The organism is Streptomyces sp. NPDC031554 (assembly GCF_055580685.1).
This window is the reverse complement of record NZ_JBVIKX010000015.1, coordinates 115,343-173,013: the sequence shown is the minus strand read 5'-3', so window position 1 is coordinate 173,013 and position 57,671 is coordinate 115,343. Positions and strand designations below refer to the sequence as shown.

General features: G+C 72.6%; 31 protein-coding genes (2 of these 31 running past the window's edge). 19 read left to right on the top strand and 12 right to left on the bottom strand.

Annotation, left to right across the window (positions count from 1 at the left end; all coding sequences use genetic code 11):
- A protein-coding gene (locus ACZ5FU_RS30900; protein WP_469047509.1) for an SDR family NAD(P)-dependent oxidoreductase crosses the window boundary here: on the bottom strand, nt 1-2,382 show its start. It extends 7,122 nt beyond the left edge of the window; 2,382 of the gene's 9,504 nt are visible here — the first part of the coding sequence; its start codon is at nt 2,380-2,382; the stop codon falls past the left edge of the window.
- A 349-nt stretch (nt 2,383-2,731) separates the two neighbouring features.
- Here ACZ5FU_RS30900 and ACZ5FU_RS30895 point away from each other — a divergent pair, with 349 nt between their 5' ends.
- The gene (locus ACZ5FU_RS30895; RefSeq protein ID WP_468834934.1) at nt 2,732-3,769 is read left to right on the top strand and encodes a 3-dehydroquinate synthase family protein; all 1,038 of its coding nucleotides are present in this window, start codon (nt 2,732-2,734) and stop codon (nt 3,767-3,769) included.
- A 95-nt stretch (nt 3,770-3,864) separates the two neighbouring features.
- Here the strand turns inward: ACZ5FU_RS30895 and ACZ5FU_RS30890 are convergent, their stop codons facing one another.
- From ACZ5FU_RS30890 to ACZ5FU_RS30875, 4 genes are all read right to left on the bottom strand, one after another.
- Nucleotides 3,865-4,752: an ROK family protein gene (locus ACZ5FU_RS30890; protein ID WP_451531189.1), complete on the bottom strand. Its 888-nt coding sequence runs from the start codon at nt 4,750-4,752 to the stop codon at nt 3,865-3,867.
- Nucleotides 4,753-4,794: 42 nt separating this feature from the next.
- Entirely contained in the window at nt 4,795-7,323 is a 2,529-nt protein-coding gene (locus ACZ5FU_RS30885; protein WP_469047508.1) for an amino acid adenylation domain-containing protein, read from the bottom strand.
- A gap of 44 nt (nt 7,324-7,367) precedes the next feature.
- On the bottom strand, nt 7,368-8,294 hold the full coding sequence (locus ACZ5FU_RS30880) for a GNAT family N-acetyltransferase (protein ID WP_451531187.1): 927 nt from the start codon (nt 8,292-8,294) through the stop codon (nt 7,368-7,370).
- A gap of 111 nt (nt 8,295-8,405) precedes the next feature.
- Complete coding sequence (locus tag ACZ5FU_RS30875; protein WP_451781169.1) at nt 8,406-8,843, bottom strand: type II 3-dehydroquinate dehydratase; 438 nt, start codon at nt 8,841-8,843, stop codon at nt 8,406-8,408.
- A gap of 344 nt (nt 8,844-9,187) precedes the next feature.
- Between ACZ5FU_RS30875 and ACZ5FU_RS30870 the strand changes: the two genes are divergently transcribed.
- The 8 genes from ACZ5FU_RS30870 (at nt 9,188) to ACZ5FU_RS30835 (ending at nt 21,341) form a co-directional block, all read left to right on the top strand.
- Complete coding sequence (locus ACZ5FU_RS30870; protein ID WP_451781167.1) at nt 9,188-10,351, top strand: DegT/DnrJ/EryC1/StrS family aminotransferase; 1,164 nt, start codon at nt 9,188-9,190, stop codon at nt 10,349-10,351.
- Nucleotides 10,348-11,472 (top strand): Gfo/Idh/MocA family protein, encoded by a 1,125-nt coding sequence (locus tag ACZ5FU_RS30865; protein WP_451531184.1) that lies wholly within the window; start codon nt 10,348-10,350, stop codon nt 11,470-11,472. Before ACZ5FU_RS30870 ends, ACZ5FU_RS30865 begins: the two co-directional genes overlap by 4 nt.
- A 99-nt stretch (nt 11,473-11,571) precedes the next feature.
- Nucleotides 11,572-12,288, top strand: a complete 717-nt coding sequence (locus ACZ5FU_RS30860) for an HAD-IA family hydrolase (protein ID WP_468642191.1) — start codon at nt 11,572-11,574, stop codon at nt 12,286-12,288.
- A gap of 270 nt (nt 12,289-12,558) precedes the next feature.
- Entirely contained in the window at nt 12,559-13,887 is a 1,329-nt protein-coding gene (locus tag ACZ5FU_RS30855) for a 3-deoxy-7-phosphoheptulonate synthase (RefSeq protein ID WP_469047506.1), read from the top strand.
- A 247-nt stretch (nt 13,888-14,134) separates the two neighbouring features.
- Nucleotides 14,135-17,152: a 3-phosphoshikimate 1-carboxyvinyltransferase gene (gene aroA / locus ACZ5FU_RS30850; protein ID WP_451781162.1), complete on the top strand. Its 3,018-nt coding sequence runs from the start codon at nt 14,135-14,137 to the stop codon at nt 17,150-17,152.
- Nucleotides 17,153-17,230: 78 nt separating this feature from the next.
- Nucleotides 17,231-18,400, top strand: coding sequence for an acyl-CoA dehydrogenase family protein (locus tag ACZ5FU_RS30845; protein ID WP_451525886.1), 1,170 nt, complete (start codon nt 17,231-17,233; stop codon nt 18,398-18,400).
- Complete coding sequence (gene chcA / locus ACZ5FU_RS30840) at nt 18,397-19,239, top strand: 1-cyclohexenylcarbonyl-CoA reductase (RefSeq protein ID WP_451525885.1); 843 nt, start codon at nt 18,397-18,399, stop codon at nt 19,237-19,239. The genes ACZ5FU_RS30845 and chcA overlap by 4 nt, the downstream gene beginning before the upstream one ends.
- A gap of 32 nt (nt 19,240-19,271) precedes the next feature.
- Complete coding sequence (locus tag ACZ5FU_RS30835) at nt 19,272-21,341, top strand: oxidoreductase (RefSeq protein ID WP_469047504.1); 2,070 nt, start codon at nt 19,272-19,274, stop codon at nt 21,339-21,341.
- A gap of 71 nt (nt 21,342-21,412) precedes the next feature.
- Here ACZ5FU_RS30835 and ACZ5FU_RS30830 read toward each other — a convergent pair whose 3' ends face one another.
- From ACZ5FU_RS30830 to ACZ5FU_RS30820, 3 genes are all read right to left on the bottom strand, one after another.
- Complete coding sequence (locus ACZ5FU_RS30830) at nt 21,413-24,202, bottom strand: helix-turn-helix transcriptional regulator (RefSeq protein ID WP_469047502.1); 2,790 nt, start codon at nt 24,200-24,202, stop codon at nt 21,413-21,415.
- 1,034 nt (nt 24,203-25,236) lie between these two features.
- Nucleotides 25,237-25,929: a response regulator transcription factor gene (locus ACZ5FU_RS30825; protein WP_451525882.1), complete on the bottom strand. Its 693-nt coding sequence runs from the start codon at nt 25,927-25,929 to the stop codon at nt 25,237-25,239.
- Nucleotides 25,926-27,191, bottom strand: a complete 1,266-nt coding sequence (locus ACZ5FU_RS30820; protein ID WP_469047510.1) for a sensor histidine kinase — start codon at nt 27,189-27,191, stop codon at nt 25,926-25,928. Before ACZ5FU_RS30820 ends, ACZ5FU_RS30825 begins: the two co-directional genes overlap by 4 nt.
- 749 nt (nt 27,192-27,940) lie before the next feature.
- On the opposite strand from ACZ5FU_RS30820, the gene ACZ5FU_RS30815 reads away from it, so the two are divergent.
- The gene (locus ACZ5FU_RS30815) at nt 27,941-28,408 is read left to right on the top strand and encodes a nuclear transport factor 2 family protein (protein WP_468642182.1); all 468 of its coding nucleotides are present in this window, start codon (nt 27,941-27,943) and stop codon (nt 28,406-28,408) included.
- Nucleotides 28,409-28,500: 92 nt separating this feature from the next.
- Here the strand turns inward: ACZ5FU_RS30815 and ACZ5FU_RS30810 are convergent, their stop codons facing one another.
- The 3 genes from ACZ5FU_RS30810 to ACZ5FU_RS30800 all read right to left on the bottom strand — a co-directional run bounded on the left by ACZ5FU_RS30810 (nt 28,501) and on the right by ACZ5FU_RS30800 (nt 32,170).
- Complete coding sequence (locus ACZ5FU_RS30810; protein WP_451525880.1) at nt 28,501-29,724, bottom strand: FAD-dependent monooxygenase; 1,224 nt, start codon at nt 29,722-29,724, stop codon at nt 28,501-28,503.
- Complete coding sequence (locus ACZ5FU_RS30805; protein ID WP_469047500.1) at nt 29,721-31,109, bottom strand: MFS transporter; 1,389 nt, start codon at nt 31,107-31,109, stop codon at nt 29,721-29,723. Before ACZ5FU_RS30805 ends, ACZ5FU_RS30810 begins: the two co-directional genes overlap by 4 nt.
- Nucleotides 31,110-31,294: 185 nt before the next feature.
- Nucleotides 31,295-32,170 carry a helix-turn-helix transcriptional regulator gene (locus ACZ5FU_RS30800; RefSeq protein ID WP_469047498.1) on the bottom strand — a complete coding sequence of 292 codons (876 nt, stop codon included), beginning with the start codon at nt 32,168-32,170 and terminating at the stop codon, nt 31,295-31,297.
- 101 nt (nt 32,171-32,271) lie between these two features.
- Between ACZ5FU_RS30800 and ACZ5FU_RS30795 the strand changes: the two genes are divergently transcribed.
- Nucleotides 32,272-33,081 carry an SDR family oxidoreductase gene (locus ACZ5FU_RS30795; RefSeq protein WP_468834952.1) on the top strand — a complete coding sequence of 270 codons (810 nt, stop codon included), beginning with the start codon at nt 32,272-32,274 and terminating at the stop codon, nt 33,079-33,081.
- Nucleotides 33,082-33,416: 335 nt separating this feature from the next.
- Here the strand turns inward: ACZ5FU_RS30795 and ACZ5FU_RS30790 are convergent, their stop codons facing one another.
- Nucleotides 33,417-35,204: a non-ribosomal peptide synthetase gene (locus ACZ5FU_RS30790; RefSeq protein WP_469047496.1), complete on the bottom strand. Its 1,788-nt coding sequence runs from the start codon at nt 35,202-35,204 to the stop codon at nt 33,417-33,419.
- Between the two features lie 384 nt (nt 35,205-35,588).
- Between ACZ5FU_RS30790 and ACZ5FU_RS30785 the strand changes: the two genes are divergently transcribed.
- The 8 genes from ACZ5FU_RS30785 to ACZ5FU_RS30750 all read left to right on the top strand — a co-directional run.
- Nucleotides 35,589-36,860, top strand: a complete 1,272-nt coding sequence (locus ACZ5FU_RS30785; RefSeq protein WP_469047494.1) for an MFS transporter — start codon at nt 35,589-35,591, stop codon at nt 36,858-36,860.
- A gap of 63 nt (nt 36,861-36,923) precedes the next feature.
- Nucleotides 36,924-38,543, top strand: coding sequence for an MBL fold metallo-hydrolase (locus ACZ5FU_RS30780; protein WP_469047492.1), 1,620 nt, complete (start codon nt 36,924-36,926; stop codon nt 38,541-38,543).
- Between the two features lie 20 nt (nt 38,544-38,563).
- Complete coding sequence (locus tag ACZ5FU_RS30775; RefSeq protein ID WP_451781135.1) at nt 38,564-40,180, top strand: NAD(P)-binding domain-containing protein; 1,617 nt, start codon at nt 38,564-38,566, stop codon at nt 40,178-40,180.
- A 111-nt stretch (nt 40,181-40,291) separates the two neighbouring features.
- Nucleotides 40,292-42,124 (top strand): B12-binding domain-containing radical SAM protein, encoded by a 1,833-nt coding sequence (locus ACZ5FU_RS30770; protein ID WP_451781133.1) that lies wholly within the window; start codon nt 40,292-40,294, stop codon nt 42,122-42,124.
- Entirely contained in the window at nt 42,121-44,367 is a 2,247-nt protein-coding gene (locus ACZ5FU_RS30765) for an amino acid adenylation domain-containing protein (RefSeq protein WP_451781132.1), read from the top strand. Before ACZ5FU_RS30770 ends, ACZ5FU_RS30765 begins: the two co-directional genes overlap by 4 nt.
- A gap of 464 nt (nt 44,368-44,831) precedes the next feature.
- Nucleotides 44,832-50,369 carry a non-ribosomal peptide synthetase gene (locus tag ACZ5FU_RS30760; RefSeq protein WP_469047490.1) on the top strand — a complete coding sequence of 1,846 codons (5,538 nt, stop codon included), beginning with the start codon at nt 44,832-44,834 and terminating at the stop codon, nt 50,367-50,369.
- The gene (locus ACZ5FU_RS30755) at nt 50,366-56,359 is read left to right on the top strand and encodes an amino acid adenylation domain-containing protein (protein WP_469047488.1); all 5,994 of its coding nucleotides are present in this window, start codon (nt 50,366-50,368) and stop codon (nt 56,357-56,359) included. Before ACZ5FU_RS30760 ends, ACZ5FU_RS30755 begins: the two co-directional genes overlap by 4 nt.
- A protein-coding gene (locus ACZ5FU_RS30750; RefSeq protein WP_468834973.1) for an amino acid adenylation domain-containing protein crosses the window boundary here: on the top strand, nt 56,356-57,671 show its start. 2,323 nt of this gene lie beyond the right edge of the window; only the first 1,316 of its 3,639 coding nucleotides appear in the window; it begins with the start codon at nt 56,356-56,358; the stop codon falls past the right edge of the window. The genes ACZ5FU_RS30755 and ACZ5FU_RS30750 overlap by 4 nt, the downstream gene beginning before the upstream one ends.

The following is a 57,671-nucleotide window of genomic DNA, read 5'->3' as shown; positions in this document are numbered from 1 at the left end:
CGCCAGCAGTGCGGCGAGGGCGACGCGGTCGCTCGGATCGCACGCGGCGGCGGTGGCGCGGGCGCCGGCCGCGGCGAGTTCGGCACACAGGGTCCGCACGCTTTCGTCGCCGCGTCCCGGGGTGGACGTGAGGAGTAGGTGGCGGGCGTCGTGCGCGGTGACGAGGTGGCGGGCGAGTGCGGCGCCCCGGGCGGTGGCGGCGCCGGTGACCAGGACGGTCCCGTCGGGGTCGAGCAGCGGGAGCGGCGGCTCCTCCCGGTCCATGGAGACGCGGGACAGACGGGGCAGCAGGGCGACTCCGGAGCGGACGGCGAACTGGGGCTCACCGGCGTCGACGGCGGCGGCCAGGGAGCGTGCGTCGTCGACGTCGAGGCCGTCGGTGTCGAGGTCGGCGAGGACGAGCCGGCCCGGATGCTCGGTCTGCAGCGCGCGGACCAGGCCCCACAGCGGGGTGTGCGCGCAGTCCCGCACGTCCTCGCCGTCGCCGGCGGCCACGGCCCGTCGGGTGAGCACCACGAGCGTGACGTGCTCGTCGCGGTCGTCGGCCAGCCAGTCCTGGAGGGACGCGATGAACTCCTCGACGCCCGCACCGCGGTCGTGAGCGGTCCGGTCCTCGAGGAGGAGGCCCGTGCCGCCGCGGGCCGCCGCACGGGCGGCGTCCCGGTCGGGGTGGACCTCGCACGCCGTGCCGATGTCCCGCAGGGCGGCGGCCAGGCCGAGCGGGTCGTCGCCGGCCAGCACCCAGTCGCCCGTCCCGCCCGGGACCGCGCCGAGGGAGAGCGGGGTGCTGGGGATCCAGTCGACGCGGAACAGCGAGTCGTACAGGCCGCTGCTGGTGGCGCGCAGCCGTGCGGGTGTCTCCAGCAGCCGGTGCCGGACGATCTTGCCGGAGGCGGTGCGCGGGATCGTCTCGATCTCGTACAGCTCCTCGGGCACCTTGAAGTGGGAGAGACGGTCGCGGCACTCGGCGAAGAGCCGCTCGGTGTCCGGTCCCCGGGGGCCGGGGACGATGAAGGCGACCGGCACCTCGCCCAGCACGTCGTGCGGCTTGCCGACCACCGCGACGTCGGTCACGCCGGGGACGGTGCGCAGGACCTCCTCCACCTCTCCCGGGTGGATGTTCTCCCCGGCGCGGATGATCAGTTCCTTCTTGCGGCCGGTGATCGTGAAGTAGCCGGCTTCGTCACGGCGGGCCAGATCGCCGGTGCGGTACCAACCGTCGTGGAAGGCGGCCGCGGTGGCCTCGGGCTGGTTGTGGTAGCCGGCCATGACGCTCGGGCCGCGCACCCACACCTCGCCCTCCTGGCCGTCGGCGACGTCCTCGCCGGTGCGGGTGTCCACGAGGCGTACGCCGAGACCCACCACCGGCAGTCCGCAGGATCCCTCGGCACGGGCGCCCGAGGGCCAGTTGACGGTGATGGAGCCGCAGGTCTCGGTGGAGCCGTAGGCATCGATGAGGGGAACGCCGAAGACGCTCTCGAACGAGCGGCGCAGCGAGGCCGTGGTGACCGCGCCGCCCACCAGGGCCACCCGGAGCCGGGGGGCGGTGAAACCCCGGTCGCGGGCCGCGTCCAGCAGGTAGTGCAGCAGGGTGGGGACGCCGGCCAGGAAGGTGGCGCTCTCCTCGTCCAGTGCGGTCAGCACGTCCTCGGCCGACAGGCCGTCGACGATGCGGGCGCTGGCGCCCACGGCCACCACGGAGAGCACACAGGCGATGTGCGAGAGGCTGTGGAAGAGGGGCAGCGGCCAGACGACGCGGTCCTCGGGGCCGAGCCCGGGGACCGGGACGTAGCACGCCGCCACCGACCACAGGCAGTTGCGCTGGGTGGAGAGCACTCCTTTGGGCTTGCCGGTGGTTCCCGAGGTGTAGAGCATCCACGCGAGGTCGTCGAGGCCGAGGTCGTCACGGGCCGGTGTGTCGGGTTCCCGCGTCGCGAACGCCTCGTAGGGCAGGAAGCCGGACGGCACCGGCTCGTCGCCGACCAGGACGACCGTCAGGTGGGGTCGGTCGGGCAGCAGGCGCCGCAGCTGTTCCACGTGCGGGTGGTCGGTGATGACGATCCGGGCGCCGCTGTCGTCGAGGAGGTGCGCGAGTTCCGCGTCGCTGCTGCGCGGGTTGACCGGGACGCCGATGGCGCTGGCCCGGGTGACGGCGTAGTAGCTCTCGACGATCTCGACGCGGTTGCCCAGGCAGATGGCCGCACGGTCGCCGGGTTGCAGACGCAACTCCGCGAGGTGTCCGGCCAGTCGCCGGGTGCGTGCCTCCAGATCGGTGTAGCTGACGCTTCGTCGGGCGTCCCGGTAGGCGACCTTGGCACCGAAGTGCCGGGCCTGGTGGACCAGCAGCTCGGGGAGCGGCCGGATCAGCTCCGTGCGCAACATGGGTCGTCATCCCTCCGGGGCGACAGCGAGACGGGCGGCTCGCGATGGCGGACGGTTCGCCCTGTCCGGCACAGTCTTGTCAGCAAGCACTCCCACGGCACCCCCTCATCACCCCCCTATGCATCCCTAACTTGAAGAGTGATCAGAATTAATCGGAGAACGTTGGGCGTGGCGGACCCCTGGCATTAGGCTTCACCGTCGCACTGACGGACATCGCGTTTTCGGCCTTCGGCCCGGAATAAACCCGGGGCGGGTAAAAACTGCATTTCCGCCGGCGTCGCCGGGAACGGGATGCTTTTCCCGCCGTCTCGCCGCGACGGCGGGGCCTCAGGGAGAGGGACACACAGACATGACGCATTCCGCACCCCATCGCACCCGCATTCGGGTGGAACTCGGCGAACGCGCCTACCCGGTCGACATCGGATCCGGGGTGCGGCACTCCCTGTCCGGGATCGTCGAGCGGTTGGGAGCACGGCGCGCCGCGGTGGTCTCGGCACGGCCCGACGCCTGGGTCCCCGATCCCGGCGTGCCGTCGCTGCTCCTGCGGGCCCGCGACGGCGAGAAGGACAAGACCCTCGGCTCGGTGGAGTCGCTGTGCCGGGAGTTCGTGCGTTTCGGCCTGACCCGTGACGACGTGGTGGTCTCCGTCGGCGGCGGCACCACGACGGACGTCGTGGGTCTCGCCGCCGCCCTCTTCCACCGCGGGGTGCCCGTGGTGCATCTGCCGACCACACTGCTCGCGCAGGTGGACGCCAGCGTCGGCGGCAAGACCGCGGTGAACACGCCCGAGGGCAAGAACCTCATCGGCGCCTACTGGCAGCCCAGTGCGGTGCTGTGCGACACCGACTACCTGGAGACCCTGCCGGAGCGGGAGATGCTCAACGGCTACGGGGAGATCGCCCGCTGCCACTTCATCGGTGCCGGCGATCTGCGGGGGCTGCCCCTGCCGCAGCAGATCGCGGCGAGCGTGGCGCGCAAGGCGCAGATCGTGTCCGCCGACGAGCGCGACACCGGCCTGCGCCATCTGCTCAACTACGGCCACACGCTGGGCCACGCCCTGGAGCGGGCGACGGACTTCCGGCTGCGGCACGGCGAGGGGGTGGCGATCGGCACCGTGTTCGCGGGACGGCTCGCCCTGGCCCTGGGCCGGATCGACGAACGGCGGGCGGCGGAGCACCGGGAAGTGGTGCGTCACTACGGGCTGCCCCACGAGCTGCCGGGGAACGTCGCTCCGGCCAGGCTGATCGAGCTCGTACGGCTGGACAAGAAGGCGACGTCGGGGCTGACCTTCGTGCTGGACGGCGCGGACGGGGCCGAGCTGGTGCGCGATCTGCCGGAGGACGTCGTCGCGCGGGTGCTGGCGCAGATGCCGCGCGCGGCGTCGTGAGAGGACCCGCGCGGGGTGTGGGAGCGGCCGTGCACGGCGTCAGGGGGCGGGGCGCCGCCGGCTCGGGGCCTTCGGCCCCGCGGGGCGGGCCGGTCTCATTTCCGCCCGGGGCCCGCCTTGGCCAGCAGGACCGCCCCGTGCAGTGAGGAGAGAGCGCCGAGCCGGGCGGGCCGTACCGGCGGCGGCGGATGGCCGGGGCGGGCCAGCCGCGCCGTCCGGGCCGCGACCGTGTCGGTGAAGCCGGGCAGGCCGTCGGCGAATCCGCCGCCGATCACGACGGTCGCGGGGTGGAGCAGTTCGCTGACCCCGACGACCGCGGCGGCCAGTGCCGCACAGCCCTCGCGCACGGGGTCGGCAGCCCAGGGCGTGCCGTCGGCGAGGGCCCGCGCCAGCTGGTCGTAGGTGACCTCGGTGCCGCGGGCGCGGGCGGCACGGCGCAGGACCGCGGGGCCCGAGGCGACGGACTGCACGCAGCCTCGGCGCCCGCAGTCGCACTGTTCCCCGGACCGGTCCACGATCAGGTGGCCGATCTCGCAGGAGCCCCGCGAGGGACCGGGCAGCAGTTCGCCGCCGAGGACGATCCCGCCGCCGACGCCGGTGCCGACACCGAGGTACAGCAGATCGGGACGGCCGGCCGCGTGTGCCTCGGCGAGGGCCGCGAGGTCGCCGTCGTCGGCGCAGACGACCTCCGCGGTGCCGAAGACCTCCCGCAGCGCGCCGCCGACGTCGAGGCCGCTCCAGCCCGGGCGGTTGGGCCAGGCGGTGACGACGCCCTCCGCGTCCAGGGTGGCGGGCATCGCCACACCGACGCCCGCCGGCTCGTCCGGGGCTTCGGCGCACAGCTCGTGGACCTGCCGGACGAGCAGGTCCAGCTCCGCCGCCGCGGGTGCGGGAGCGTCGGCGCCCCGCGGCCACCGGAAGCCCGCCTCGCGCACGGTGCCGTCGGTGTGTTCCGCGCGCAGGGCGACCTTGGTGCCGCCCACGTCGATGCCCAGGTGATAGGGGATGGCCGTCTCCCGGCCGGATCAGTCGCCGAGGTGGGCGGAGACGATCTCGGCGACCTCGCCGAGCACGCGGGGACTGCTGAGCATCTCCTCGTGGCCGCAGCGCATCTCGTGGCGCACGATCTCTCCCGCGACGTAGGGCGCCCAGGCCTCGCTGGAAGCCGCTTCGGCCACCGGGCCGGGGTCCGCCGCGAACAGGTGCATGACGCCGCTGTACTTCTGCGGGGTGTGGGCCCTCCAGGCGCCGAGGTCGGTCAGCATGGTCTCGACGAAGGTCTCGGCCGCGCTCTTCCTTCCGTGCCAGGCGTAGTTGGTCGCCATGTCGGCGAATTCGGCGATGTCCTCGTAGCGGAGGGGGCGTTCGTACCGGTCGAGGTCCCTGCCGTTGATCAGCAGGATCAGTTCGATCAGGCCCTGCTCGTCGCGGTCCTCGCTGTCCGTGAGGTGCGGGTCGGTGTTGAAGACGCCGAGGAACTCGATCTCCTCGCCGCGCCTTTGGAACTCGGTGGCCACGGCGTGGGCGAGGACTCCCCCGAACGACCAGCCGAGAATGCGGTACGGCCCCTGGGGCTGTACGCCGGTGATGCGGTCCGCGTAGTCCGCCGCCATGGCCGCGATGGTGTCGACGGGGGTGTCGAACTCCTGGAAGGTGTGCGACTGGAGGCCGTAGAGGGGGTACTCCAGGCTGAAGTGCTGGGCGAGCACCCCGTAGCACCAGGCGGTGCCTCCGAGGTGGCGCATGCAGAACAGCGGCCGTGCCGAGCCCCTGGTCATCAACGGCAGCAGGACGTCGAAGGAGTCCTGGGGTTCCTCGCCGGTCAGCCGCCGGGACAGCTCCGCCGGCGTCGGGGACTCCACGAGCGTCCGGATCGACAGCTCCAGGTTCATCTCGGAGCGCACCCGGGCCAGCAGCCGGGCCGCGAGCACCGAGGAACCACCGAGGTCGAAGAAGCTGTCGCGTGGTCCGACCTGTCCCACGCCCAGCACCTCGGCGAAGAGCCTGCCGAGCAGCAGCTCCGACTGCGTGAGGTGGGTCTCGACCATGGCCGTCCGGGCGACGACGGGGGCGGGCAGCGCCTTGCGGTCGAGCTTGCCGTTGGGGGTGAGCGGGAACGCGTCGAGGGCCACCACGGCGGACGGCACCATGTACGGGGGCAGCGTCCGCGCCACGAGGTCGCGCAGTTCCCCGGCATCGGGCGCACGGCCGGGGGCGGCTGTGACGTAGGCCACGAGGCGCCGGTCGCCCGGGCGGTCCTCACGGACCGTCGCCGCCGCCTGGTCGACGTCCTCGGACCGTTCCAAAGCGGCCTCGATCTCGCCGGGTTCGATGCGGAACCCGTGCAGTTTGACCTGGTGGTCGGCGCGGCCGAGGTACTCCAGGGCTCCGTCCGGGCGCAGCCGCACCACGTCGCCCGTGCGGTACATCAGGGAGCTGCCGTCGCGGTCGGGCAGGAAGCGCTCGGCGGTCAGTTCCGGCCGGCCGAGGTAGCCGCGCGCCACTCCCGCGCCGGCGATGAAGAGCTCGCCCTCGGTGCCGGGGGCGACGGGCTCCAGGTCCTCGTCCAGGACGTACAGCCGGGTGTCGCGCAGAGGCCTGCCGATGACGGCGGCGTCCCCGGGGCCGGTGACCGGGTGGGTCGTGGACCACACGGTCGTCTCCGTGGGCCCGTACCACTGGATGACCTCGGCGCCGAGGTCGAGCAGGGTCGCGGCCAGTTTCTCCGACAGTGCCTCGCCGCCGACGAGGACGCGCAGGCCGCGCAGCGCTCCGGGGCTCACGGTGGCCAGCATGTGCCAGTGGGTGGGGGTGGCCTGGGCGGTGCCGATCTCCCTGCGGGTGATCAGGTCGCCCAGTGCCTGGGGGTCCTGTCCGGTGGCACGGGGCGCGACGACCGCGCGGGCACCGGTGTAGTAGGGCAGGAACAGCTCCGGTACCGACATGTCGAAGGTGGCGGTGGTGACCGACAGCATGCGGTCGCCGGGCCCCAGGGCCAGTCGCTCCCGCATCGCCTCCAGCAGGTTGTGCAGGGCTCTCACGGGGATCTCGACGCCCTTGGGGGTGCCGGTGGAGCCCGACGTGTAGATGACGTAGGCGAGGTCCTCGGATCGCGGCGGGGCGGTCCGCTCGGCGTCCGTCAGGTGCCCGGCGGGCAGGCCGGCGAGCACCGCGGCCGTCGCCGGGTCGTCCAGCACGACGCGGGGAAGGCCCACGCGGGTGCGATCGGCGTCGATGCGGGTCGACGTCAGCAGCACGACAGGAGCGGCGTCGCGGACCTGGAAGGCGACGCGTTCGGCGGGATGCTCCGGATCGAGCGCGAGGTAGGCCCCGCCCGCCTTCAGCACCGCCAGCAGCGCCACCAGCAGATCCGTGGAACGCGGCAGCATCACCGCGACGACGCGGTCGGGTCCCACCCCCTGGGCGACCAGGTGACGGGCGAGCCGGTTGGCCCGCTCGTGCGCCTCCCGGAAGGTGAGCTCCACCCCCTCGCATTCGAGGGCGGTGAGCTCCGGAACGGAGTCGGCCCGCTCCTCCAGCGCCTGCACCAGCATGTTCCCCTCCACAGGGCTCGTACGGATTCTCGCCGAGGTGCCGCTCAGACGGCCGGGGTGCGCATCCAGCGGTTCCAGTACGGCCGCCATCCGTGCCGGTGCCAGAACGGGGTGGAGATCGGGTTGAACATCGCGTGGTAGCCGACCGACGCCCCGATGCCCATGGCGTCCAGATCGGCGTGGACGTGGTTGGCGAGGGAGGTGCCGATGCCCAGGCCTCGGTGCCCCTCCTTGACGGCCTGGCAGACCAGGTGTGCGACGGGGGTGGCGGTGATCTTCGTCGCGAGCCATGCCTGCTGCGGCTCGGAGGGGTCTTCGCCCCGGTGCATGCCGACGATCGCGCCCTCGTGTTCGGCGACCCAGATCAGCGGTTCGTCACGCTTGAACGACGCGGCGATCTCCTCGCGCAGCAGTGCCTCGGTGGTGGCCCGCTCCACCGCGCCGCTGACGGCCGCGTCGAACCGGGTCTCCACCATCTGCAGTTCGCACACCGCCTCACTGTCCTCGGGGGTGGCACGCCGCACCCGGACCCGGCTCGACTCGGGCACCAGGTCGGTGCCCTTGAGCCGGCCGATCATCACGAACTCGGGCACGAATCCGAAGGCGCGCAGGACCCGGGTCATCTCCACGTCGCGGCTGGGCCACTCGACGGCGGCCATGGAGTCCGCACCGGGGCGTTCCGGGTGGTTGCGCAGGTGTTCCTGCCAGCGGGTGAGCAGGGCGGCCATCTCGTCGGGGCCGGCGACCCGGGGGGTGAGCTCCCACCGGTCGAGCGGGCCGAGCACGGCTTCCAGCGCGTCGGGGTCGACACGGGTGTGCGTGAGCAGGGCCTGTGCGCCGTCGACCTCCAACAGCTCCTCGCCGTGTCCGGGCTCCGGCAGCGCGTCGGCCTCCGGGATCATCCGGTCGACGGGGCGCAGCCGGTCGCGGTGGGCGGCCAGCACCGATTCCGCCGTCTGTACCTGGGGCATGGGGTCGTGTCCTCGGCTTTCGGTCGTGTACGTGGCGGAGTCGCGGTGGTGCGGCTCCGCGGTGGCCGGGGGCGCGGGCGCCGGGGGGGCACGGGCGCCGGTGGCACCGTGTCAGCGGTCGGTGACCTTCTCCAGCAGCGCGCGGGCGGCGAGCCGGTAGCCCGTGGCGCCCAGGCCGAAGATCACTCCGGTGGCGAGCGGCCCGGTCACCGACTCGTGCCGGAACTGCTCGCGGGCCCAGACGTTGGAGAGGTGGACCTCGATCCACGGGCGCGGATAGTCGGCCAGCGCGTCCCTCAGTCCCCAGCCGGCCATCATCAGGGCGGCGGGATTGACGATCGCGCCGACGGAATCGTAGTTGTCCTGGATGGTGCGGATCATCTCCGCCTCACCGTCGTGCTGGAACGCCGCCACATTCCAGCCACGGTCCGCCACTTCTTCGGCGACCCATCCTTCGATGTCGGCGAGTGTGTCCGTTCCGTAGATCTCGGGTTGGCGGCTCCCGAGTATGCCGAGATTCGGCCCGTTCACCAAGAGAAGCCTGCTCACTGCGCACCTTTGTCGGTAAGCACGGAAACACCGGGAAGTGGTTTTTATAGCACGGCCGTCGACGGGCGGACACCGCTCCTCGGTATGCCCGCGATCACAAGGGGGAACATAGGGGGGTCCGCAGGGGAATGACGCCTCGCCGAGCACGGGCTAGCGTGCTGACCGCGGCGACCGGGCCCGTCCGGGGGGCGCCGCCGAGCGCGTGGACCGCGCCGGGATCGTGCCGCGGTGTCGGCACCCGGGTGAACACCCCGCCCGTGAGGGGCGGTTCCGCGTGGTGACCTCCCGCGGCGATCACTGCGACAGCATTCGCATACGCGTAGACCGAAGGAGCAAGGAACCTCATGAGCAGTGGTGTGCGACTCAGCTCGGACCTTCCGGCGTGGCCGCAGTACGACGACGCGGAGCGGACCGGTCTCGTACGTGCGCTGGAGCAGGGTCAGTGGTGGCGCATGGGTGGCGGCGAAGTCGAGGCTTTCGAGAGGGAGTTCGCCGAGTACCACGGCAGTGAGCACGCCCTGGCCGTCACGAACGGCACGCACGCCCTCGAACTGGCTCTGGAGGTCATGGGCGTCGGACCGGGCACCGAGGTGATCGTGCCCGCCTTCACCTTCATCTCCTCGTCCCAGGCCGCACAACGCCTCGGCGCGGTCGTGGTGCCGGTGGACGTGGACCCGGAGACGTACTGCATCGATCCGGCCGAAGCGGCGAGAGCCGTCACCTCGAGGACCCGCGCCATCATGCCCGTGCACATGGCCGGCCAACTCGCCGACATGGACGCCCTCGCCAAGGTCGCGGCCGACTCGGGTGTGCCGCTGATCCAGGACGCCGCGCACGCGCAGGGCGCCACCTGGAACGGCCGGCGGGTCGGCGAGCTGGGTTCGGTCGCCGCGTTCTCCTTCCAGAACGGCAAGCTGATGACCGCGGGTGAGGGCGGCGCGGTGCTGTTCCCGACCGCCGAAATGGCGGAGCACGCCTTCGTCCGGCACAGTTGCGGACGTCCTCGGGGTGATCGCGGCTACTTCCACCGCACTTCGGGTTCCAACTTCCGGCTCAACGAATTCTCCGCTTCGGTGCTGCGCGCCCAGCTCGCACGCCTGGACGGGCAGATCCGCACCCGGGAGGACCGTTGGCCGGTACTGTCCTCACTGCTCGCCGAGATCCCCGGCGTCGTGCCGCAGCGGTCGGACCCGCGCGCCGACCGCAACCCGCACTACATGGCCATGTTCCGGATCCCCGGCATCACCGAGGAACGGCGCGCGCGGGTCGTCGACACCCTCGTCGAGCGAGGTGTCCCCGCGTTCGTCGCGTTCCGGTCGGTCTACCGCACGGACGCCTTCTGGGAGAGGGGCGCGCCGAAGCTGTCGGTGGACGAACTCGCCCGCCGCTGCCCCCATTCCGAGGCGCTGACGGCGGACTGCCTGTGGTTGCATCATCGGACCCTGCTCGGGACCGAGGAGCAGATGCACGAGGTCGCCGCCGTCATCGCCGATGTGCTCGGCTCATGACCGCGACCGACCGGGGCGGCCGGCCGGTCCGCACCGCCGTGGTGGGGCTCGGCTGGGCGGCCCGCTCCATCTGGCTGCCGCGACTGCGCCGCCACCCGGGCTTCACCGTGACCGCGGCGGTCGACCCCGACGCGGCCTCGCGCGCGGTCGTCGCCGCCGAGTTCCCGGACGTCCCGGTCATGACGGCCGTGCACGCCCTCGACCCGGCGCAGGTGGATCTGGCCGTCGTGGCCGTCCCCAACCACCTGCACTGCGAGATCGCCTGCGGCATGCTCCTCAAGGGCGTCCCCGTGTTCCTCGAGAAGCCGGTGTGCCTGACGTCGGCGGAGGCACGACGGCTGGCCCGAGCCGAACGCGTCGGTGGCACGCGGCTCCTGGCGGGCAGCGCCGCACGCCACCGCGGCGACGTGCGGGCGCTGCTCGCGAGCGCCGAAGGCCTGGGCACCGTCCGCCACGTCGAGCTGTCCTGGGTACGGGCCCGCGGCGTACCGGACGCGGGCGGCTGGTTCACCCGAGGCCGGCTGTCGGGCGGCGGAGCGCTGGTGGACCTGGGCTGGCACCTGTTCGACGTCGCCGCGCCGCTGCTGGGTTCCGCGAACTTCACCGAGGTCACCGGCGCGGTCTCGGGTGACTTCATCGCGCGGAACACCGCACGGGCCCGCTGGCGGGCCGGGGAGGCCGAGGACGGCCGGGAGAACGAGCACACCGACGTCATCGACGTCGAGGACACCGCCCGCGCGTTCCTCGTCACCGACGGCGGTGTCTCCGTCTCGCTGCACGCCGGTTGGGCCTCGCACGAGGAGCGCGACGTCACCCGTGTCCGGGTCGAGGGGACCGCCGGCACCGCGACCCTGAGGTGCACGTTCGGCTTCAGCCCCCATCGTCTCGAACACCCCGAGCTCGTCCGCACCGAGGACGGGCGCACCCGCACGCTCCCCGTGCCCGAGGAGCCGGTCGGCACGGAGTACGACCGGCAGCTGGACGAACTGCTCACCCTGCTGCGGAACCCCGCCGGCCCGCACCGGGCCGTCGAGGAGGCACACCGCACCATCGACGCCATCGAACGGATCTACTCCTCGGCACGCGCCGCGCAGGGGAAAGCCCCGTCGCACCGGGTGTGAGAGGCACGGACGACCACCGGTCCGGCCAAGGCACCCGGCACGGCGGCGACAGTCCCACCCACCAGGCCACCGCCTCACGAAAGAGAGCACCACAGCGTCATGGACAGTCTTGGAACCACCCAAGGCCTCGCCATCCCCGACAGCTATGACGGTCATGACCACGAGGCGCGGTCGACGACCGCTGTCGTCTTCGATCTCGACGGGGTGCTGGTCGACAGTTTCGCCGTGATGCGGCAGGCGTTCAGCGCGGCCTACGCCGAGGTGGTGGGGGACGGTGAGCCCCCGTTCGAGGAGTACGAGCGGCATCTGGGCCGGTACTTCCCCGACATCATGCGGATCATGGGGCTGCCGTCGGAGATGGAGGGCCCGTTCGTCCGGGAGAGCTACCGCCTCGCTCATCTCGTGCCCGTTTTCGACGGCGTACCGGAGATGCTGAGGGAACTGCGGGCCCACGGCATCGGACTCGCCGTCGCCACGGGCAAGAGCGGACCGAGGGCTCGTTCGCTCCTCGAACAGCTCGGGCTGCTGGATCTGTTCGCCGTCGTCATCGGCTCCGACGAGGTGGAACGTCCCAAGCCCGCACCCGACATCGTGCTCAAGGCACTCGGCGTGCTCGGCTCCGCCCCCTCGCGGACGATCATGGTCGGCGACGCGGTCACCGACCTCAGCAGCGCGCGGGGCGCCGGCGTCACCGCTGTCGCCGCCCTGTGGGGCGAGACCGACGAGGAGACCCTCCTCGCGGAGAGCCCCGACGTCGTGCTGCGCTCGCCCGCCGAACTGGTCGACGCCTGCGTCGGCGGATTCCGCACACCCTGATCCCCGGGGGTTCGTGACCCGCGTCATCGGGGCCGTCCGTCCCGGACGCGCCGGTCAGGGGGCAGGAGACTCCCCAAAAAATCGGGACGGGGCCGACAGAGGGAAGGAAGGACCGGACGGGAACGTCCACGGCCCCGGTGCTCACCGAGTGGACCCCGACGTCCGTTCCCGGTCTCCCGCAGCGCCCGTCGGACGATGCCGGACGGTCCTGGAGGACCGTCCCCGAAGACCGCAGCCGTATCTGGACCGATATTTCACCGGAGACCCGACGTGGGAAAAACCGTGACCGAGACGCGCAAGCCGGCCCTGCAACAACCCGAGTGGGACGACCCGTCACAGGTTCGGCGCATCCGGGAGGTACTGGCCGCACGTCCGCCGCTGGTCAGGGCGGAGGACGTGCGGGTGCTGCGGACGCTGCTGGCCCGCGTGGCCAGGGGCGAGGCACTGGTGGTGCAGGCCGGGGACTGCGCCGAGGATCCCGGTGAGTGCGACGCCGCACACGTGTCCCGTAAATCCGCGGTGCTCGGACTGCTCGCCGCGACGCTGAGGACGGCCGCCCGCAAACCGGTCGTGCGGGTGGGACGCATCGCGGGCCAGTTCGCCAAGCCGCGCTCCAGGCCTTCGGAACTGATCGGGGACCGGGAACTGCCGGTGTACCGGGGCCACATGGTCAACGGCCCGGAGCCCGACCCGGAGAGCCGTCGACACGACCCTCTGCGCCTGCTGACCTCGTACATGGCGGCCGGCGACGTCATGGAGCACCTGGGCTGGCGCGGGCCCGCGGCCCCGGGCCGCCGTTCCCCGGCCGAACCCCGGTTGTGGACGAGCCACGAGGCGCTCGTCCTCGACTACGAGGAGCCGATGATCCGCGAGACGGGTGACGGGAGCCGATGGCTCGGTTCCACTCACTGGCCATGGATCGGGGAGCGGACGCGCCAGCCGGACGGCGCCCACCTGGACCTCCTCGCCGGTGTCGCCAACCCGGTCGCCGTGAAGGTCGGTCCGACCACCACGGTGGAGGAGGTCACCGTCCTGTGCGAGCGGCTCGATCCGCTGCGGGATCCGGGCCGGCTCACCCTTGTCGCGCGCATGGGCGCCGACTCGGTCGCCGACAGGCTGCCCGCGCTCGTCGAGGCGGTCCGGACGGCCGGTCATCCGGTGATCTGGCTCAGCGACCCCATGCACGGCAACACCGTCGTCGGCCCGGACGGGCACAAGACCCGTCTGCTGGAGACCATGGCGCGGGAGATCCGGGGATTCCTCGGGGCCGTGACCGGTGCCGGTGGCACGGCGGGCGGACTGCACCTGGAGACCACCCCCGACGACGTCCTGGAGTGTGCCGACGACCTCTCCGTGTACGAGGGGAGGACCGTGCGGCGCACCAGCCTGTGTGACCCCCGGCTCAATACGGAACAGGCGGTTTCCCTGCTCTCCGCCTGGTCCGGTGCGGACATCCGGACCACCGCGGCCGCGGAGGGGCCGCGGGTGGTGCCGGAGACAGGGGCGAACCCGGGCGGCACGGTACTTCGTCCCGTGCCGTCGGACCTTCAGGGGTTCGAGGACCGAAACCACTCCGCGCTGCGCATGAAGCAGACCTAGGGTCTTTCGTTCGGATCGGGCCGGATCGAGGTGCGGTGCCGGGGCCCGCGAGCCCGGCCTGATCCGAACGAGAGGCCCCAGGGCGGGCCGGAAGGTGTCCGGCATCTCGGTCTTCTCGTTCCGCGACGTCGGCGTCCGGTCTTTGCGTGGGTGTGCTCGCCGCCTCGGCATCGGTGTGCCGTGAGGATCCGGACCGTTTCCCCTTCCTGTCTCGGTCACCATCCCAAAGTCAGGAGTAGCAGGACACATGCACCTTCTCGTCAAGGGAGTTCAGCACCGGATAGCCGGTGAGGTCCTCGTCCCGAACTCGAAGTACCACGCACACCGCGCGCTGATCCTCGCTTCGCTCGCCGACGGCGTCAGCCGCGTCCACGGGTTGTCCGACGCCCGGCACGTCGGGTACACCGTGCGGCTGCTGCGCGACCTCGGCGTGCGGATCTCCAGGGACGGTGACGCCTTCGTGGTCCACGGGCTGGGCGGGCGGTACAGGCCGCGCCGGGAATCGGTCTCGGCCGGCAGCTCCGGTACGACGCTCTACTTCATGATCGGTCTCGCCTCGCTGTCGGACCGCGCCGTGTCGGTGACCGGGCAGAAGTACTTCAGGCGTCGCCCGGTCGGCCCCCTGCTGCGCGCCCTGGAACAGATGGGTGTCCGGCTGGAGTCGGCGGACGACTGCCCGCCCGTCCACGTGCAGGGCCGCCGGCCGTCGGGCGGCCGCGTCAGGATCGCGGGAACCTTGTCCCAGTGGATCTCCGGTCTGATCCTGCTGGCCCCGTTCGCGACGCGGCACACCACCATCGAGGTGGAGGGCGAGCTCAACGAACGCCCCTACCTGGAACTGACCGTGGCGATGATGCGGCGGTTCGGCCTCGAGGTGACCGTCTCCCAGGACTGGCGGTGCTTCGACATCGAGCCCGGCCAGCGGGCGCGCGGCGTCGAACTGACGCTGCCGCCGGACATCGGCTCGGCGGCGTTCGGCATCGCCACGGCGGCACTGCACCCCTGTGACGTGCTGCTCCGCGGGATCACCACGCTGGAGGGCGGTCCCGCCGAGCATCCCGAGTTCCACTTCCTCGACGTCGCACGCTCCATGGGCGTACCGATGGAGATCGACGAAGCGGCCGGCGGTCTGCGCGTCCGGCAGGACGCGCCCCGGCTCACCGGGGTCGACGTCGACTGCCGCGACATCCCCGACATGCTGCCGGTCCTGTCGGCACTCGCCACCTTCGCGCGCGGCGAGTCGGTGTTCCGCAACATCGCGCACACCCGGCTCAAGGAGTCCGACCGCGCCGCCGCGATGCTCCAGCTCAACTCCATGGGCGGCCGCCTGGAGCTCTCGGGCGACGAGCTGCGGGTGCGCGGTGTGGACGGCCTGACCGGGGCCAGGCTGTCCTCGTTCAACGACCACCGCGTCCTGATGTCGCTCGCGGTGGCGTCGTCGCGGTCGAAGACGCATGCGACACTCACCTATCCGCACGCCTACCGCATCTCGTACCCGGCGTTCCTCACCGACATGAGCACCCTCGGTGCGCCCATGTCGGTGGTGGACGGCCCGGCGGGCCCCGTCCACGACGGTGCGGTCGCCGGCGTCCCCGGGACGGCTGCGGAACCCGTCGCCCCCGAGACCGCAGCGCGGGTCACGCTGCCTCAATGGCTGCGCCGAAGGGCCGAGGACCGGCCGCAGGGGACGGCCGTGGTGGACGTGCGGTCCGACCGCGACGAGGTGGTCACCTGGAGCGAGCTGGCCGAGCGGGTGGACCGGGCGGCGGCCGTACTGCTGGGGCTCGGGGTCCGGCCGGGCGAGAGCGTGGCGTACCAACTCCCGAACCGTGTCGAGTTCGTGGTGCTCTCGCTGGCCGCACTGCGCATCGGGGCCGTGTGCTGTCCGGTGATCCCGTTCTTCCGCAAGCGTGAACTCGGTTTCGTCCTACGGCGTTCCTCCGCACGGGTGCTGGTGGTGGCGGACCGGCACCGCTCGCGCCTGCCCGCCGAGGAGGTGCTGGACCTGGTGGCGGAGCAGGGCTCGGACCTGCGCCTGGAGCACGTGGTGGTCCTGGCCACCGCCGGCGGCGCCGGTCCGTCGCCCGCGTCCCCGACGGACGGCGTGACCTTGCACGACTGGGAGCAGGCGCTGTCGGCGGCGACGGTGGACCGCGCGGCACTCGACGCCCGCGCACCGACCCCGGGGACGACGGCGCAACTGCTCTTCACCTCGGGTACCACCGGTGAGCCGAAGGGCGTCACCCAGTCCATGCGCAGCCTGGTCAGAGCCGCGGCGATGGAGATCGCACACCTCGGGCTCCACGAGCGGGACGCCGTCTGGGTGCCCTCGCCGCTGGCGCACCAGACGGGCTTCCTGTACGGCATGGTGCTCGCCCTGGTGCTCGGCGTACCGCAGGTCCTGCAGCCCGAGTGGGACGCCAAGCGGGCGGTGCGATCACTCAACGATCACCGGGCGACGTTCGTGCAGGCCGCGACGCCGTTCCTGTCCGACCTGGTGAAGGCCGTGGAGGAGAGTGGCGAGACACCGCGGCATCTGCGGATCTTCGTGGCGACGGGGGCCACGGTGCCGCGTGCTCTGGCGGAACGCGCGGGGCACGTTCTGGGCACCGCCGTGTGCGGGGCCTTCGGCACCACGGAGACCTGCCTGGGCGCGCTGTCGTCGCCCGGCGACGAGCCCCGGCAGCGCTGGGGCTCCGACGGCCGCGCGCTGGACGGCATCGCGTTGCGGGTCACCGACGACGAGGGGCTGGTGCTGCCCGCCGGCGAGGAGGGCAACTTCGAGCTGCGGTCCCCCACCGTCTTCGAGGGCTACCTCGGGCGTCCCGACCTGACGTCCGAGGCGTTCACCGAGGACGGCTGGTACCGCACGGGCGATCTGGCGACGATCGACGCCGAGGGCTTCCTGCGGATCACCGGGCGGGTCAAGGACGTCATCAACCGCGGCGGCGAGAAGGTGCCCGTCGCGGAGATCGAGCAGCTGCTGTTCGGACACCCCGCGGTGGACGACGTCGCGGTGGTGGCCATGCCGGACGAGCGTCTCGGCGAGCGCGCCTGCGCCTTCGTGGTCCCGGCCGGCGGTGCGGAACTGACCTTCGAGGAGATGCGGCGCCACCTCGACGCGAACGAGGTGGCCAAGCAGTACTGGCCGGAGCGCCTGGAGCGGATCGACGCCCTGCCGCGCAACCCCATCGGCAAGGTGCGGAAATCCGAACTGCGGGAGCTGGCCCGCGGCCTGCGGCCCCACGACGAGGACGCCGGCTGACGCCCGGCGGACGACAGACGACAGACGGCCGACAACGGACGGCCGACGACGGAACGACGGCGAAGGCGAAGGCGGCACATGATGGACGAACGGCAGTTCCACGAGCTGCGTACCCGGGTCGAACAGTGGGTGGAAGGGCCTGGTGAGCGCTGGGCCGAGCGCATCGAGGAGACGGGGCAGGTACCCGAGGAGCTGTGGGCCGAACTGAACGGCCTGGGGTTCCTGCGGACAGCCGCTCCCGAGGAGTACGGGGGTCAGGGGCTCGGCTTCGCGCGCTGGATGGAGCTGATGGAGGTCTTCTCCCGCTCGCACGGCTCCATACGCATGATCGTGCACGTGGTCAACGGCATCTGGCGATCGATGGACGGCCACGCCGACGACGAGCAGCGCAAGCGCTTCGTCGTCCCCTCCGTCACCGGTGAGATCAAGATCGCGTTCACCCTCACCGAGCCGGGCAACGGCACCGGCGCGGACATCACCACCTCGGTGGTGAGGAAGAAGGACACGTATTACCTCTCGGGACGCAAGCACCTGATCACCTTCGGGGTGCGCTGTGACTACTACCTGCTGGCCGCCCGGGTCGAGGGCAGCACCGGGCACGAGGGCACGGTGGCCCTGCTGGTGCCGCGCGACGCCCCGGGCGTCACGGTGGAGGACACCTCCCGCACCATGGGCGTCACGGGTACCGACCACGCGTCGCTGACCTTCGAGAACACTCCGGTGCCGGTCGACCACCGGCTGGGAGCGGAGGGCCAGGGCCTGGAGGTCTTCCTCGGCGGCTTCCTGACGCCGTCCCGGATCTCCGTGGCGATGAGCTGCGTCGGGCTCGCCCAGCGCGCCCAGCAACTGGCCGTCGAGTACGCCCGTGACAGGGTGACCTTCGGCAAGACGCTGACCCAGCGCCAGGCCATCCAGTTCATGCTCGCTGAGAACGCGGCGGACATCGAGGCCGCACGGCAGTTGGTCCTGCACGCGGCGCGCCGCTTCGAGGAAGGGGCGGACGACGCCTCCATGCAGTCGTCGATGGCCAAGATGCACGCGGTCACGATGCTGACGAACGTCACCGACAAGGCGCTCCAGGTGCACGGCGGACTCGGTTACTGGAAGTCGCAGAAGATCGAGCGCGTGTACCGCGACGCCCGTGCCCAACGCTTCGAGGAAGGAACCAACGAGGTGCAGAAGGCCGTTGTGTTCCGCGAGTTGCTCCAGCGCGCCACTTCCCCCGACGGAGAGGGAACGAATCGATGAACAGCCCGCGACACCAGCCGACGCCCGACCGCGAGCAGGTCTCGCTGATCACCGGGGCCTCGCGCGGCATCGGCCGCGCCCTGGCCCTCACCCTCGCCGGCCGCGGTGGCACCGTGATCGTCAACTACAAGAAGAACTCCGATCTGGCGCAGAAGACCGTCACCGAGATCGAGGAGGCCGGCGGTCAGGGTTTCGCGGTCCGGGCGGACGTCGAGACCACCGAGGGCGTCACGGCGCTGTTCGACGCGGTGGCGCAGCGCTGCGGACGGCTCGACCACTTCGTCTCCAACGCCGCGGCGAGCGCGTTCAAGAACATCGTCGATCTCGGCCCGCACCACCTGGACCGTTCGTACGCGATGAACCTGCGGCCTTTCGTCCTGGGGGCGCAGCAGGCGGTGCGGCTGATGGACAACGGCGGGCGGATCGTCGCGCTGTCCTCCTACGGCTCCGTCCGCGCCTACCCCACCTACGCGATGCTGGGCGGCATGAAGGCCGCCATCGAGTCGTGGGTGCGGTACATGGCGGTGGAGTTCGCGCCCTACGGCATCAACGTCAACGGGGTCAACGGCGGTCTGATCGACTCCGATTCGCTGAAGTTCTTCTACGACGTCGAGGGCATGCCGCCCATGCAGGGCGTCCTCGACCGTATTCCGGCGCGCCGTCCGGGCACCGTGCGGGAGATGGCCGACACCATCGCCTTCCTGCTCGGCGAGGGGGCCGGCTACATCACCGGGCAGACACTCGTGGTGGACGGCGGGCTCAGTGTCGTCGCGCCGCCGTTCTTCGCGGACGCGGGTGAGGCACTGGCACTGCCGCCCCGGCCGACGCGCGACGCCTGAACGGGACGACCGGGAGGAGAGAGGGACGGAAGGTGTTGGACCACGTCTTCAGGCCGTGCGCGATCGGTGGTCTGACGGTGCCCCACCGCATCGTCATGGGTGCCATGCACCTGAATCTGGAGACCCTGGACGACGACGGGGCCGCCCTGGCCGCGTTCTACACGGAGCGGGTGCGAGGCGGCGCCGGCCTCATCGTCACGGGCGGCTCCGCGGTGAACCGGGCGGGTTCCGGCGGCCCCGGTTACGGCGTGCTCGACGACGACAGGCACAGGTCGGCGCTGCGCCGGGCCGCCGAAGCGGTTCACGACGCCGGAGGTCTCATCGCCCTCCAGCTCTTCCACGCCGGGCGGTACACGCTGCCCGGCGCGGACGGCGCGGTGCCCCTCGCGCCGTCCGCCGTGTACAGCCGGTTCTCCCGCTCCGTTCCCCGGGCCATGACGGAGGAGGAGATCGCCGGCACCCTCGCCGCCTTCGGCCGGGGAGCGGAGGCGGCCCGCGCGCTGGGCTTCGACGCCGTCGAGGTGATGGGCTCGGAGGGTTATCTGGTCAATCAGTTCACCGCGCCCGTCACCAACCGGCGTGACGACGCCTGGGGCGGTGACGCCGTACGGCGCCGGCGCTTCCCCGTCGAGGTGCTGCGGGCCGTACGGGCCTCGGTGGGGTCGCGTTTCCCGGTGCTCTTCCGGATGTCGGGGGCCGACCTCGTCGACGACGGCACTCCGTGGCAGGAGACGGCGGCGCTCGCCGTGGAGCTGGCCGGAGCCGGCGCCGACGCGCTCGCGGTGGGTGTCGGCTGGCACGAGTCCCCCGTGCCGACCGTGCAGGCCCAGGTACCGGCGGGCACCTGGGCCGTGTACGCCCAGCGGGTCAAGCGGACGCTGCGGGCGGCGGGTCACGGAGCGGTGCCCGTCATCGCCTCCAACCGCTTCAACCGGCTCGCGCAGGCGGAGGACGTGCTGGCCGGAGGCGACGTCGATCTGGTGGCCATGGCCCGCCCGTTCCTCGCGGACCCGGCTGTCGTCGACAAGTCCCGTACGGGCTCGGACGCTTCGGTGGACCTGTGCATCGCCTGCAACGAAGCATGCATCGACCGGTCCTTCGGGACCGGGCGGGTGTCCTGCCTGGTGAATCCGCGGGCCGGCCACGAGCGCGAGTTCCCGGCCCTCCCCCCTCCCGCCCGCCGGGGCAGGTACGCCGTGATCGGCGCGGGGCTCGCGGGACTGGAGGCGGCCCGCACCCTGGCGAGGCTCGGGCACGAGGTCGAGGTCTACGAGGCGGCGGACGAGCTCGGCGGTCAGTTCCGGCTGGCCGCCCGGGTGCCCGGCAAGGCGGACTTCGCCGCGACCGTACGACAGCGCGAGAGGGAGCTCGAGGATCTGCGCGTGCCCGTGCACCTGGGGCACCGCATCGGGGCACGGGACGTGTCCCTCCTGCGCGCTGTGGACGGGGTGGTCCTCGCCACGGGGGTCCGCCCTCACCGGCCGGACCTGCCGGGTGTCGGTCTGCCCCATGTCCTCGACTACGCGAGGGCGTTCGCCGACCCCGGTGCCCTGGGTCCGCGCATCGCGGTCATCGGCGGCGGCGGGATCGCGGTGGACCTGGCGCACCTGCTCGCCGGCGGTTCCTCCCCCGCACCGACCCCGGAGGAGTTCCTCGCCTCCCGCGCCCTGACCGCGCCGCCCGAGGCGGTCCTGACGCCACGGCCGGCCGGCGCCCCGGCCGGTGGCCGCCGGGTGACCGTGATGCGGCGCGGCGGCAGGATCGGCACCGGGATCGGCCCGTCCACCCGGTGGGTGGTCATGGAGGAACTGCGTGCCCGCGGAGTGCGCCTGCTCACCGGCGTCACGTACGAGGAGATCACCCCGGACGGCGTCGTCGTCGAAGCCGGGGGGAAGAGGGAGCTGGTCGCCGCCGACCACGTCGTCCTGGCCACGGGCCAGGAGAGCAGGCGGGAGGTCGCCGCCCTGCTCCGCCGGGCCCGGGTCCCCTTCGAAACCGCCGGTGGCGCCGCCGACGCCCGCGCGCTCAACGCCGTACGGGCCACCGCGCAAGGGCTGCGTGCCGCGCACCGCATCGCGGGAGGTGCCGGGTCGAGGGGGTAGGGACGGACCGGACGGCGCGCGGTCCGAGGTCCTCGGCCGATGCGGGGCGCGGCACCGTGCGGCCGGGCGGATCAGCCGGTCTCGGCCCGCAGGTAGCCCGGCAGGCTCTGGCGGTTCTTGACGGCCAGTTTGCGGTAGACCCTGGTCAGATGCTGTTCGACCGTACTGGGTGTGATGAACAGCTTCTCGGCGATCTCCCGGTTCGTGTACCCCATGACCGCCATCGAGGCGATCCTGCGCTCGGAGTTGGTCAAGGAGGCGACGGCTGTCATCCCCTCCTCGTCCTCCGCCGGGCCCGTCTCACCGCTCGTGTCCGGCAGCAGTTCCCTGCACAGGGGTTCCGCCTGGCAGAGACGCGCCACCCTCCAGGCACGACGGATGATCACCCGCGCACGGCTGTGCTTGCCCAGTGCGTGGTAGGCCCGGCCCAGGTCGGACAAAGTCCTGGCGAGTTCGTAGGTGGAGCCTTCCGCCTCCAGGATGTCGGCGGCCTCGGCCAGCAGACGCGGGCGCTGTCCCAGCGAACTGAAGACGGCCGTCAGCCGCAGGGCCAGTGCCCGGCTGACGGTGTCCTCCGGGCCGGGGAGCGCCAGCTGGTCCTTCACCAGACGCCTGGCCTGGTCGCGGTTGCCCTGCACCAGCCACGCCTCCGCCGCGCTGGTCCGCCAGGGCACGATCCCGGGCAGGTCCAGGCCCCACTTGCCCATGAGCTCGCCGCAGGAGAGGAAGTCCCCGAGTGCCGCGCGCGTCCGGTTCACGGCCAGGTGATAGTGCCCACGCGCATAGAGGTAGTGCAGGCCGTAGCGGCTCTGGAACATCTCGTCCGGGACGCCCTGGGTGACGAGTGCCGTGGCCCGGTCGAGTTCTCCCATGCGGGTGTGGGCCAGGATCAGAGTGCCCAGGGGAAGGCCGACGGCGGTGCCCCACCCCTGGACGGGCACATGCTCCAGAGCGCGCACGGCGCGGTTCGTCGCTTCCCTGAGGTCGCCCCCGCGCAGCCGGGTCTCCGCCTCCGCGGCGTTCAGGATGCCCTGCCACATCGGGGAGGGCTGTCCGTTGCGACGCTCGTCCAGGCTTCGGCACCGATCGGCCGCGTCACTCAGCCGGCCGCTGTAGACGAGGGACATCAGCGCGAGGAGAGTGGCCTCTTCGGCCCAGGGGGCGCTGTGGTTGAGGTCGAGCTGACCGAGGACGTGCGAGGCCCATTCCCGCATCTCCCCGCTGCGTCTGCGCACGAGGCCGCGGGACAACGCGCCGATCGACTGCAGCCAGAAGGCGCGGCCCCGGGTGGTGGGCGCGCCCTCGGGCCGGGTGGGGGCGGGCCCGCCGTGCACCCCTCCCGCGAGCGGCGGATACGTACAGGCCAGCCATACCTCCATGTCGTGCAGTTCGGCCAGTTGGTCCGGCGCGCCGGACGAGGGGGCGATCCCCGCGGACGGCAGACGCGCCGCCCGTCTGCGGAGCAGCGAAAGGATGTCGGCGGCCTCCTGTGTACGGTGCAGCCACAGCAGTTGCCGCACGAGCAGCATCGCCTCGTGGGGATCGAGCCGGTCGCTGCGGACGGCCTCGGTGAGCGCGATCAGGTGCCGCAGCGACGCGGAGGGGTTGAGCTGCCATTCGGCCTGGGCGAGCCTGGCTCGCACCGTCCACCGGTCCCGCTCGTTCGTGCAGGCCCCCTGTGCCGAGGTGAGGTACCGCAGGGCACGCTGCACCTCGCCGTGCAGCAGCGCCTCCGAGGACGCCTCCAGCAGAACGCGCAGCGCCCAGGGCTCCGGCACCTGCCCGGCCTCGGCCAGGTGGTGGGCGGCGTCGGCCACCGTGCCGCCCTGGTTGTACGCCAGTCGCGCGGCCCGCCGGTGCAGCCGGGTGCGGTCCGCGGCCGGCAGGTCGTCGAGCACGGTGCGCGCGGCCAGTTCGTGCCGGAACCAGCCTTCCCCGAGCAGACCTGCCTCGGTCATGGTGCGCAACGCCCGCTCGACGGTGCCCGGGTCCACGTCGGCCAGCATCCCGAGCTCCTCCGACGAGGCCCCCTCGCCGTGGACGGCCAGGGCACGGGCGACCCGCAGGGTGTCGGGGTGACTTCGGTGCAGGCAGTTCAGCAGCGCACGTCCGTAACCCTGCCGGCGGGCTTCTCCGCCGAACCGTTCGTCGTGGATCAGGGCGTCGAGCAGCAGCGGGTTGCCGCCGCTGTAGGCGGTGAAGGCGTCGCCGAGCTCACAGGCCGCCCTCGCTCCCAGACGCAGACCCGTCAGGGTGCGCACGGCCCGCGCGGAAAGAGGCCCGAGGCGCAGGGACACGACGGAGGACTGGCGCAGCAGTTCCGCGTGGAACGGGGAGTGGGTCCCGCTCGACTCGGCCAGTTCGGTCAGCACCATCAGGAGCGGTGCCGAGCTCAGTCGCCGGACCAGGTACAGCAGGCACTGCTGCGAGGCGGCGTCCATGCAGTCGATGTCGTCCGCGCACATCACGACCGGAGTGGTGGCGGCCAGTTCCGTGACGGGCAGGAAGAGGTCGTACAGGATCTCGGCCCGGTTGCGCTCCACGGCCTTGCGCATGCTCTCGGCCCGGGTCGACGCCCTGAGCCCGCGCAGTATCGGGGTGACACGTCTGCGTAATTCCACGGGGAGAGCCGGGTTGTCGAACAATTGGCTGAGTGCCCCGAACGGCAGGTCCCGCTCCTCGGAGGAGCAGACCGCATTGAGGAGGATGGCTCCGCCGGCCTGGGCGTGGTGCGCCACTTCGCGCAGGAACTCCGTCTTGCCCGCCCCCACGGTCCCTTCCAGGAGGATCACCTGCCCCGCCGCGGGCTGCGGGGAGGCCAACCAGGACCGGACGTGCGCGAGTTGCTCCTCGCGTTCCATCAGGACGGCTCTCCCTGTGTCATGCGGAACGGAATCAATCGAAGATCCCTCCAGCGACAGCTCCCGAGTCATATCTTCTCCCGCGTCACATTCGGACCGTCGACATTTCGGCCCGCCTGAGTGGACATCACAGACAAGAAGCTCACGCATCTTCCCTGAAAGGCTGTTCACGCTGTTCCCCGTACCACGCTAACCCCATTGATAGCGTTGTCACCGGTGTCGCATTCCATGCGCACAGCCGTCACACAGCGGAACCGCATCCGCACCCATCGTCGAGCAGCGGGGCGAACCGGCTCCCGGGAACAGCATTATGCTAAATATTTCAAGCATTTTCATGGGATGTTTTCGGACTGCGGAACACAGTCGGCGCCGACGCCAGCGGGAGTCCTAGATAAAACTTTCAACAATTGGTCAAGCTTGAAACGATTCATCGCATCCTCGGCACCCTCGGCATCCATTTTCAGCCGATCATTGGCGCAATCCGATCAAAGGCCGGGGAAATGCCCCACCCGACGCGATCCGGTGCACTCGTGGCCCTCATATCGTGCCCTTTCCGCCCTCCCGCCGTTCGGCAAGAAGGTTCGCTTTCCCCCGCCGACGGGGTGCTCCACGGGATAAACCCGTACGGATACCGAGCTTTCGGCTCTGCTACTCCGGAGTAAGGCCTACTTCGACCATACCGGCACACGATGAGGACTGATGCCGGAGCCGCGGAAGGGTTACCAGGAGTTCAAACACGCGACACCGCGTTCGACCAATTCCCGGACCGAAACCAGGGTCCGGTCGGCGGTCTTCGCGGTCAGCACGTGTTCCCGCAAGGGCCGACCCTCGGGACCGGTGGCCACCGAGACCGGCCTGGACGGGGACGTCTCGACGGGCTCGTGCACGGCGTACGGTGCGGCGTCGGCTCGTGGGCGGCGGTCGGGACCTTCCGCGAGAAGCGGTCCGCGCAGGGGGTGGTTTTTCCCCCGGATCGGACAGGTCCGTCGCGTGACGGGTACGCGCCCCGCACCCCGGCCCCCGGACGTGCACCGCTACGACGGGAGGCCGGTGCCACCGTCGGGGGTGGGGCGGACCAGGCCCGTCCGGTAGGCGATGACGACGAGTTGCGCCCGGTCGCGGGCCCCCAGCTTGGTCATGGCGCGCTGTACGTGGGCGCGGACGGTGAAGGGGCTGAGGAACATCCGCTCGGCGATCTCCTGGTTGGACAGGCCGGTCGCGACCGCGGCGACCGTCTCGCGTTCGCGCGGGGTGAGCGCGGCGAGCTGTTCGGCGTGGTGCGGCGGGACCGCCTCCGGTGTGGCCAGGAAACGGGCCACCAGGGAGCGGGTGGCGGCGGGAGACAGGAGGGTGTCACCGTCGGCGACGGTCCGCACGGCGTCCGCGAGGTCCTCGGCCCCGATGCCTTTGCCGATGAAGCCGCCGGCCCCCGCGCGCAGCGCCTGGGCGACGTGTTCGTCGGTCTCGTACGTGGTGAGGATCAGTATGCGGCTCGCGCGCAGTTCCGGGTCCGCGCAGATCTCGGCCGTGGCGGTGAGACCGTCCACCTCGGGCATGCGGATGTCCATGACCACCACGTCCGGGCGCAGCTCGCGGGTGAGCCGGACCGCCTGCCTGCCGTCGCCGGCCTCGCCGACCACGGTGATGTCGTCGGCGCTGTCGAGGAGCATCCGGAAGGCGCCGCGCAGCAGGGCCTGGTCGTCGGCGAGCAGCACTCTGAGCGTCACAGCGCGTCCCCGGCCTCCGCGTCGCCCGCCCGTCCGCCGCCTGCCGCTTCGCCGACCGTCCGTTCCCCGGTGGTGGTCGCCCCGTCAGTCCTTCGCGCCGCGTCCTTGAGGGGCGGCAGGGGGAGCCGGGTGGAGACGAGGAAGCCGCCCTCCGGACGCCTGCCTGCGAAGAGGTCCCCTCCGACCGCGGTGGCACGCTCACGCATGCCGATCAGGCCGTACCCGGGGGGACCGCCCGGCGCCGCCGACGCGTTCGGTCCCGTGGCGGCGACCCGCGCCGTACGGGCACCCTTTCCGTCGTCGGCGACGGTGATGGTCACGTGATCGCGTTCCCAGGCGAGGCGCACCCGGGCGCTACCGGTACCGGCGTGCTTGGTCACGTTGGTCAGTGCCTCCTGGACGATGCGGTAGGCGGTGAGGTCCACTCCCGGCGGCAGCGGCCTGGCCGTGCCCTCCTGGTGCACCGACACTTCCAGACCCGCGTGGTGGAAGGATTCGAGGAGCGTGGGAAGCCGGGACAGGCCGGGCGCCGGTTCGGCGGGCGGGGCGGCCTCCCCGGACCGGCGCAGCAGACCGACCGTGGCCCGCAGGTCGTCGAGCGCGTCGGTGGTGGTCTCGACGAGCTCCTCGAGGCTCTTGCGGGTCTGTTCCGGGCGGGTGTCGAAGAAGTGGGCGGCGACCCTGGCCTGCGCGTTGGCGAGGGTGAGGTGATGGGCCACGAGGTCGTGCAGTTCCCGGGCGATGCGCAGCCGCTCCTCGGCCACTCTCCGGCGCGCCTCGCCGTCCCGGCTCTCCTCGGCCCGCCGGGCCCGCTCCTCCACGGCCCCCAGGTAGGCCCGTCGGTTCTGCACCGCGTGGCCCAGTACGCCGGCGACCAGCGGGAACGCCGCCACCACCGCCATCCTGCTCGCGTCCTTCCACGAGACGTCCCCGAACAGGGGGATGGAGACGGCCAGCACCGTGGAGGTGAGCGACACCGCGCCCGCCGCGCGCCGTTCGGTGCCCGCAGCGAGCGAGCAGGAGTAGGTGGCGATCACGGCGGGGGCCACGACGAGGGGGGTGAGCAGGAGACCCAGGGGCGACACCAGCACGCCGACCGCGGTCGTGGCCGCCAGCGCGGCCAGGGGGACCCGGTGCCGCAGCGGCAACACGGCACAGGAGACCGCGGCGACGACGTAGGCGGCGGCAGGCGGTGCCGACAGCGTGTCGTCGGCCTGTATCACCCCGCCGAGCAGACAGAACGCGAACGCCGTCGCCGTGATCGCTCCCTCCCGCCGCCACGCGCCGCGTGTCCGCCGGCCGCCGCCGTCCGTGTGCGTCGTGGCCGGCCCGGTCCCGGCCCGCCGGGAGGCGTCGCCCCGCCGCGTCGAGCCCGGTCGCGCAGGCCGGGACCCGCCTGCTCGGTGCCTCACCCTCGATGTCCGCATGCGGCGACACACGGTTCAGGGCACGAGGCGGCGACCGGACCCGGTGGCCGAGCGGTGCCCGGGCCGCGGGCGTGATCGCCGTCCGGACCACGAAGGCGTCGAAGGCGACGGCGACCGGCCGGACCGACGCCCGTCGCCCGGCCGGGCGGGCTGTTCATCCCGACGAGTCCGGCGAACACGCCGGCCGTCACGCGCCGGCACCGCCGTCCGATCCGGTGAGGGAAAGCCCTCATCTGCTGATCACTCCAGACACCATCCGACAAGAAGGACGCGCGGGGTCTCGCGCACCCCCACACTTCCCCGCTGCGCCCTGGCGGGCGTCGTCCCCCGCGGCCGTCCTGGCCTGGTGCGCCCGGACCACCCGTCCACCTGCTGCGGTGCCTGCGCACCACAGGTCGGCCCGGCCTCGACGAGAGGTGCCCCGGCGTCCTCGACGAGGCCGGCGACCACGTCGAGGACTCCGGACAGGTCGGACGCGCCGCGGGCCGGACCACGGGCGGGGGCAAGGCCTTGGACGGGTGCAGGACCATGGGTGGGTGCAGGGCACCCTCCCTGGACCTCGCTCGCGGTCTTAGCGTCGGGTCATGAACGATGAACGAGTGATCGCGGACCTGCACGTCCGGTGGGTGTTCGGATGGGAGCGCGACGAGGGCGACGAACCGTTCGACTTCCGGCGCGCCTTCGGCGAGTTCTACGATTTCACCTCTTCGGACGTCCGGCTCTACGACGACTTCGACCCCGCGCAGCGTACGGCGACGACAGCCTCCGGGTACGGCTCGATCTGGGAGCCCGCCTTTGACCGGATGCTTTCCGCGCACCATGGCATCGACGACGGCCCGCACGTCGTCGTCGACCGCGATCTCGCCGCGTCCACCCTGACGTTCGTGGCGCGGATCACCACGCCCGACGCCCTCACCGACGTTCGCACCACGACCTCGCTGGTCTGGCGCCGAACGCCGGACGGCTGGCGAATCGTCCGCGAGCACAACTCGACCAAGGTCCTGCCCGCGGGAGAGCTCGACGGGGCGCTGCCGGTGCGCGCGACCTCCTGACCGGTTTCGCCGGCCCGGCCGGGTCCCCTCCCGGGAGGGGACCCGGCGACCTGTGAAGCGGCCGTGAGGCCGAGCACCGCTGCCGTACCGGGTCATGGCGTCGAGGAGGACGGGGGCAGCGTGAGGGCCGAGTGGGCCGGCCGTACCGCCGCGGAAGGCATGGTCACGAGGTCGCGCAGCCTGGCGTTGCGTTGCTCCAGGGCCCGCGCGGTGGTGGGGAAGAGGGTGGCCGCACCGTTGTCGACCAGTGCCTGGTTCACTGCCACGAAATCCCGGGTCCCGCGTTCGTAGGCGGCGAAGGCCGCGGTGTGGTCCCGGTTCCCGGCCAAGGCGTCGGCGAGCGTGTAGGCACCGACGAGCGCGAGGCTCGTGCCTTGTCCGGTGAGGAACGAGGGTGCGTACGCGGCGTCGCCGACGAGCGCGACGCGGCCGCTGGACCAGTGGGGCATGCGGATCTGACCGGCGGTGTCGAAGAACAGGTCATCCGCCTCGCGCATGGCGTCGACCATGCCGGGGACCTCCCACCCCGCGCCGGCGAAGGCCCCGGCGACCAGATCCCGCTGGGCATCGGCGTCCCGGAGGACATCGAGTGGCGGCCGTGGCCGGTGAAAGGTCAAGAAGGCGTGCAGGTCGTCGTGGTCCCCGACGGCGTAGAGGGCCGCGGCTCTCCCCGGGGTGTTCCACAACTTGATCTCGTGGGAGAGCCCGAAGGTGTTCGGCATGGTGAAGAGGGCGAAGCAGTAGCCGAGGTGACGGTGGAACCGTTCTTCGGGACCGAACAGGGACTTCCGGGTGTGCGAGTGCGTGCCGTCGGCGCCGACCACCAGGTCGAACGTGCGATGTCGCCCGCTGCGGAAGGTGACATCGACCCCCCGTTCGACCTGGTCGAGGGTGTCGACGGAGTCGTCGAACAGGAACTCCACGTCGTCGCGGACCCTCGCGTGGAGGATCGAGGTCAGGTCCCCACGACGCACCTCGAGGTCCTGTCCCCCGGCACCGCCGGCGACGACGCGCGGAGCGAGCGAGGCGACTTCGCCGCCGTCGGCGTCGAGGAAGGTGCAGCGACGCGTCTCGACGTGCGCGTCCCGCAGTCGCGGCAGTATCCCCATCCGGCGGGCCACCTCGATCGCGGTACCGCGGACGTCGACCGGGTAGCCGCCGTCGCGCGGTGCGCCCGCCTTCTCCACCACCGTGACCGCGTGTCCGGACCGGTGCAGCCAGTACGCCAGCGCGGGTCCGGAGACACCGGCCCCGGAAATCAGGACCGCGCGCTTCGCGCTGGTGCCCACGTCCGTCGAACGACCGGTGAGTGTCATGCGCCGGCCTCCTTCCCCTTGATGCGGACGACGAGCAGTGACACCGCGGCGACGAGGCCGGCGACGGCGAAACCCGTGACGAAGGCCGTTTCGGTCGGCCGGCCCGTCGTCGGGTCGGCCCCGGCGGCGAGGATCGCGCCGCCGACCTGGACGCCCAGGGCGACACCGATCACGCGTGTCACGATGAGCAGGCTGGTGGCGATGCCGGTGTCCCTCGTCTCGACGGCGGTGGCGGTGCCGGCGAGCAGCGCCGTGGTCCCGGCACCCGCGGCGAACGCGGTCAGCGCCTTCGCGAGGACGAGCTGCCATGCCGCGGTGTGCAGCGACGCCAGGGCGATCATCGTGGCCGCCGTGACGACGCCGCCCCCGACGACCACGGCGTGCGGCCCGAAACGCCTGGCGGCGATCCCGCCGACCGAATCGCTCACCGCGCCGGCGATGGCGCCGGGCAGCAGGAACAGCCCGATCTCGGTGGTGCCGGCTCCGAAGCCGTACCCCTCGGCCGGTACCGCGAACAGCTGCGGAAGCAGAAGGAGCACCATCCCCGAACTGATGGTGATGACGAGGGTGAGCACGCACGAATGCCACACCGCGGGCTTCATCAGCATGCGCAGGTCGACCATCGGTGAGGCCGCCCGGCGCTCGACGGCGACCCATCCGGTCGCGAGGGCGGCCACGACCGCCGCGACGGCACCGACCGCGAGTGGCGGCAGGCCTCCGTCCCTGGTCACCGTCACGAGCCCGAGCATGAACGCGAGCAACGTGGCGCTCAGCAGGACCATGCCGGGCCAGTCGATCCCGTCGTCGTCCGACCGGATCGGCGGGTCGTGCGGCATCAGCCGAGCCACCACCGACGTCATCACGATGATCGCGATCGTCGGCAGCGTGAACATCCAGTGCCAGGACAGTCCTTCGGCGATCGGCCCGGCGACCAGCGTTCCCACCATGCCGCCACCCGTGAAGAGCGCGACGACCAGTCCCATGGCGACCTGCGACTGTCCTGCCGTGAGGTGTTTGCGCACCAGGATGAAGGAGAGGGGCAACGCGCCCACCATGACGCCCTGCAGTACCTGACCGAGCAGCAGCACCGGCAGGTTCGGCGCCAGGCCGGCCGACAGACCACCGGCCGCGACCACCGCCATCAGCCGGACCAGCACGCGTTTCCCACCGTAGCGGTCGCCGAGTTTGCCCGCGACGGGGGTGACGACCGCGCCGGTGATGAGCAACGTGTTGCCGATCAACGCCCCTTCGGCAGGACTGACCCCCAACTCGCTCTGCAGCAGCGGGAGCGCGGGCTCCACCACTGACTGCAGGGTGCCGAGGGCGAGCGCCAGGACCCCGAGGGCACCGATCGCCAACCTCCCGATCCGGACCGGAGACACCACGGCTTCGACCGTCGACGTCTTCTCCAACACCTGTCCATCACTCCAGACATCACCGGGAAAAGAGGAATGCGCGAGATGCGCGCGCCATCCACCCTTCCCTCCGGCGCCCCGCCGGGCATCGTCCCCCGCAACCGTCCTCCCCGGTGCACCCGCACCAGCCGCTCACACGGGCTGGTGCCCACGCACTACAGGCCGGCCCGGGGAGTGTCGTCGAGGGGCACGGTCGGCGACGCGGGCAGGTCGGCGGCCACCGTGCCGAGCAGCGCGAGGGCCTGCCGGGAAGCGCTGCCGGGCTCGGCCTGGTACACGACGAGCTGCTGGCCCGGCGCGCTGTCGACGGTGAACGAGTCGTAGGCCAGGGTCAGTTCGCCGACCTGGTGGTGGTGGAAGGTCTTGGCCTCATGAGCTTTGCCCCGGACATCGTGCCGGGCCCACAGGGTGCGGAACTCCGCGCTCTTCAGGGACAGTTCGCCGACCAGTTCGGTGAGCCGGGGATCGTCAGCCAGGTCGCCGCTGCCCGCGCGCAGGGCCGCGAGCCCGGACCTGGCGACCCGCTCCCAGTCGGGGTAGAAGTCCCGGGCGTCCCGGTTCAGGAAGATGAACCGGACCAGGTTGGTCTCGCCCTGGTCCAGCATCCCGGCGAAGAGGGCGCGTCCGAGGCGGTTGCCGGCGAGCACGTCCAGCCGGCGGTCGAGGACCAGTGCGGGGGTGTGATGCCAGCCGTCCATCAAGCGCAGCAGCCTCGGCCCGACCGGCGCGCCGGTGTTCCGCCTGACGGGGCCGGGAGTCGCACGGGCCAGCCGGTGCAGGTGCGCCGTCTCCTCCGGGTTCAGTCCGAACGCGTGCGCCAGGGCTTGCACCACCTGGGCGGAAGGGTGCTTCTCCCTTCCTTGTTCCAGTCGGGTGTAGTAGTCGGCGCTGACTCCGGACAACTGGGCGACCTCCTCCCGGCGCAGGCCGGGTGTCCTGCGCCGGCCCGACCAGGTCACCCCGGTCCGGTCCGGGCTGGTCGTCTCTCGCCGGGCGCGGAGGAACTCGCCGAGGGGGTTGTCACCGTCCATGCCGCAACGATAGGCGCGCGCGTCGTCGGCAACCTGGGTGTGGCGCACCCAGGTTGAACCCGCCCTGGTCGGCCTCCGCTCCGCCGGACACGCTCGTTCCCATGACAGACAACGCTTCGAACGACCTTTTCCCGTCCGCCGCCGGTGTGCCTGCGGGACCGCTCGCCGGCCGGGTGGCGGTGATCACGGGGGCCGGCGCCGGGATCGGCGCGGCGACCGCCCACCGTTTCGCCGCCGCCGGAGCGGCGGTCGCCCTGCTCGGACGGCGGTCCGGGCGGCTGGACGACCTCGCCGCGACCCTGCGCGAGGCACACTCCGCCGAGGTCCTGCCGCTCGCGGTCGACGTGACCGACACCGCCGCGTTGACCGCCGCCGCGTCGACGATCCGCGCCGAGCTGGGCCGGCCCGACCTGGTCGTCGCCAACGCGGGGGTGATGCTCGGAGCTCCGTTCGACGAGGCGGACACGGCCGAGTGGGACCTGATGATCGACGTGAACCTGCGAGGTCTGCTGGCGACCGGCCGGGTCTTCACGGCGGACCTGCTCGACGCCGCCGGAGCCGGACGCGCCGCGGACCTGGTGAACCTCGGCTCGATCGCGGCGGAGGTGATTTTCGCCGACTACCCGGTCTACGGCGCGACCAAGGCGGCGGTCGCCCAGCTGACCCGCAACCTGCGCGCCTCGCTGGGGCCTCGTGGCGTACGGGTACGGTCCGTCGACCCGGCCTTCGCCGTCACCGAACTCGGGGCCGACATGGCGCACGAGGCCACGCGGGCCGGGCTGGAGAGGATGCGGTCGGCCATCACCACCATCACCGCGGAGGACGTCGCCGACGCCATCACGTACTCGGTGGCGGTGCCGGCCCGGGTCAACATCGCCGAACTGACGGTGGTTCCCACCGAGCTCGGCTGAGAACGGCGCGCGGGCGCCCATCGCGTGCCGTGGAGGCCGACGGGACGTGAGCACGGGCTGCGACCGACCGCGGGCGCCCGCCCCGCCGGTTCAGGAGCAGGGGATGTCTCCGTGACGGGAGAGGAGACGCCCGGTACCGGCTCCGGGTTCCCCGGTGGCGAGGGCGACAATCGCGTCCATGCCCTCGGTGACGGTCCGCGGGCCGCTGCGGCCGTCGAGGTCGGTCGCCGGGCAGCCGGGGCCGGCGGCGTCGACGCGGATGTCCTCGAGTGCCTCGGCGTACCGGGTGTCGCCGGGAGCCGAGCAGACGGCATCGCGTCCCGGGAGGAGAATCGTCAGCGTTCCTCTCGGGTTCGCCGCTCCACGAGAGTGGCCAGTCCGGCGACCGTGGCCCGGCCGTGCAGGTGCTCGGCGGCCAGCTCGGGGAAGCGCGTGCGCAGCAGGCCCAGCGCCACGAGGCCCTTGAAGGAATCGCCGCCCAGCGCGACGAACTGCTGGTTCCGGCCGATCGCCGCCCGGCCCAGCACGGAGCACCACACTTCGGCGATGGTCCGTTCGACCGGCGTGAGCGGCGGATCGCCGGGGTCCTCCCGGTCCGCCTCCCGGTGCGCACCGACCGCCGCACGCAGGGCGTCGAGGTCCGTCTTGCCGTTGACCGTGGTGGGGATGCGGGCGACCACATGGACGACACCCGGCACGGCGGCGGCCGGCAGGACCTCCTGGAGGGCGCCGGTGACCTCCTCCCGCGACCGGTCCGTCGCCACGTAGGCGACGAGTTCCAGGGGCGCGTCGGGAGCGGGGCGTTCACCGGTCACCACGGCCCGGCGGACGCCGGGCAGACGGTGCAGGGCGGTCTCCACCTCCGTCGGTTCGATCCGATTGCCCCGGATCTTGAGCTGCCGGTCGGCACGTCCCAGGAATTCGTACCGGCCGTCGGGATTGCGCAGTACCCGGTCGTCCGTCCGGTAGCAGCGACCTCCCGCTCCGCGCGGGAACTTGGCGGCGGTCAGGTCTTCGTCGTTCAGGTAGCCGTCGGCCAGGCAGGAGCCGCCGAGGTGCAGTGTGCCCGGGGTTCCGTCCGGGACGGGCAGGCCCTTTTCGTCGAGCAGGCGTACCGAGACGCCGTCCAGCGGGGTCCCGATCGGAACCCGTTCACCGGTGACGGGTCCCCGCACCCGGTGCATCAGCACGCCGATGGTCGTCTCCGAGGGGCCGTAGTGGTTGTACACCGTGAGATCGGGCCGGACGGCGTGGACGGCGTCCGCGAGTCGCGGGGGAAGTTCTTCGCCGCCCAGCACCAGCAGTTCGGTGGGCAGCAGTGGGGCGAGGTCGGCGCCGGTGGCCAGCGCGGCCAGCAGCGAGGGCGTGTACTTCAGGCAGTCGACCGGGTGCGTCCGCAGTTCGGCGGCCATCGCGCGGGCGTCCAGTGTCGTGTTCCGGTCGTAGATGTCGAGCCGAGAGCCCTGCAGGAGTGCGCCGTACACGCACGTGTTGCCGAGGTCCGAGGCGAAGGTCGTGGTGAGACCGAATCCGGCCGGCGAGAGGGGGGCGATCCGGGAGCGGAAGGCCGCGACGTAGTTCAACAGCGCCCGGTGGGGGACCTGGACCGCTTTCGGGGTGCCGGTGGAGCCCGAGGTGAACACGAGGTACGCGCGGTCGTGCGGCCGGGCACCGGGGAAGGGCGCGTAGGGCGCCGTCGTGATGCCGTCGTCCACCACGAGGCCCGGACGTGCGTCCGCCCCGGCACGGGAGCTGTTCACCCGGTCGACCAGCACGGCCCGGGGAGCGAGCGCGGCGAGCAGGGTCTCGATCCGGGCGGGGGGATCGGCCGGGTCGATGTGCGCGTACGCGGCGCCCACCGCCCACGACGCGAGTGCGGCGACGGGGCACCAGACGGATCTCTCCAGCACCGTCGCCACCACGTCACCCGGGCCCACCCCGAGCCGGCGCAGCCGGGCGGCGACGCCTCCGGCGAGTCCCGCGAGGTCGGCATAGCTCAGCTCGGTACCGCGGTGCCGGACGGCGGGGAGCGCTCCGTTTCGGTGCGCCGCCGCCAGGAAGAGGTGAGCCGCCGACGCGACCGGTCCGGCCACCGGCCCCGTCGTCTCCGTCGGCCCCGTCATTCCCGGAGCCTCCCGGCGTCGGCGAGCCGTTCGTCCCGGCCGAGATCTCTCAGGTGGTTCCCACCGGGCAAAAACGCTCACTCCCCTTGAGAGGTCCGTCTCCTCGAGAGATCCGTGCAATTCCCTGTCGCCGCTTCTCACAGAAGCACGGCCTTGGATCTGGATACCCGGCGCACCCGGCGCATAAGAGACGGTTTTCGGCCATGATCCGGGGGTTCTTTCTCCGTGCCGACGGCCTTGACAGCGCATCTGGCCTGCGGGCATTCTCCTGCCGTCCGGAGGGAGATGTGGCGCGAGTGTGGCACGGTGCGCTTTGTTGACGATCGCCGCCCGGGGCGGTTGTGTGGCAGGCACCGAGAAAACAGACGGAAGTGAGACGGATTCGTGCCGTTGAGGCCTGCCAGCACATCACTGTTCGCCCAGAACCGGGTTTTCCGTAATTTTTGGCTCTCGCGAACGCTTTCGCTGGTGGGCGACGGTATCACCACGACCGCGCTGCTGTTGTTCGTGGGAGAGCGCAACGGACCGAACGGCGTCGCCTTCGTCATGCTCGCCAGCGCTCTCCCCCGCTTCTTCGGACCGGTCGCCGGGGCGCTCGCCGACCGGTTCCCGCTGCGTCGGCTGATCATGGTCAGCGAGGTCGTGCAAGCGGTTCTGTGGGCGGTGATCGCGCTGTGGCTGCCACCGCTGTGGCCGCTCGCGCTGCTGGTGCTCGTGGCCTCGTGGTTCGCCACCGTCGTCGCCACGGCCGGACGTGTCGTCATCGTCCGGGCCGTCGAGGACGCCGAACGTCCCCGGGCGAACGCCTGGATCGGAACGGCGTTCAACGCCCGCACCGTGGCGGGGCCCGTCATCGGCGGTCTGCTCGTCGAGTTCGCCGGTCCCCGGCAGGCGTTCGGCATCAACGTCGTGACGTTCCTGCTCGGCGCCGTCCTCCTCGTCGGGCTGCCCGTCCTGCTCGCCGCGGGCGCCCCGGGCAAGGGCATGCCGGGATTCCTGACGGACATCGCCGACGGACTGCGTTTCGCGCGCGGCAACCCCTTCGTCCGCAGCACCTCGTTGCTGCTGCTGCTCGGCGTGCTGTTCGGCTCGCTGGACAACGTGGCGCTGGTGTTCCTCGCGGAGGACGACCTGCACACCGGCCCCGGCGGCTACGGCCTGCTCTCCGCCGCGTTCGGCGTGACGATGGTCGCCGTGTCGCTGCTGCTGACGCAGAAGCCCGATCTCCTCAGTCCCACGGTGCTGATGCTCGGCGGCTGGGCGGTGGCCGGCGCGGGCCTGCTGCTGACCGGCGTGGCTCCGTGGCTGGGGCTCGCGATCGCCTTCCAGGGGGTGGCCGGGCTCGGCAACGGCGGGGCGATGATCGGGGAGGACACGCTGCTGCAGCGCCATGTCCCGCAGGAGATGCTCGGCAAGATCGGCGGGTTGCTCACCTCGGCGGCGTTCCTGGGCAGCGTCGGGGCGTACGCCGTCGGCGGTCTGCTCGTCGACCTGCTCTCGGCACGACCCGTTCTCGTGCTCTCCGGTGCCGGACTGGTCCTCGTCACCGCGCTGAGCGTCCGCGGGGTGCGCACCGCCACGCAGGAGATTTCCCTCGGGGGCGCCAAAACCGGGGACGGCGAGAGTCGGACTCCCGAGGAGGAGCCCGCGAAATGAAGAGGAGGAAAGCCACCGGCGGTCTCCCGAAGAGGAAGCCGAGTCTTCGTTGGAAAGGAACAGATGAGCACAGGATCCGGCTGGTTTCTCGCCCCGTGGGCCGTGGCACAACCGCTGATTCATCGGTGGTACGCCTGGCCTCATCTGCTCAGCCCGCACACGGCGGCGTTGAATCTGCGCGACCGGCAGCTCCAGGTCATGCGCAGTTACGTCAAGGCACCCCATCTGCATGAGCGGGCGCTGCGCGACCCGGCGATGTTCGGCGGTCCCTTCCTCGACCCGGGCACGGCGACCGTCGCCGACATCGAGGCGCTCGTCGAGCGGACCGCGAGCACGGCGGCTCCGCTGCTGCGTCTGGCGGAGGACATCGACGACGCGCGTCGCCTGCTGCGGGAGAAGGCCGACGGGGGTCCGCTGTCCGCTCTCTATCCGCTCCTCGGGGACACGCTGCGCGGCCGGGTCGAGCTGGCCTACGACACGAGCCATCACCCGCAGATACGGTTCTTCGAACCTCTGCTCTACGCCTCCGCCGCCTTGTACGACCGGTCGGCGCAGACGATCTCGCTGCGCACCGGACATGATCCGACACAGCCCTTCATCTTCAACAGCCCGGTGATGCCGGACCCGCGACGGGTGGACCTCCCCGTCCCGTTCGACGCGCCGGAGCTGGACCCGCTCTTCGGTGCCGCGCCGGCCGGGGTCGACCCGGAGGAACTGGCGCGCACCCTCGACGTGGCGCCGGACCAGCGAGCGCTCTTCCGCACGCTGTTCACCGACACTCCCCCGGCACCCCCGCCGCCGGTGGCCGAGGGCGTCCGGATGAGATTCTTCGGACACGCGTGCGTGCTGCTGGAGTCGGCGGCGGGCTCGGTCCTGATGGACCCGCTGATCGGGTACGCCGGTGACGGACACGACCACTTCACCTTCGAGGACCTGCCCGCCAGGATCGACGCGATCGTGCTCAGCCACGCGCACCCCGACCACGTGGGCATCGAGACCCTGCTGCGGCTGCGCCACCGTACCGACACGGTGATCGTGCCCCGGGACTCCGGTGGATCGCTCGCCGATCCCGGCCTGGGAGTGCTGCTGGAGAACCTGGGCTTCCGCACCGTCCGCAGGGTCCAGGAACTGGAGTCGGTCGGGATCGCGGAGGGCATCACCGTCACCGCGCTGCCCTTCCTCGGAGAGCACGCGGACCTCGACATCTGGTCCAAGAGCGTCTTCCTCGTGCGTGTGGACGACCGGTCGATGCTGTTCGCCACCGACACGACCCTGCTGGAGCCGGCGCTCTACGACCTGCTGAGCGACCTGCTGCCGCCGATCGACGCGCTGTTCATCGGCCTGGAGAGCGTGGGGGCCCCGGCCTCGTGGCTCTACGGCCCGCTGATGGAGACCCGGCTGCCCCGGGACCTCGACCAACGACGCCGGATCAACGGATCCGACGCGGTCATGGCGGCGGAGATGGCACGTCGCGTGCGCGCCCGGCAGGTCTACGTGTACGCCATGGGCCTGGAGCCGTGGCTGCGCCACATCACGGGCTCCTCCTACGACCCCGACTCCGAGCAGATGCGCCAGACCCGCATGCTCCTGGAGACCTGCGCCACCCGGCAGGTGCCGGCCGAACTTCTCCATCTGCGGGGGGAAACGTTCTTCCCTCCCGTCACGCCATCAGCACGCCACTGATTTCGCCAGAGGAGGCAGCCTTGGCCGACGTCGACCAGGCCGTTCACAGTGCACCGCAGCAGGCAACGGACATCGACTACCTCATCGTCGGTGGTGGCCCCGCAGGACTTCAACTCGCGTACTATCTGGAGCGGACCGGCCGGGACTACGTCGTGCTGGAGGCGGCACAGGTGGCCGATTTCTTCACGCGTCTGCCACGGCACCGCCGACTGATCTCCAACAACAAGGTCCACACGGGATTCACCGACCGGGACAAGAACCTGCGGTGGGACTGGAACTCGCTGCTGAGCGAGGACCTCGACCACCTGTTCTCCCAGTATTCGCACGAATACCTGCCCAAGGCCGACGATCTCGTGCGGTACCTGCGCGATTTCCGACACCGGTTCGCGCTCCGCGTCGAAGAGGGCACACGCGTCACCGGGGTTTCCTGGCGCGGGCCGGGCAGGGGATTCACCGTACGGGCGGAGGACGGCCGGGTCTGGCGTCCCCGGAGGCTGATCATGGCGACCGGCCACACCGTGCCGTACATACCCGAGATACCCGGGGTGGAACTCTGCGAGGAGTACAGCCGGATCTCCACCGATCCGGCGGACTACGTCAACCAGCGTGTGCTCATCCTCGGCAAGGGCAACTCCGCCATGGAGACGGCCGAGAACCTGATGCACGTGACGGCGAGCACCCACGTCCTGAGCCCGTCGCCGGTCCGCGTGGCCTGGAACACCCACCATGTCAGCGATGTGCGTGGCTGCTACCACAACACGATGGACTCGTACCAGCTGAAGATGCAGAACACCATCCTCGACGGTGTTCCGTTGCGGATCGACAAAGGTGACGACGGACGGCTGCACGTCTCCTTCCGGTACACGCACGCCCGGGGTCAGACCATCGATCTCACGGTCGACCGGATCATCCTGTGCTGCGGTTTCCGCTTCGACTACTCGGTCTTCGACGAGACCTGCCGACCGGAGACCTGCCACGACGGCCGGTGGCCGAAGGTCGACAGCACCTGGGAGGCGGTCGGCATCCCGGATCTGTACTTCATCGGCGCCCTGATGCAGGCACGTGACTACAAGGAGTCGTTCTCCGGTTTCATCCACGGATTCCGGTACAACCTCCGCTTCCTCAACCGCCTGTTCGCCGAGCGCTATCACGACACGCCCCTCGTGCCCGACGTCCGGATGCCGGCGAGCCCGGAGCAGCTGTCCGATCACATCGTCCAGCGCGCCGTGAACGCCTCGTCCCTCTTCCAGCTGCCGGCGTTCATGACGGATCTGCACGTCTTCCGTCCCGGGGACGAGGAGGTCTCCGTCTACCACGACATTCCGCGGGACTATGCGCTGGACGCTCCCGCCTGGCGTGACTGCCACAAGCTCACCATGGATCTGGAATACGGCAAACTCCCGCCCGGCGCCGACCCGTTCGCCGTCGAGCGCGACCCGCTCGACGGGACGACGAGCCAGTTCGTGCACCCGGTGTGCCGGCTCTACCGCGGTTCCGAGCTGGTGGACACCTACCACGTTCCCGAGGACCTGGAGAACGAGTGGGACAAGCCCATGTACACCGGCCCGTTGCGTGACGCCCTGGCATCCATGATCGAACAGGCCACCCGTCAGGACGGGCTCCCGCCTTCCGGCTGAGGCCGTTCCACGACCTGGGTCCGTACCCCCGAGAGGCTTCGCGCACCACGATCGGAGAGCTGGACGATGAGCGACGCGGGTGTTGCCGGAAAACGCCGTGTGTATTCCTCGATGATCAGCAGATTCGGATACGTTCCGCTGGTATGGGGATGTCTGCGGGCCTATCTGGAACTGGAGCCCGATCTGCTGGACGCCTACGAGCTGGAACAGCCGGTGTTCCTGCCCGAGCAGGTACCGGGAGCGGTCGACTCCATGGAAGACCCGAGCGTCTTCATGGTGTCCTGCTACATCTGGAACTTCCGCCGCCAGATGACTCTCTGCAAGGAGGCCAAGGAACGCTTCCCCGGAATCACGGTCGTGGCCGGGGGCCCGCACGTGCCCGACGACTCGCGCACCTTCTTCGACGAGCACCCCTACGTCGACTTCCTGATCCACAAAGAGGGCGAGAAGCCCTTCGCCGCGCTGCTGCGCGCTCTGCTGGAGGAGCAGCCGGACTTCTCCGCGCTCCCGTCGCTGAGCTGGCGCGACGCGTCCGGTGCGGTGCGTCGCAATCCCCTCGGCGACCAGCTGCCGAGGGAGATCGAGGTGCCCAGTCCCTGGCTGACCGGACTGCTCGACCCGGCCATGGAGCTGGCCCGGAGCCATGGCTACCCGGTGGTCACACCGTGGGAGACCAACCGGGGCTGCCCGTACAGCTGCACCTTCTGCGACTGGGGTTCCAACACCATGTCGAAGGTGCGCCAGTACAGCGAGGAGCGGCTGCACGCCGAGATCGACTACCTGGCCGACCGGCAGGTGCACGCGGTGCTGTGCGCCGACGCCAACTTCGGGATCCTGCCCCGCGACAAGGCCCTGGCGGAACACTTCGCCGCGCGGCGAGAGGCCGACGGCTACCCGCGGAAGTTCGCCGCCAGCTACGCCAAGAACGCGACCGTCCGCGTGTTCGAGATCGGGCAGATCATGGCCACGGCCGGCATGTCCGACCGCGCGATCCTGGCGATGCAGAGCGGTTCCGCTGAGGCGCTGGAGCACGTCAAGCGGTCCAACATGAAGGCCGAGCGGTACGAGGACCTGGCCCACCGGTTCCGCGAGGTGGGCGTCGACGCCAACACCGAGGTGATCCTCGGCCTGCCCCACGAGACACGGGAGTCCTTCGTGCGGGGCATCTGCCGGATGCTGGAGATCGGCATCCACGGCCACATCTCCGTCTACGAGTGCGTCATGCTGCCCAACAGCGAGATGAGCACGCCCGCGTACCGGGAGAGGTACGCGCTGGAGACGATCCGGCGGGCGTACCTCCAGGACGACATCGAGCAGTTCGAGGTGGTGGTGGCGCACTCGACGATGACGCGCGAGGACTGGGTCTACATGTACCTGTTCGGCGCCACGGTGCAGGCACTGCACAACCGCGGTCTGACCGGGTACATCGGCCGCTACCTCCAGCGCGAGGGCATCCTGCCGTACGAACGCTTCTACCGGCACCTGCTGGACCGTGCCCTGGACACCGGCGAGGGAGTCTTCGCCGAACCGATCCTGCGGGCGAAGAAGCTCCTGGAGGAGTACCTGGTCGACAGTTCGATCCCCAACGAGGGGAAGGTGCTGAGCCAGTCCGACATGGCCGAGAAGGTGCGCCGGCTGATCCCGGACAAGGAGTCGTGGCTGATCTACGAATGGTGCTGGGCGCACGTGCAGGCCGATCTGGACCGGTTCTACACCGAACTGCGCCTGGATCTGATCGGCGAGGGGGTGGACCTCGACGCGCGGCTGGAGGACCTCTTCCAGTACCAGCGGGCGACGGTGTTCGCCATCGGGGACCGCGGGGCGCGGTTCGTGCTGTTCAACCACGACTGGCCCGGCTACTTCCGGGACGACAAGCAGGAGGCCGGGCTGGTCTCCGTACCGACGCCCATGCGGTTCGAGCCGCCCCGTGAGCGTTTGCGGTGACCGCGCCGCCGAGCGTGCCCGAGCAGGTCCTCGCCCGGGCCGCGGCGGGCCCCGCGCGGGTGGCGGTGGCCGGTCCCGGAGCGCCGGTCACCTACGGCGCGCTCGCCGCCCGGGCCGGGGCGCTGGCCCGCCGGCTGGTCACGGCCGGCGTCGGGCCGGGTGACGTGGTCGCCGTCCTGGGCGCGGACGCCGACGCCGTGACCGTGGCGCCGCTCGCGACATGGCTGGCCGGTGCCGCGGTCATGCCGCTCGGTACCGGCCAGCCGGCCGCACGGCTGCGGACGTTGCTGACGGCGGCCCGGGTCCGGGCCGTACTGGCGCCGGGCGGAACGGCGGGATGTGATCCGGGGGTCGCCGTACTGGATCCGGCCGGGGCGGGAACGGCGGAGGCCCGGGCGGGAACGGCGGAAGCCGGGGCGGGAACGGCGGAGGCCGGGGCGCCGGCGCTGCCGGGTCCGCGCCCGGAAGGTGCCGCCTACGTCCTGTTCACCTCGGGTTCGTCCGGGACGCCGAAGGGCGTCGTGGTCGCTCACGCGGCGTTCGCCCGGCACGTGCGCGCCATGACGGACCATCTGGGCCTGACCGAGGGGGACGTCTCGCTCCAGTTCGCGTCACCCGCCTTCGACGTCGCGCTGGAGGAGACCTGGACGGCGCTCGCCGGCGGCGGGCGGCTGGTGCTGCGCGCCGCCGAGCTGTGGGCACCGAGGGAACTGGTGGCCGCCACCGCGGCCCACGGCATCACCGTCTGGCAACTGCCGACCGCCTTCTGGAGCCAGGCGGTCACCGGGCCCGGCGGACTGGCGGACCTGGCTCCGCCGCCGACCCTGCGCTGCGTGGTCATCGGGAGCGAGGCCGCCGACCGGCGGACCGCCCGGCGCTGGCTCGCCTCCCCGTGGCGCGGCATCCGGCTGGTCAACGCCTACGGCCCGACCGAGGCGGTCGTCACGGCGACCGTGTACGACGTGACCGAGGACCGGGCGGCGCCCGGGGCGTTGCTGCCGATCGGACGTCCGCTGCCCGGGCGCGACGTCCACGTCCTGGACGCGGATCTCCGGCCGGTGCCGCCGGGCGAGCCGGGCGAGCTGTGGCTGTCCGGACCGTGCCTCGCCGAGGGGTACCTCCACGCTCCGGCCGAGACCGCCGCCGCCTTCGTCCGGCTTCCCTCGGGGCCGCGTGCCTTCCGCACCGGCGACCGCGTCCTGCGGGGAGCCGACGGGGTGCTGGACTTCCTCGGCCGGCAGGACCGGCAGGTCAAGGTCGCCGGTACGCGGGTGGAACTGGCGGAGGTCGAGTGCGTGCTGGCGGAGTGCCCCGGGGTGCTCGCCGCGGCGGTCGCCCCGGTGACCGACGGGCCGACCGCGCACCTCGCGGCGTGGGTCACCTCGCCGTGGCCCGCCGCGCGGTGGTCCGCGCTGGCGGCCGAGGTACGCCGGTACGCCGAGGCACGTCTGCCCCCGGGGGTGGCGCCGCGGACGGTACAGGTGCGCGACACCCTTCCGGTGACCGGCAACGGGAAGGTGGACTACCGGCCCCTGACGGACCCCGCCCCTCCGTCGCCCCGGCCCCTGGCGCACCCGGACGCCGCGCCGGACGCCGCGCCGGCCGACCTCTTCGACGCAGCCGAGGCGAAAGAGTTCCTCACCGAGTTCTTCGCCGAGGCCGGGTCACCGCCCGCCCCGGGCCGCTCCGGCCGCTGGCTGACCGCGGTGGACGGGGACGGAACACGGCTGACCGGACCCGGCCGGGAGCGGTGGATGACGGCCCTGGTGGGACTCACCGACCCCGACCGGCTGGGCGCGGCCCTGCGCCTGCTGCTGGACACGAGCGCACGCCTGACCGCCCGCCGGGCTCCGACCGCCGCGCGGCAGCTCGCCTCGATGGCGGCGGCGCTGTCCCCCGTCGTGGTCGCGGTCGGCCTGGGGCGGCACCCGGTGGCCGGCTGGGCGGCGGCGGCACTGCGCGGACAGGACGGCCGACTGGGCCTCGACGTGCACGGCTCCCGCTGGATCTCGGTGGGGCCGCCCACCCGGCCCGATCACGGCCGTGCGGTACGGGACCTGGCCGAGCTGGCGGCGGGAGTGGACGCCGTGGACGGCGGGTCCGCCGCGGCGCGGGCCCTGCGCGAGCTGGCCGGGGGCCGCCCGCCGGATCCGGGCGTGCTGGTGGACGTCGAGCACAGTCCGCGGGACACCGATCGTTCCGTCCGGCTGGTGCGCGCGCTGGGGAGACGGGTCATGTCGTAGGCGGAGCCGAAACGGTCGGACAGATCGGAAATCGAATTACCGCTCCGGGTGTTTATTTTCTGCTGCCCGAAATAACGGGACGATGCGTTTATCGCCATTCTCCCCATTGCTTTTCGAGCACATAGGGAAATACCATCTGACGGTCGCCACCGACCCCGGTGACGGTATTCCGGACAAAGGAGGAGAGACTATGGAGAAGGTCCAGCCTCAGACGGACAAGCCGAAGAAGCTCGGCGACAAGGTGAAAAAGTACAAGTCCTACGACCGGCTCCAGGGCTGATCGAGTGCACCGGGCAGGGCGGGCGGCCTCGGTCGCCCGCCCTGCCGTGGATCGGCCGGAATCGCAGGGTGACGTCGAAAGGGCTGGGTGTATGAGGCAGGTGCCGGACGCCGCTGTGGTCGACGCGTGGCCTTCCCGGCTCCACGGTGCGCTCCGGCCGGAACCGGGGCCGCCGGCCGGCCCGGTGACACGAACCGTCCGACCCGGCCTGGTCCCGTCGGACCTCACGGCGAAACTCGACCGGCTCACGGGCGGCGACCCCCTGGGGCTTTTCCTGATCACGGTCGCGGCGGTGCGGATCGTCGTCGCCCGGCTGACCGGGAACACCACCATGCCCGTCGTCTCGCCCGTGCCGCTCACCGTCCGCGCGGGCGGTGAGTTCGCGCTGTGCGCACCCGTCCCCGCCGCCGGGACGGTCGCCGACCTCCTCGGCGCCTTGCACCGGGAGTTCGAGGACGCGGTGCCACTGGCCTGGGCCGACAGGTCCGCCGTGGCGGCCAGGCTGACCGCGACGGAGGCCGCCGATCCCGCGGTCCTGTCCGGTTTCGCGGTGGTCTGCGCCGGGGTCCATCCCGCGGACGTGCGCCCCGAGGCGGATGCGGTGCTGCACCTGGACCGGGTCGCCGGCGGTCTGCGGCTGCGGCTCTCCACGCCGGGCGACGCGGTTCCCGTCGGCCTGGCGGCCATGGTGCGCTGTGTCGCGGCGGCGATGTGCGACATCGCGCGCGCTCCGCGCACGCCGGTCGCCGAGGTCGACGTCCTGGGCGCCGGCCAACGGGCTGAGCTGGAGGCCATGGCGGCGGACGGGTTCGTCGTGCGCGCGCCGGACGGCACCCCGGCACCCGTCGGCGTACCGGGAGACGTCCATGCCGTGCGGCCCGGGCCGGCGCCCGCGGCCGAACCCGCACGACGCGGCCTGCGGCACCCCGACGGCCGCCTGCTGGTCCTCGACCCCCCACCGGGCGTGCCACCGCGGGACCCGTCGTCGCGGGAGCCCTCGGCCGAAGGTCCGGACACGACGGGCTGGGTGCCCGCCGACGGGGTGGAGCAGGCCGTCGCCGACTGCTGGGCCGCCGTCCTCGGCCGCCCTCCGCACTCCGGCTCGCAGGACTTCTTCCACGCCGGCGGACAGAGTTTCACCGCCGCGCTGCTGGTGGCCAAGCTCGCCGGCGCGGTCACCGCCCATGTGACGGTGCGCGACGTCTTCTCCCTGCGGACCCCCGAAGGGCTCGCCGCGCTCGTCCGCGCGAACGCGGGTCCGGCCGCACCCTCCGAATCCCCTCCGGCTCCCCGCAGACAGCCCGCGAGCAACGCGCAGCGGCGCATGTGGTTCCTGGAGCGGTACGACGACGGGGACCTGCGCACCTACAACATGGTGGAGGCCTACCGGTTGGGCGTACCGGTGACCCCGCAGGCGCTGGCGGCCGCCCTGGACGCGGTGCTGGAGCGGCACGAGGCGTTGCGCACCGCCCTCGTCGCCGACGGGGACCGGCTGGATCAGGTCGTCCTCGACGTCGCCCGGTGCCGGCCCGACCTGGTCGTCGAGCAGGTGACCCCGGCGCGGGCGTCGGCCGCTCTCGACTCCGCCGTCGCCGCCGAGCAGCGTCACCGCTTCGACCTGGGCAGTGGGCGGCTGCTGCGGGCACGCTGGCTGGACGAGGGCACCGGCTCCGGGGTCCTGCTGCTCACCGTCCACCACTCGGCCTGCGACGGCTGGTCCCTGTCCGTCGTCCTGGGTGATCTGGTCGCCGCGCTGCGGGGCGCCGCGCCGCGGCCCGTACCCGTGCAGTACCGGAACCACACCGCGTGGCTGTCGGCCTACCTCGACGGACCGGAGGGCCGGGCCGACCGGGCGTACTGGCGGCGGGCGCTGGAGGGGCCGCCGCCGGCGGACCTGCCGCTGGACCGGCCGCGGGCCACGGCGCGCCGGACGGGCGGCGGGATGGTGAGCGTCCCGCTGGACCTGCCGGAGGGCGCGCTCGCCCTGCTCTGCCGGGAGGCCGACGTGACACCGTTCATGGTCGGTGTGGCGGCGGTGCGGGTGCTGCTGTACCGGCTGACCGGCGAGCGGGACGTTCCCCTGGGGACCGTGGTCGCCGGGCGCGGCCAGCCGGGCAGCGAGTCCTCCGTGGGCATGTTCGCCAACACGGTGGTGCTGCGCACCGCCATCGATCCGGAGCTGTCCTTCCGGTCGGCGCTGGCGGCGGTGCGCCGGACGGCCCACGCGACGATGGCGCACGAGCGCTATCCGTTCGACGCGCTGGTCGACGACCTGGGCACGGAACGGGTTCCCGGGCGCAACCCACTGTTCGACGTGTTCGTGGAGACCGTGGTCGAGCGCTACCCCGGCACCGCCGAAGAGGTGACACGGCTGCCGCGGGAGCCCCTCGTCAGCGACTTCGACCTGATGTTCGCGTTCGTGACGGCGGACGGGGCCGACGCGGTGCGCGTCCACTACCGCGACGACGTGTTCGACCGGCGGACGGCGCAGCGCGTCGCCGAGCAGTTCCGCGAACTCCTCCGCGGACTGCTGGACCGTGCCGACACCGCGGCCGGGTCGGTACCGGTCCTGCCGCCGCACCAGTGGGACTTCCTGATCCACCAGGTCAACCGGACGGCGGCGCCGTACCCCCGCGAGCGGACCCTGTTCGACCTGGTGCGCCGGCAGGTCGAGCTGCGCCCCGGCGCTCCGGCGGTGACGTGCGGGGCGACCACCTTGACCTACGGGCAACTGGACAGCTCGGCGACCAGGCTGGCCGCGGCGCTGCGAGCAGCGGCCCCGGCGGCACCGGGCGCGCTCGTCGCGGTGGCCTGCGAGCGGACCGAAGGGCTGGTCGTGGCGCTGCTCGCGGTGCTGCGGACCGGTGCCGCGTTCCTTCCCCTGGACCCCCTCCAGCCCCGGGCCCGGACGGCGGCCGTGCTCGCCCGCAGCGGCGCCGTCGCCGTCCTCGCGGACGGCCCGTACGCGTCCCTGTGCCGGGAGGTCGCCTCGGTGCCCGTGCTCGACCCGCGGCAGCCGCTCCCCGAGCCGGAGCAGCCGGTCGGGCGGCCGGGCGCCGGCCCCGGCGACCTCGCCTACGCCGTCTGCACCTCCGGATCGACCGGGGAACCCAAACTGGTGGCGGTCGAACACCGGGGCATCGTCAACACCGTCCACCACCGGGTGGGTCACTACGGTCTCGACGGCACGTCGCGGGTGTTGCAGATCCCGCCGGTCCATTTCGACAGCGGCATCAGCGACGTGTTCTCCGCACTGGCCGCCGGGACCCCCCTGGTGGTGCTCTCCCGCACGGAACTGCTCGATCCGCACGCCGTGCGCGCGGCGGTCGCCGGGCACCGCATCACCCACGTCATGCTGGTGCCCAGCCTGTACGACGTGCTGCTGGACGGGCCGACCGAAGAGCTGCGGTCGCTGCGGCAGGTGGTCCTGGTCGGCGAGCGGCTGCCGGCCGCCCTGGCGGAGCGGCACGCGGCGCTGGTACCCCGGGCGCGGCTGTTCAACGAGTACGGCCCCGCCGAGGACAGCGTGTGGACCACGGTGTCCGAGGTCGATCCCGCGGACGCGGACGTGCTGATCGGACGTCCGATCGCCAACAAGAGGGTCGATCTGCTCGACGAGCGGGGGCGGCTGGTGCCCCTGGGGGTGCCCGGGGAGATCTGCATCAGCGGCGACGGACTCGCCCGGGGCTACCTGGACGACGAGGAGCTCACCGCGCGCAGGTTCGTGCCCCACCCGCTCCGGCCCGGCGTACGGATGTACCGCAGCGGGGATCTGGCCCGCCGGCGCGCCGACGGCCGGTTGGAGTACCTCGGCAGGATCGACGACCAGGTCAAGATCAGGGGCCAGCGCGTGGAACCCGGCGAGGTCGCCGCCGTGCTGTCCGGCGCCCCCGGCGTCCGCACCGGCGCCGTCGTCGCCGTGGCGGAGGCGGACGGGGCCCCCCGGCTGGTCGCCTATGTCGTCGGCTCGGCCACGCCGGTCGCGCTGCGGGCGTATCTGGCCGAGCGGCTGCCGGACGCGATGATCCCCGAACAGTTCGTCCCCCTGGCCGAGTTGCCGGTGACGTCGAACGGCAAGCTCGACCGGCGCGCGCTGCCCGCGCCACGCTCCCCCCGCCCGCGGCCGGCACCGGCGCTGTCCCCGCTGGAGGGGACGGTACGGGAGGTGTGGGAGCGTGCGCTCGGGCATCCGGTCGCCGACCTCGACGTGAGCCTGTTCCTGCTCGGCGGGCACAGCCTGACCGCCGCCCGGATCGCCCAGGAGCTGACCGGGCGGCTGGGCCGGCACGTGCCGGTCGTGGCGGTCTTCACCCACCGCGGGATCCGGGCCCTGGCCGCGCACCTGGCCGTCGGCGCCGGGCCGCACGAGGACCACCCGGCACCCGGGGCCGCCGTCGAGGAGGCCCCGCCGCGGCCCCGGGACGAGGACCGGGACGAGGGTCGGGACCAAGGCGGTTTCCCGCTGTCCCACGCGCAGCGCAGGATCTGGCTCGCCGCGCGTGGCGCCGCCTCGCCCGCCCAGCTCGTCTGCGACGTGCTGCCCCTCGGCCGGCGGATGCGCGACGACCTGCTGCGCCGGGCCCTGGACGCAGTGGTCGCACGGCACGGCATGCTGCGCACCGGCGTCACCGGCCGGGGCACCGCGCTGCTCCAGACCACCGCCGACCGGCTGCCCGCGATCCCGCTCACCGTCGTGGACGTGCCGCCCGGCACCGCGGCCGACGGCGACGAGGTCCGCCACGCCCTGCGCGATCTGCGCGACACCCGGTTCGACCTGGCGGTGCCCCCGCTGTTCCGGGTGCGGCTGGTGCGAGGTGTCGCCGGCGGCGATCTGCTGGCCGTCTGCGCACACCACCTGGTGTACGACGGCGCCAGCGTCGGCGTCTTCCTCGACGACCTGAACCGGGCCTACGAGCGGGCCGCGGCGGACCGCGAGCCGCTGCTGCCCCCGCCGGTCGGGGACGACCGCGCCTGGGTGCTCGCCGAGCAGTCGTGGCTGGCCGGGGAAGGAGCCCGGGCGGCCGAGGAGTTCTGGCGCGGCAGACTCGCCGGCCTCCCCGAACCCGTGACGCTCTTCCCCGGTCCGCGCCCGCGTCGGCGCGGACCGCTCGGACTGGTGCGCCGGCGTGTCGCGCTGGAGCGGGGCGGCCCCGGATCGCCGTTCGCGACCGTCGTCGCGGCGCTGGCGACGACGGTCCACCGGCGCACCGGCGTGCGCGACCTGGTGATCGGCTGCCCGATGAGCCTGCGGGACGTCACGGACGCCGCCGGGATGGTCGGCTGCTTCGTCAACGCGGTCCCCCTGCGCCTCACATGGGAGCCCGCGATGCCCCCGCAGGCGCTGCTCGGCCAGGTACAGGAGCGCGTGCTGGAGGCGTACGAGCACGTCAGGCTGCCGTTCGACGTGCTGCTGCGCCGGCTCGGAGTGCGGGCGCGGCCGGGCCACGGCCTGCTGTTCGACCTCGGGGTGAGCTGGGAGGACGGCACCGCCATGGCGAGCGGTCTGAACAGTGCCGTGCTTCCCGCACCGTCGGCGCCGGCCGACGCCGACGTGTGGATCTACGTCCACCGGTACGGCGACGGCCTGGAGCTGGAACTGACCTACGACACTCATCTGGCCGAGCGGGAGACCGCCGCCGACCTGGCCGACGAGATCGCCGCCGCGGTCGGACGTCTGGCGGCGCTCTCGCAGGAACCGCTGAACGGGAGCCGACTGCAATGAGCACCGATGTGTACGGGCCGACCGTCCTGCGCGCCGCCACGCCCCTCTCGCCCCGGCTGACGTCGGCGCGGACGGCGGAGACGGACCGCGTCACCGCGCGCGTCGCGCTGCCCGGGCCGGCGGCGCGGGAGACGGGCGGCCCGGCGCCGGCGCGGGACGGGGACGGGCCGCTCGGCGGGTGGTCGGTGCCGGCCGCCGCCGTGGCGTTCGTCCTGGGTGCCGCGGAGGACACGCGGACCCCCGTGCTGAACGTCGTCGGCCCCCGCGGGCCGGTGCGGTGCGCCCTCGACCTGGACGCCGCCGAGACGGTCGGCGACCTGCTGCGTCAGGTGGACGCCTCCGCCGTGTCCGGACGGGCCGGCCCGGACGAGGAGTCCGTGGCGGGCACGGTGGTGCTGCGGTGCGCCCCGCCCCCGGACTCCCCCGCCGCGCGGCGGGCCGCCCTGCGGCTCACGATCCTGCCGGACGCCGCGACCGGGGAGCTGAGCCTGCACGCCGACGCGGACGCCGACGTGGTGGAGCCCTGGTTCCTCCAGGTGTTCCTCCGGTCGGTCGTGGCCGCCGTGACCGCGTGCGCGGACCCGGGCCGGCGCACGGCGGACATCGACCTGGCCGCGCCGGAGGACCTGGCCGCCGTGGCCGCGCACGGCGCCGCCCGGTACCGTCCCGCCGAGCCGGGAACCCTGGTGGACCTGATCCAGGCGTCCGTGCGCTCCACGCCGGACTCACCCGCGATCCAGGCCGGCGAATCCACCTTGACCTACGGCCGGTTGTGGTCGGCCGCGGCCGACATGCGCGCGGCGTTGGAGCGCAGCGGGGTCCGGCCGGGCGACCACGTCGCGGTGCTCACCGGGAAGTCGCCCGCCGCGATCCCGGCGATCCTGGGCATCCTGCGGGCCGGAGCGGCCTACGTGCCCCTCGACCCGCGCACGCCCGCGGAGCGGCTCGGGGCCGTCGTGGCCGACGCGGGATGCCGCGTGATCGTGGTGGAGGACGAACACCGTGCGCTGCTCGCCCACTGTCCCGCCGGCACCGTGACGCTGCCGGCGGCCACGCCGACCGCGGCGGACCGGGACGCACCGCAGGGGGCGCCGGAGCGGCGTCCCCGGCCGGAGGACCGCGCGTACGTCATCTACACCTCCGGCTCCACGGGCCGTCCCAAAGGGGTCGTCGTCAGTCACCGGGCGATCACCGGATACCTGGCCTGGAAGCACCGCTACCACGGGCTGGGCCCGCAGACACGGCTGCTCCAGATCCCCTCGCTGGCCTTCGACAGCTCGGTCTCCGACGTGTTCTCGGTGCTCGCGGCCGGCGGCCTGATCGTGCTCGCGCCCGACGGGGCACCGGATCCGGCCCTGCTCGGACGGCTCGCCGTGCGACACGGGATCAGCCATCTCACCCTGGTGCCGAGCCTGTACCAGGTGCTCGTGGACCGGCTGGCCGCAGCCGGGCCCCTGCTGCGTCTGGTGACGGTCGCCGGGGAGGCCGTGCCCCCCGGACTGGTCGAGCACCACCACGCCGTGCTCCCGGGCACCCGGCTGGTCAACGAGTACGGCCCGACGGAGAACTCGGTCGGCGCGACCGCCTTCGACCACCGTCCCGGTGCCGGCCCCGGACACCCCATCGGCCACCCGATCGACAACACCGTCGCCGCGGTCGTCGCGGAACACTCCGGCAGCCCGCTCCCGGCCGGCTTCCTCGGCGAGATCCGGCTGGCCGGGACCGGGCTGGCCGACGGCTACCTGGGCCGGCCGGACGCGACCGCCCAGGCGTTCCTGGACGATCCGGCCGCGCCGGGCGGCCGGTGGTACCGGACCGGGGACCGCGGCTGGTGGCGACCGGACGGCATGCTCGAATTCGCCGGCCGCCGGGACGGCCAGGTGAAGATCCGCGGCTACCGCGTGGAGGTCGGCGAGGTCGAGTCCGTGCTGCTCGGCCGGCCGGGGGTGGCCGAGGCGGCCGTGGTGGCCGCACCGGCGCCGGACGGCCGTGACACCCTCGTCGGCTACGTGGTCGGATCGGAGTCCGAGGACCTGCTCGCGGACGCGCTGCGGCGGTCGCTGCCCCGGCAGATGGTGCCCTCGCGTCTCGTCCGCCTCCCCGCGCTGCCGCGGCTGGTCAGCAACAAGGTCGACCGCGAAGCCCTGATCCGGCGTGCGGCGGACGACCTCGCCCCGCGGCCGGCGCCGCCCGCCCCCGGGACGGCGGACGGCGCGGCGGACGAGCCGCGGGACCGCGCCGCGGGACCGGGCGGGCTGGAGGCGACCGTCGCGGAGGTGTTCCGCGAGGTGCTCGGCGCACCGGACGCCGGGGGCGACGACGACTTCTTCCTGCTCGGCGGGCACAGCCTGCTGGCGGTGGACCTGGTGGACCGGATCGGCGAGCGAACCGGTCTGCTGCTCGACATCGGTGACGTCTTCGACGCTCCGACCGTCCGGGGCCTGGCCGAACGGCTGCACGCCGTCGACGGGCCGGGTTCCCTTCCGCCCGGCACGCCGGAGAGGCTGCCCGCCGCCACGGACCCGGTCCAGCCCCTGCTGCCGGCCCAGCGCCGGATGTGGCTCGACGAACGGATCGACCCGCGACGGCGTGGGGTGTACCACCTGACGGAGGCGCTGCTGCTGCACGGTGACCTCGCCCACGAGGACGTCACGGCGGCGCTGGCGGCCGAACTGGCGGTCAGTGACGCACTGCGCCTGCGCGTCGTCCCGGACGGAGCGGAGCCCCGCCAGCGGATCGAGCCCGTGACCGCGCCGGTCGTCTCCTTCGTCGACGTGCGCGGACCCGGTGCGGCCACCCCGGCGGAACTGACGGAGCGGGAGCTGCGCCGGCCCTTCGACCTCACCCGGGAACCCCCGATCCGGGTCGTCGTGGCACGCACCGGTGAAGCGGAGCACCTGCTCGTCGTCACCGTCCATCACCTCGCGTGCGACGGGGAGTCCGCGACCATCCTGATGGGGCGTCTCTTCGACCGGATCCGCGCGCTGCGCACCGGCGCCCCGGCCCCGGCGGCACCGCAGGCCGCTTATCTCGACTACGTGGCCTGGCGGTTCGCCCGGCGTTCGGACGCCGAGCACGAGGCCGATCGCGAGCACTGGCGGCGGGTGCTGGCCGAGCCGCTGCCCTTCCCGCTGCTGCCCGCCGACGGTGAGCGCGGGCTCCCGCCCGGCGCCACGGTGCGCACCACGCACACCCTCGACGCGGCCACCGCGCGGACCCTGCGCCGGGTCGCCGCGGAACAGGGCGCCACCATGTTCACGCTCACCCTGGCCACCGCGGCCGAGCTGCTGCACCGGCTGACCGGCATGACCAGGGTCTCGCTGGGCACCCCGGTCTCGGTCCGCGACCATCCGTCCCTGGGCGGGGTCGTCGGACCGTTCCTCAACACCGTCCCGATCGTGGTCGAGCTGCGCGGGACCGAGCCGTTCGGCGCACTGCTGGCGACCGTGCGGGAGACGGTCGTGGCGGCGATGCGGCACCGGGCCACTCCGTTCGACGAGATGGTGGGTCTCGCGCCGACCGCCCGGGGCGGGGGACGTACTCCGCTGTTCACCGTGATCTTCACGCTGGACGAGCCCGGTGACGCCGGTACCGGATCCGGTGACCGGTTCGACGCCGGCCCCGGTCTGACGGTGCGGCGCGCCCCGGTCACCGGGTGGACCGGCGACTTCGAGTTCACCTTGCACGTCGACAACAGCGGTGACGGCCTCACGCTGGTCTGCGAGCACGACGGCGGTGTGTACGGTCCGCGGCAGGCCGCGCGCGTCCTCGATCTGTGGGCACATCTGCTGGGTCGTACCGCCGAGGCCCCGGACCGGATCATCGGTGCCACGGGCGCCGGACCGGTGGCGGGCGCCGAGGCGCTGGCCTTCGCCCGGTCCGCCCCCCGGACGCTGGCGTGCGGGGGCGACGTGCCCCGGCACTTCGACCGTCCGGTGGCCGTGGTGGACGCGACGGGTGCTCCCGTGCTCGTGGGGATGCCGGGAGAGATCGTGGAACTCGGCGCCGAGGAGCCCGGCGAGGGCTTCGCCGAGCGCGTCCGCCGCGGTACCCGCACCGGGCTGTCCGGGTGCCCGCTCGCGGACGGTGCGCTGCTGGTCCGGGGCAGGATCGCCGTGCCGGTCCAGGACACCCTGGGACCGGTCGACCCGCTGGCGGCGCGGGAACGGCTGGCGAACCACCCCGCCGTCGCCGCCGTGGCCGTGACCGGCTCACCGGACGGGTCGCTGACCGCCCACGTCCAGCCCGCCGCGGGACACGGGGCGACCCCGGCGCAGCTGCGCGCCCACGTCCGCGCCGTGCTGCCGGAACGGCTGACGCCGCGTCACGTCGTGTTCCACCCGGAGCTGCCGCGCGCGCGGGACGGGCTGGTGGAGGCGCCGGCCCCGGCCGGCGGCGAGCCCGCGGCGGACCCGGCGGCCGGGCGGCCGGCCCCGGAGCGGGTCGTCCGGGTGGTCGCCACCGCGATGGCCGCCTGCCTGGGCCGGGCCGAGGTCGACCCGTACGACGACTTCTTCGACCTCGGCGGCTCCTCGCTGACCGCGATCATGCTCGTCGGTGAGCTGCACGCCAGGCTGCACGTCGCACTGGCGCCGCGCGTCGTCCTCGACGCGCGGACACCGGCGGCCCTGGCCGAGGCGGTGCGCGCCGCCACGGCCCGTCCGGAGGCCCGGCCCCGGATCCGGCGCGCCGGCGCCGGGCCGTACCCGGTCACCCTCGAACAGGCCGACGTGCTCGCCGCCTTGGACGCCTCGGCGGATCCGGCCTCCTTCACCGTGCTGGACGTCGTGGACCTGGGGAGCTGCGACACCGAGCGGATGCGGGCGGCGGTGCTGGCCACGGTCGCGCGCCATCCCGCGCTCTCCTCGCGGCTGACCGGGACGGATTCCGGGCCCGTCTGGGTACCGGCCGACGAGCCGCGGGCGGGCTGGACGACCCAGGACCTGTCGGGTCTGCCCCCGCAGGACCGCGCGGCGGCGCTCGACGCGTGCGTGCAGCGGCATCTGGCCGAGCCCTTCGACCTCGCCGCCGGTCTCCTGGTGCGGGCCCTGCTCGTCACCACTGCGCCGGACGGCTGCACGCTGGTGCTGGCGGTCCACCACATCGCCGTGGACGGCCTGGCGATGAGCACGCTCGTGTCCGAGATCGCCGACCGGTACCGCCACGGCGCGGCGGCGCCCGCCGTCACCGACGCGCTCGGCATGGCGGACGTCGCGCACGCCGAGCGCGAGCTGATCGCGCAAGGCGGGTACACCGCCGCGCTGGCCCGGCTGCGGGACCGGCTCGGTGCCGGCCCCGCGCCCGATCCGGTCCCGCTGGACCGGCCCCGTCTGCTGCCCACGGCCCTCCTCGTCGAGCAGCGGCCGTTCCGGCTGCCGGCCCCCGTCGGGGAGCGGCTCTCGAGCTGGTCGGCGCGGATCGGGTGCAGCTCCTTCGTCGTACTGCTCGCGAGCCTGGCGGCGGCACTGGCCGACGGTGGTGCGGACGCCGCGGACGTACGGCTGGCCACCACGATCAGCACCCGCGACGAAGCGGGGCTGCTGTACACGGTCGGTCTGCTGTCCACCACGGCCGTGCTGCGGCTCGACCTCTCCGACGGTCCGGACGACCTGCATCTGATCCGCCGTGTGCGGGACGCCGTCATCGACGCCCAGGGCGCGGCCGTCCCGTTCGCGCTCGTGGGCCGGGAGCTGGCGGAGGCCTGCGGCGTCGGCCGAGCCGACCTGGCCCGTGTCCTGGTGGTGGCGCAGGACGGCGCGGACGACCTGCCGCCGGGCTGGCACCGGCGCGAGACGGCCCGGGCGCGGCGGCCGGTGACCACCACCTACGACCTGATCGTCTCCGTCGGCGTGAGCGAGGGGGCGGTGGAGGGACACGTGCTCTACAAGGGCGAGCTGTTCCGGCCGGAGACCGTGGACGATCTGCTGGCTCGGTTCACCGGGCGGCTCCAGGACGCGCTGGAACGGCATGCCGAGGGAGAGCGGCGATGAGCGAGCTGCTGGACATTCCGACCGACCGGCCGCGCACGGACGCGGATCACCGGGGGCGATGGCACCGCGTCCGGCAGCCGCTCCCCGCGGGAGCGCCCGGTCTCGCGGAACTGGCGGCCACGGTCGCCTCGGCGCTGGCCCGGATCACCGGTGCGGAAACCGTCCCGCTCGGCCTGGACGACGGTACCGTGCGCCGCACGGCCGATCTCACGGTGCACGACGACGACACCATCGCGGCACTGGCCCGTCGGGTGCCCGCGGCGAGCGCGTCGGCCACGCCACCTCAGGTGTGGCTGCACACCCACGTCCCGCGGACGCCGGACACCGGTGCGGAACTGGTCCTGAGCGTCACGGACACCGGCGACGCGCTGGTGCTCGACGGGACCGGGGCCCTCTTCGAGCCGGAGACCGTGGCGGCACTCGCCGCCCGGCTGGCGCGAGCCGCCGACGCCGTGGTGCGGGGCGCGGCCGTGCGCCCCGCCGACCTGCCGCTGCTGTCGGCAAAGGAGCGCCGCGTGCTCGACGGCGTCAACGACACCGACGCCCCGGTGCCGGACCGTTCGCTGTACGCGCTGCTCGACGAACGCGCCCGGACCCGGCCGCAGGACGTGGCGGTCGTCTGGTCCACGGGACGGCTGAGCTTCGCCGAGCTGTTCGCGGCGGCGGCCGAACTGGCCACCGGTCTGTGGGAGGACGGGGTACGGTCGGGCACACTCGTGCGGCTCTGTCTGCCCCGCGGCCCGGAACTGGTCGTGGCCTGGCTCGCCGTGCTGGCCTGCGGCGCGGTCTGCGTACCGCTGGACCCGGGATATCCGCCGGAACGCCTGCGCGCGCTGCTCGACTCCAGCGGGGACGGCCCGGTGCTGGGCCGTGCGCGGGACGCCCACCCGCCGGAGCTGGGCCGGGTGCGGTCCGTCGATCTGGCCGCGCTGCTCGCGCGCGCCCCGGTCGGCGACCGGCCGGAGCCGCTCCACGAGGCCGCGGTGGACGACCTCGCCTATGTGATCTTCACTTCCGGGTCGACCGGCCGGCCCAAGGGGGTCGGCATCGAGCACCGGGGTGTCGTCAACCTCCTGCACCACACGGCGACGCGGTTCGGACTGCGGGCCGGCTCCCGCATGCTGCACACGGCCAGCCCGAGCTTCGACGTCACCGTCTGGGAGATCTTCGCGCCCCTGTACGCCGGTGCGGCCGTGGTCGTCCACGAGGAGCGGGACATGGCGCCGAGCCGGCTGGCCGCGTTCGTCGCGGAGCACGGCGTCGACACGGTGTTCCTGCTGTCCGCGACGCTCGCGCAGCTCGACCCGGGCCT

Coding starts and splice junctions, on each gene's coding strand:
- ACZ5FU_RS30880 (WP_451531187.1), bottom strand. CDS start 8,294: ATGCCCCAGGTACAGACGGCGGAATCGGTGCTGGCCGCCCACCGCGAC.
- ACZ5FU_RS30770 (WP_451781133.1), top strand. CDS start 40,292: ATGATCAGCAGATTCGGATACGTTCCGCTGGTATGGGGATGTCTGCGG.
- ACZ5FU_RS30870 (WP_451781167.1), top strand. CDS start 9,188: ATGAGCAGTGGTGTGCGACTCAGCTCGGACCTTCCGGCGTGGCCGCAG.
- ACZ5FU_RS30895 (WP_468834934.1), top strand. CDS start 2,732: ATGACGCATTCCGCACCCCATCGCACCCGCATTCGGGTGGAACTCGGC.
- ACZ5FU_RS30845 (WP_451525886.1), top strand. CDS start 17,231: ATGATGGACGAACGGCAGTTCCACGAGCTGCGTACCCGGGTCGAACAG.
- aroA (WP_451781162.1), top strand. CDS start 14,135: ATGCACCTTCTCGTCAAGGGAGTTCAGCACCGGATAGCCGGTGAGGTC.
- ACZ5FU_RS30755 (WP_469047488.1), top strand. CDS start 50,366: ATGAGCACCGATGTGTACGGGCCGACCGTCCTGCGCGCCGCCACGCCC.
- ACZ5FU_RS30830 (WP_469047502.1), bottom strand. CDS start 24,202: ATGGAACGCGAGGAGCAACTCGCGCACGTCCGGTCCTGGTTGGCCTCC.
- ACZ5FU_RS30790 (WP_469047496.1), bottom strand. CDS start 35,204: ATGACGGGGCCGACGGAGACGACGGGGCCGGTGGCCGGACCGGTCGCG.
- ACZ5FU_RS30800 (WP_469047498.1), bottom strand. CDS start 32,170: ATGGACGGTGACAACCCCCTCGGCGAGTTCCTCCGCGCCCGGCGAGAG.
- ACZ5FU_RS30795 (WP_468834952.1), top strand. CDS start 32,272: ATGACAGACAACGCTTCGAACGACCTTTTCCCGTCCGCCGCCGGTGTG.
- ACZ5FU_RS30780 (WP_469047492.1), top strand. CDS start 36,924: ATGAGCACAGGATCCGGCTGGTTTCTCGCCCCGTGGGCCGTGGCACAA.
- ACZ5FU_RS30865 (WP_451531184.1), top strand. CDS start 10,348: ATGACCGCGACCGACCGGGGCGGCCGGCCGGTCCGCACCGCCGTGGTG.
- ACZ5FU_RS30810 (WP_451525880.1), bottom strand. CDS start 29,724: ATGACACTCACCGGTCGTTCGACGGACGTGGGCACCAGCGCGAAGCGC.
- ACZ5FU_RS30860 (WP_468642191.1), top strand. CDS start 11,572: ATGGACAGTCTTGGAACCACCCAAGGCCTCGCCATCCCCGACAGCTAT.
- ACZ5FU_RS30885 (WP_469047508.1), bottom strand. CDS start 7,323: ATGCTGGTGCAGGCGCTGGAGGAGCGGGCCGACTCCGTTCCGGAGCTC.
- chcA (WP_451525885.1), top strand. CDS start 18,397: ATGAACAGCCCGCGACACCAGCCGACGCCCGACCGCGAGCAGGTCTCG.
- ACZ5FU_RS30815 (WP_468642182.1), top strand. CDS start 27,941: ATGAACGATGAACGAGTGATCGCGGACCTGCACGTCCGGTGGGTGTTC.